Raw genomic sequence first — 56027 nt, 5'->3', positions numbered from 1 at the left:
CTGGCGGATGAAGGCGGAAAGGTCGTCCTGAAGACGGCGCGGGCGCGGCGGGTACCCGCACCGGGCATCGAACGCCTCACGGCTGCCGGGCTCACGCGCATCCGCCGCGCCAAGCTTTTCGACCCCGACAAGGAGCGGCCCGGAGCGTTCATTTTCACGTCCCGAAACGCCAAGGAACTCTACGGCCTCATGCGGATGCTCCAAATCGAGCGGGAGCTTGAGCAGACCCTTATCCAGGCGTGGGAACAGGCCGAGCCCAAGGTGGACATCCTGGCGGTCATCAACGTCGAGGCTCTGGCCAAGACCACCACCAACCTCAAGGGGCGTCTCGCCGAAATCCTCGGCCGGCTGGGCATCGCTCCAGTGGGCGGTTGAACGTTCCCACCCAAAAAACCTGCCGCGCCGCGCGAAGACGGCCGCCCTGTCCCCCAATCCCTGCGACCGCCGTCTCCACCGGGAGACGATCCGGCTCAGGGCTTACGCCCGCGCCCGTCCTGGTTCGCCAGGCACCACGCGGTCAGCCGGTCCATGTGCTCGGCCTGTCCGCAACGAAACTGCTCCACGAGATTCTTGAGAGCAACGATGTACGCGCTGACCAGCATGGCAGGAAGCAAATCGTTCATGTCAAACCTCCGAGCCGGTGTCGGCAGCCACGGCACGCCTGATGAAGGCGAGAGCCTCGTCGAAATAGTTGTCCGGGCAGTAGGGACTGAGGAGCCTCGTGCGCACGGAACCCACGATGCTCGCGAAAATGACAGTGGCCAATCGGAACGGCTCGGCGCGGACTACGCTCCCGTCTTCCATACCCAGCTTCAGGAGTCGTGACAGTTCGTTGATCATGCCTTCAAACCGTCCGACGATGTCGTCCTTGTTCACGTCGCCCTTGAGATCGCTATATGGAGAACAGCGCACGAGGATCATGAAGTCCTGTCCGGCCTTGAGTGTGAAGGCGAAGTACGCAGCCACGAAGCCGATGACCGAATCGAGCCCTGACGGTTTTCCAGCGCCTCCGGCCCGAGCCGCCTGTTCCAACTCGTCGAGCACGGAAAGACTCGAAGCCACGAACAGCTTTTCCTTGCTCCCGAAATAATGCGTAATGAGCCCGAGGGCAGCGCCGGATTTCTCGGCGATGCGCTTGAACGTCGTGTCCGCGTAGCCAAGCTCCCCGAACAGGGCGCGGGCGGCGTGCAATATCTTGTCCCGGCTTGAAACGTTGTCCGCATCCATGACTGTCGCCCTTGGTTGTTTACCCAAACAAGTCTCGTCTACCCCTAACTGATTGGGTAGTCAACCAAAACATGCGGACGGCACCAATATTTTATAGGCAATCATTACAAAGTGATGGACGCCAATGGTTCGCGATGGATAGTCGCCAGGGTCACAAGATCAGGACCGGGATAACGCAAATCCGCGTTCGTCCGCCTCGCACGCTCCTCCGGAAATGACGAAAAAACCTGGTTTCGACTGCGCGATCACCGCGCCCGTCGGGCGCGCGAAGCGCCCGCCCAGGACGTCGGCCAAGGGACGTCCGTTCGCAACTCACTCCTGGATCGTGGGCAGCAAGGGCGAGTTGATACGCTTGACGAATGCCTCGCCCGTATCGGTGCGAAAGACGAGTTTGCGCCCCATCGCTCCTCCCACGCTGGAAGCGCTCACGCGCACCCCCAGGCGATCGAGCGTTGCGAACGCGGATTCGACGTTTCGCCTTCCCACCTCGAATCCCTTGCCCTGCATGAGACCCGCGCCGCCGAACACCTTTGTTTCGATGCGATTCCTGGGCACACCACGCAGCCTGAATTCATCAAAAAGGACGATAATGGCTGTATCGACGTACTTGAAGCAGGTCGTGGCGGTGGTCACCTCCCGGTGATCCTCTGCCCGAGGCAAAAGGGCGTGAAAAATGGCAGCAAGCCCGTCCGTGGGCGCGAAAAAAGTGACCGACACGCACGATCCGAGCACCGTGCGCACCAAGCAGGGCTCGTCATACATCCCCCCCTGACCGACCCCCAGATAGGCCGTCGGCAAGCAAACGGATGACGCGGTTCCGTCTTTGCTCACACTTCGTCCCGTAAATCGTGAGGATTCTCAGCCAGATCGAGATTGATGAGCATCTCTTCGATGGCCCCAGGATCGACTGGCTTGGTTAGATAGGCGTCAGCCCCGCAGCCGTACTGTGCGTCGATCATGTGCTCCCGGTCGGAAAGGCAGGAGACGATCACAATGCGTGCCCGCTCCGACTCGCCGAGCCCAGACGCGTCCTCCATCTCGCGGATGGCACGGGTCGCGGACAGGCCGTCCATTTCGGGCATCATGATGTCCATGAGTACCAGGTCATAGAAATCGCAGGCTTGTATGGAGCGCTCCACCATCTGCACGGCCTCCAGGCCGGTGCCCGCCAGGTCGCATGATCCATGATGATCAAGAACTCCTTTGAAAAAGCACCGCGCCGAACTGCTGTCATCCACGATCAGCATGCGCACGTCGTCCTCCATGCGGCGGTCTTTGACCGCTATTGGTTCATGAAATCATACGCCATCACGCCCGAAGCACAAGTCCGGCTCCACCCCGGAGTTTGCCTAACCCGACGCCGATTTCATTGCATTTTGCCCGCTCCAGGGCTATTCTGAAATTCAAGGAAAACAAGCACGAATGGCCGAATTCAACCTCCCAGAATACCGCGTCAGCGTGGACCAGCTTGAGCCGGGTGTTTTCATCCGTCTCGAGAACATCCGCTGGTTTGAACATCCCTTCCTCTTCAACAGCTTCAAGATTTCCAGCGAACAGCAGATCGCGATCCTGCGCGACCTCGGCATAAAAGAGGTGATCTGCGTCCCGGAAAAAAGCGAGCGTCTGCCCGGCCGCCCCCGCGAGGAGTCCGGCCCGCCCCCCAAAAAACGACCGGTTGCAACCGAAGCCGCCATGGACAGTCTATGGCGCAAGAAAAAGGCCCAGGCCGAACGGCTGCAAAAGAAGCGTGAACACTTGGCGCGCTGCGAAGAACGCTACGCCGCGACGGTCAAAAACGTCTCCGCAATCACACAGGGCATCCTGGCCGAGCGCGTCTCCTCGATGGCCGAGGCAGCCAAGCTCGTGGCCGACATGACCGAGTTCTTCCTCTCGGACGTCGAATCGACCCTGCACCTCGTCAACGTCATGAACCAGGGCGAGCGCATTCATTTCCACGCCATGAACGTGACCGTCCTCTCCCTCATGCTCGGTCACAAGGCCGGCATGACCGGACAAGAGATGAACGCCCTGGGCATGGCCGCCCTCTTCCATGACATCGGCAAGGCCCGCATCGAAAAGAAGCTCCTGCGCAAACGTGGGACGCTCTCTCCGGCCGAACGCGCCGTCGTTGAACGGCATCCCCGGATGGGCGTGGAAATACTCGCCCGGACCTCGGATTTTCCTGCCATGGCCCTCGAAGCCGTGGCTCAGCATCACGAACTGGCCGACGGTTCCGGATACCCACGAAAACTCACGCTCGACGCGATCGGGACCGCCGCGCGCATCCTGGCGTTGGCCGACACCTACGACAACCATTGCAACCACCCCGATCCCCTGGAATCCTACACTCCGTATCAGGCTCTCTCGTTCATGTTCACCCAGCAAAAAGAACTTTTCGACCCTGATCTGCTCCCGCTGTTCATCCGCTGTCTCGGCGTCTACCCTCCCGGGACGGTCGTTCAGCTCTCGAACGGGTCCATCGGTCTCGTCGTTTCGGTAAACCCCGAGAACCAACTCTTCCCGAACGTGCTCGTCCATGCCCCGGACATTCCCAAGAAGTCGGCTCTGATCATCGATCTTGCCGAGGAGCCGGACCTGACCATCGAGAAAAGCATCCGTCTGAGCCATTTGCCCGGCGAAATCATCGACTACCTCAACCTGCGCTCGCGCATCTCCTACAGCCTGGACGCAAGCTGAGGCCGCAGGCCTTAACCCCGGATCGTCGCCTGGACAGCCTCATTTCAAGAGCTGCCAGATTCAGGATGTGACGGCGGGAATTCCGGTCGCGCCGAGCCGGTGCAGGCTCTCGGCCAGACGGCCGCGCAAGAGCGGCTTCATGAGCAGATCGCTGACATTAGCGGCGGCCAGCGACTCGGCTGAAATGGCCTCGCTGAACCCGGTGCACAACAAAACCGGTATTCCCGGCCGGATGGCGTTCAACCTTGCGGCCAGTTCCAACCCTGTAAGTCGGGGCATGTTCTGGTCCAAGACAACCAGATCGAAACGGGCCGGATATTCGGAAAAATGGGCCAAAGCCGCTTCGGGGTCCGTGAAACCCTCCGCCTCGTAGCCCAGAGCCTTGAGCATCTCCAAGCCTATCTCCACAAGCGCTGACTCGTCGTCCACGAAGAGCGCCCGTCCGCCTCCCGCGAGCGGCGCGATCTCCGGTGCGGGCTCCATTTCGGCGGCGGCGTCGGTTTTGGGCAGTAAAACGTGAAAGACAGTGCCCTTTCCCGGCTCGCTCTGCACGGTCACCGCGCCTTCGTGAGCGGCGACAATGCCGTGGACGACCGAAAGGCCCATACCCGTTCCTTCTCCAGGCCGCTTGGTGGTAAAAAACGGATCGAAGATGCGGTCCAAGATCTCTTGCTTGACGCCGTGCCCGGTGTCGCGCACGGATACGCGCAGATAGGCCCCTGGTGTGAGGCTCGGCATGCCCTGCGCCTTGTCCTCGTCGACCACCTCGTCCGCCAGCGAAATTTCGAGCAGGCCGCCTGCGTCGCGCATGGCGTGAGCCGCGTTGGTGCACAGGTTGAGGAGTATCTGGTGCATCTGCGTCGGATCGGCCGCCACGAGGTCGTCCGAGGTCTCCAGACGCAGGCGGATGTCGATGTTCGCGGGAAGGCTCGAACGAAGCAGCTTGAGCGCTTCCTTGACCAGGGGAATGACATGCAGCGGCGTGCGCTCCTGCCCGCCCTGACGGCTGAAGTTGAGGATCTGACGCACCAAATCGCGGGCTCGCTGCCCGGCGGTGACGATGCCTTGCATGCGGCGCTCCAGAGGCGTGCCGGAAGGGGCGGAATCAAGAACTATCTCGGCGTAGCCAAGAATAGCTCCCAAAATGTTGTTGAAATCGTGGGCGATTCCCCCCGCCAGGGTACCCAAGGCTTCCATCTTCTGGGCCAAGCGCAGCCGCTCCTCAAGCTTCCTACGCTCGGTGATGTCGTAAAAGTAACCCCTGATCTCGATCAGCTTGCCGTATTCGTCGAAAACACCGTTGAAGCTGCCTATCAGCCAGACGATGCTGCCGTCCGGTCTGCGATAGGAAGTCTCGATATTGCGCACCGAGCCCTCCGCAGGCAGAACGACACCGACCGAACCATCGCCGAGCGTTCCGAAAGCGAGATCACTGATGGCGAAACCAATGGCGTGGCTTGGAGTCTCGAAGCCGAAGGCGCGAGCAAATGCCTCGTTGCAGGCCAGGATGCGCCCGTCCGGGCTGGCCACGAAATTGCCGGTGATGTCCTCGTCGAAAAGTTGCCGATACCGCTCCTCACTGATGCGCAGGCGGGCCAGCATCTGAGTGCGTTCGGCCAGTTCCTGCTTGAGCTCGCCCTTGACCCTCTCGAAGTCGGCCGTGCGTTCCTCCACCGTGCGCCAAAGGATGGAACTCATCTCCTGATACTGGCGTTCGACGTGCCATTTGGTGCACAGCGAGAGGGCGAGCTGTCGCAACTCCTGGGGCTTGAAAGGCTTTTGCAAGTACAGGAGTTTTTCGGGCGGTGGCACGCGGCGGTTGAGCTCAGCCAGCGAGATGTCCGCCTGGCCGGTGACCATGACGATCTCAACACTCGCGTCGAGCGCACGGATGCGGGCTGCGGCGTCAAGACCGTCGGTTCCGGCCGCAAGCCGCACGTCGATGAGTGCCACGGCGTAGGGCCTGTCCTCGTCCAACGCCTCCCTCGCACGCCGGACTGCTTCGTCCCCCGTCTGGCACAACGTCAGATCAAATCCTTGGCCGGAACCGGACTGCCTGGTGACGTTCCTTCCCTTTGTCTCGGCCAGTGCTTCGAGGAGCCGGGGTCCCTCCATCTCCAGGCACAGAATGTCGCGATACAGGCTCAGAACGACCTCGTCGTCGTCCACGGCCAGAATTCGATATGCTTCGGGTGTGCTCTGCGACATCTGGATTTCGGCCTCACTCACGCCATGATAAGTGTACGTGGCATCCGCCCAAAAGAAAAGCCGCCGTATGCAAACGCCTCGGCGGCCTTCCTCCCGGGAATCCTTCCTCGCCTCCTCGCGCGGCGAAAGCGCGTCAGATACTCTTCACGCTCTCGGCCAGCCGGGACGTGGAGGAATTCTCAACCACACCCTCGCGTCGCACCGGAACGCTCTGGCCCAGAGCGAGTCCCTCGGGGGAGGATTCCTTGGCGGCCAATGCCTGGGCTCCCGTGGCGAAACGTCCGAACAGCACGCGGTGCCACACGCCCTTCTCGCCCAGATCGGCGCGCGCCAATTCGACCTCGACGCCTTTGGCCGCGAGCGATTCGAAGTGGGCGCGGGCCGCCTCCTCGCTCTTCCAGGAACTGAGCAAAAGAGCCCACTTGGCCTCGCCGGAGGTCGTCGCCGCCTGCACGCCCGGTGTGGCGACCGGCTTCACGGCATCGACCTTCACAGCCGGGATAGCCGGTTCAAGCACCGCCGTCTCATCTGGAGTCGGGGAGGCCCCCTTCATCGCGGCTTCTGCGGGTTCTACAGCTTTTGACTGCTCCAAAACGGCAGTCCTTTCGGAAGCCAGGATTGCGGGAGCGTTCGGCTGCGCCGATTTTTCATGAATGACGGGCGCGGGAACGGCTGCCACGGATTCGACGGACAGCGTCGCCGGAACGAACACGGGCTTAGCGTTGCGGGGCTTGTCTGGCTGGCCGCCGGACTCCGGAATCCGGCCAAAGGCCTGATCGGAAAACGCCGGGCGGGGGCTGTGAACCGCCGCCAAACGCGCCCGCTTCAGGTTTTCGCTGGCCTGGGGATAGAAGACGGGGGAAAGCGCCACGGCCTGCTCAAGGTGCACCAAGGCCGCGTCGTAATCGCCCTTGAGGAAGAGAACGTAGCCCAGATTGTTGTGCGCCTGGGCGGGTGTGCCCGCGCACAAGAAGGCCTGCAACGCCTCGTCAGTGCGTCCTTGCCGCGCCAGGGCCAGGCCCAAGTTGTTGCAGACCCGCGCGCTGGCTCCGGCGATGCGCGTGGCCTCCGAAAAAGCCGAGACCGCCTCGGGGAGCCTGTCCTGCATCATCCGCGCGACGCCGAGATTGTTCAGGGCCTCGGCGTTGCCTGGGCGTTCGGCCAAGGCGGCCTCGAAGGCCTGGGCGGCTTTGGCGTGCTCCTGCCTGCGATCATAGATCATGCCGCGTAGCATGTTGGCCTCGAAGGCGTCCTTGCCGCGCACTGCCTTTTCCAGATGCCTCATGGCCTCATCGTCCAGAGCCACGGCCATATAGATGCGCCCAGCCAAAAGGTGCGCCTGCGCGTTGTCGGGCTCACGCGCGAGCACCTGGGACACCCTCTCCATGGCCTCCTGCGTCTGCCCCGCGCGACGCTGGATATCCGCCGCGAGAAGAATCGCCTCAGTTCCATCGGCCCGCTTTTCTCCGGCTTTGGCGGCGTGAAACGCAGCTTCCTTGAAATCGCCGTGTTCGAGCATGGTGCGGCCCATGGCCAGATGCTGCTCGTAACTCATTTCGGCGCCGGGGTTGTCCAGGGCGAAAAGCCAGTCGCGCATGGAGTTGGGTCCTTCGCTCATGCCGGTTCCGGCGCAGCCCGCAAGGGCCGCGAGCAAAATAAGGACTGCCAGGCAACGAATGAGAGATGATGAGGCGTGCATGGGTATCTCCTTCTCGCCCTAAGGATTGATGCGGGCGAAAACGTCCATGAGTTGCAAACCCGCCGGGCCCACGATGACCACGAAGAGAGCGGGCAGGATGAACAGTACAAGGGGGAAGAGCAGCTTGACCGGCAGCTTGGCCGCTGTTTCCTCGGCCCGCTGGAAGCGGCGCGTGCGCATGGTCTCCGAATAGACGCGCAAAGTGGTGGCCACCGACGTTCCGAAAGAATCCGCCTGCACAAGCAATGTGACCAGCGCGTCCACGTCGTCGAGGCCGATGCGCAGGGACAGCCCTCGCAAGGCGTCGTGCCGCTTCTTACCCGCGCGAAGCTCCAGAGTCAGAAGCTTCAGCTCCTTGCTGATTTCGGGGGCGCTCGTGGCCACCTCGCGCGAGACGCGCTCGATGGCCTGATCTAGGCCCATGCCCGCCTCCACGCAGACCACGAGCAGGTCGAGCGCGTCGGGCAGTTCGTTCAGGAGCGTACGCTTGCGCTCGGTCGTGCGCGACTTGAGCCACATGCCCGGCACGGCGTAGCCGATGAGCGCGCCCAAGGTGACAAAGAGGAAAAGAAAACGCTTGAGCGCGGGATTGGGGAAAAGCACCGGAAGCAGAAAAGCCAACGAGACAAAGACGATCATCAGCGCCAGACGGGCGCCCAAAAAGACCAACGGCGCTTGGTGATGCCGCAGTCCGGCTTGCAGAAAACGCACTCGTTCCTCGCTCAACGTGGTGCGGTCCTTGGGAGCGATGCGCTCGCCGAGTTGGCGGACTTGGTCGAACAGCCAGCGCCCAAGCCTCAGATGCACCGTCGGCTCCGCTGTCTGCGATGCCGCGACCGCGCGTCCGGAAGCCCTTTCGATGCGCTGTACAACGTTGAGCGTGGCCCCGCCGCCGCGCGCAAGCCCAAGAATGCCCATGGCGGCCATGAAGACCGACACGGCGGCCGCGCCCACGATCAGCAAGACGGTGTAATCCATTGCCCGTTCCTCCCTAGACCTGGATGTTCACGAGCTTTCTGATCCAGATCACGCCCTTGAACATGCTCACGCCAGCACCCATGAGCATCAGCCTGCCGATGTCCTTCTCCCAGAGCACGCTCATGTAGACCGGATTCATCAGGTAAAGGATGAGGCCCACTGCGAAAGGCAGGCAGATGAGAATGATCGCGGAGAGCTTGCCCTCGGCGGAGAGGGTCCGGACCTTGCCCGCCAACTTGTAGCGTTCGCGAATGAGCGTGGCGATGGAGGTCACGATCTCGGTCAGGTTGCCGCCGGATTCGCGCTGGATGTTCACCGAGACCACGAAGAACTTGAGGTCCGGGCAATCCACGCGGCGCAAAAGGTTGGCCAAGGCCTGCTCGACGGAGAGGCCGTAGTTGATTTCGTCCAGGGTGGCGGCGAATTCCGGCCCGATGGGATCGTCGCACTCGTCGGCGATCATGCGCAGTGCTCCGGCAAAAGCGTGGCCAGCCTTGAGCGCGCGGCCCACGAGGTCCAGCGCGTCGGGAAGCTGTCGCGTGAAGCGCTCCATGCGGGCCTTGGCCCGGCCCTTGATCACCGCATAGGGGAGATACAGCCCCGCGAGCGCGGCTGGAATGGCAGCGACGACACCGGCGAAGACCCAGGCGAGCACTCCGAGGACGGCCGCGCACACGGTCATGATCAGCAGCACGAATCCGGGCGACACGCTCATCCCGGCACGGCGGATGTGATCGCGCAGGTCGCCGCCTCCCACCAGCCTTTCCAGAAGTCCGGCGCGGCGGGCCATGGCGTCCGCGCGCAAAAGGTTCGTCGCCCCGGCGCCGAGCGATTCGTGCACCAGGCGGTCCATCCGTTGCCTGGCTGCGTCGCGCGCGTCGGCCCGGGCCCGCATGAGGCCCAAAACCCCGTTCACGGCCAGAAAAACGGCCAAGGCGATGGATACGAGCAGGAGCCAACCCATATCAGCCTCCCTGGATCGGGAAGATTTGCGGCGCGAAGGCGTTTTCGGCCAGTCGCACGCCCATGGACTCCAGCCGGGCGGCGAAGTTCGGCCGCACACCCATGACCCGGAAATGTCCCTGCACCTTGCCCTTTTCGCCGATGCCGGTCTGCTCGAAGCGCACAATTTCCTGCATGGTGATCATCTCGCCTTCCATGCCGGTGATCTCCTGAAAGCTGATGACCTTGCGGCTGCCGTCGGCCAGGCGCGCGCCCTGAATGATGACGTCCACGGCCGAACTAATGAAGCGGCGCATGGCCACCGGCGCGAGGTTCATGCCCGCCATGGAGACCATGGTTTCAAGACGCATGAGTGCGTCGCGCGGCGTGTTGGCGTGGATGGTGGTCAGCGAACCGTCGTGGCCGGTGTTCATGGCCTGGAGCATGTCCAGCGCCTCGGCGCCGCGGCACTCGCCGATGATGATCCGGTCGGGCCGCATGCGCAGGCAGTTCTTGACCAGATCGCGTTGCGTCACCTCGCCGCGTCCCTCGATGTTCTGCGGCCGTGTCTCCAGGCGGACCACATGGGTCTGCTTGAGCTGAAGCTCGGCCGCGTCCTCGATGGTCACGATGCGTTCGTCGGCCGGGATGAAGCGCGAGAGTACGTTCAAAAGCGTGGTCTTGCCCGAGCCGGTGCCGCCGCTGATGAGGATGTTCAGCCGGGCGCGCACGATGCCCTTGAGCACCTCGCCCATCTGCGGGATGAGCGCCCCGAAGTTGATGAGATCATCGAGTTCCAGGGGATCGCGAGAGAATTTGCGGATGGACATGGACGCGCCGTCCACGGCCAGGGGCGGAATGATGGCGTTCACGCGGCTGCCGTCCATGAGGCGCGCGTCCACCATGGGCGAGGATTCGTCGATGCGTCGCCCGATACGCGAAACGATGCGGTCGATGATCTTCTTCAGATGGGACTCGTCCTTGAACCTTGCTCCGGTCAGCTCGAGCTTGCCGCTGCGTTCCACGTAGATGTTGCGATACGTGTTCACGAGGATGTCGTTGACCGTATCGTCCTTCAGGAACGGCTCCAGAGGCCCGAGTCCCAGCACCTCGTCCTGGATCTGGGAGATCAGGGCGCGGCGCTCGGGGATGGAAAGCGGGGCCTGCGCGTGCTCCTCGCGCAGGATGCGATCGGTCTGGCGGCTGATCTCGGCCCGCACCTCGGCCTCGGGCGTGGTCTCCAGAAGCGAGAGGTCGAGCAGATCGAGGAGCCTGTCGTGCAGCTTGGTCTTCAGCTCGTGGTAGCCCTCGTCGGCCTCGCGCGCGGGGCGGGCCGCCGACTGGCTCTGCTTGACCGGGACGGCGTCGCGCGTGCGCGCGACAAAGGACTGCGCCGCCTTCGGCCCGTCGCCGGCAACGGGTGTCGGCCGCTGTTCAGGCTTCGCCGCCGTGGCGGTCGTGGCCTTTTCGGCACGAAGAAGACGGGCGGTGATGTCCATGTCGAATCCTCCCTAGACCGCGCCCATCCCGGACTGGACGGTCCCGGGCCCTTCGCCGCGAGCAGCGACCTTCTCGCCGTTTCGCCTGGAGAACCGGCCCTTGAGCAATCCCGAGGCCCGTCCGAGCAGTCCCAGGGCTCCCGATCGCTTTCCTTTTTCCGCAGGAAGAAGATCGTGGCACAGCCGCGACACGGCCCGCGCATACGGACTCTTGGGGTCGGCGGTCAGAAGCGGAATTCCCTTGTTGAGCGCCGAAAGGCAGGCCGGGTCCTCCGGCAGGGTCAGGGCCAGCGGCAGGCCGAGCACCTCTCGCACCTCGGCCGCGCCGATCTCCATTTGTCCATGGCAGCGCACCGCGACCAGATTGACCTTTTCGGCCAATGCCGCGTCCGCTGCGCGCAGCGTCTTCAAGGCTTCGCGCGCGGCGGCCAGGCAGGGCAGCGACAGCTCCATGGTCAGAAAAACCTTGTTCACGCGCCGCAGCACCGCCAGGGCGGCATCGTCAAGGTCGGCGGAGAGGTCGATGACCACATGCCCCTGACCGGCGCAGGCATGCCGGGCGATGACCTCGGCCACATCCGGGTTGAGCATGGCCTGCTCGGCCGCGTCCGTGGGCCCGGGCAGCAGGTTGATGCCCGAGGCGTGTTCCGCGAGCAGCCCCTCGAAGAAGGCGCTGTCGCAGCGCTCCGGCGAGCGGGCGACCTCAGCCCAGGAATAGGCGTATTCGACGTCCAGGAAATAGGGGACTTCCGGCCTTGGCCGGGCCATGTCCACGAGCGTCACGCCGTGCGAGGCGCGAAGCCCCGCGGCCAGGTTCACGGCCAGGGTGGTGGTTCCCAGCCCGTGCTTGACGCCCATGACCGCGATGCGTTGTCCTGTCGCGGCGGCTTCGCCCGCGGTTCCCGGCCGCGAGACGAGAACCTGGGACGAGGCGTAACGGCGCAGGGCTTCCTCGAACTCCTCGATGCGAAGCGGCAGGAGCAGGATTTCACGCGCGCCCGCGCGCATCGCATCGACGAGAACCCGAGGGTCGTCGCACCCGGTGACGAGAAATGCGTCACGCACGACGCCGCGCGCCACGGCTCTGGCCAACCTGGCGAAGTCGGCCTGGATGTCTTCGCCCGGCTGAAATACGAGCAATGCACCCTCGGCGTGATCGTCGCGGCCAAGAAGCCGGAAACGCGGGTTTTCAGCCACCGCCGTGGCCAGAGCCTGCTTGAGGCTCTCGTCCTTGACGGACAGGGTCAGGGGGATACTCTGGCGGTCCATGGCCTTCTCCTAGTTGATCTGCAGGTTGACGGAGCCGCCTCCACCCGAAACCTGCGATTCGAGCGCGGTCTTCTCGGTCTTGCGGTAGTTTTTCATCACCTCTGCGCCCTTGGCGCCGTCCATGCCCTCCACCGCCGTGGGCGGCACGGGCAGGGGTGCGGCCTTTTGGGCGGCCATGATCTGGCGGGTGGATTCGCCCGTGGTCGTCGATGGCCGCATGGCGCATGACGTGGCGCCGACAGCCAGGAGAATCGCGGGAACGAAGAGCAGGATGCGCATGGAAATCTCCTTATCGGCTCATGGCCGGACCGAAGTGTCCGTCGAAACCGCCGGAAGCCTGCCCGGCCTGGGGCACGGTGGCCGAAGCCGGACGCGTGGCGAGCCTGCCGCCGTCGAGATCGCCGAAGAGAAAGAACTCGACATCGCTTGGCTCCACGAAACCGTCCGTGGGCAGTCTCTGGGAGGCCATGTCCATCGGCTTGGCCAGATGTGGTGTGACGATGATCACCAACTCGGTCTCGTTGCGCTGGTATTCCTTGCTGCTGAAGAGGCTGCCCAGCACGGGAATGTCGCCCACCACCGGGAAGCGGGAATTGGCCTCGCGCATGCTGTCGTTTATGAGACCGGCGATGGCGAAGCTCTGCCCGCTCTCCAACTCCACCATGGTCGTGGCGCGGCGGGTCCGGATGGCCGGGATCACGAATCCCTGGATCTCGACCTTGTTGGCGTAGTCGAGCTCCGAAACCTCGGGCTTGACCTCGATGTTGATTCGGGACCCTCCAAGGACCGTGGGGCGAAACGCCAGTCCCACGCCGAAGGGCTTCCATTCGATGGACACGGTGCCAAGGCCCGAAGGTACAGGCACCGGAATCTCGCCGCCCGCCAGGAAGTCGGCCTTCTCGCCGGAAAGACAGACGAGGTTCGGCTCGGCCAGAACCTTGATGACGCCATTCTCCTTCAGCGCGTCGATGAACCCGGTCCAGGCACCCTGCCCTTTGTTGAAGCGGTAAAAGGCGTTGACCTCCTCGTTCAAGAAGGTCGTGCCGTCCGCTTGCAGCCTGGTAAGTTGGTTGAGCATGGTGGAAAACAACAACTGGTTCTGGAAGGCGTATTGAAGGTTGATGCCAAGCCGCCTAGCCAGGGAGCGGGTCATTTCGGCCACGCGAACTTCGAGCATCACCTGCTGCACGCCGCCGATCTGCAAAAGATTGATGACTTTTTCCGGCGCGTAGGCTTCGGCCAGGGCCAGGGCCGAGGTCACGGCTCCAGGGCTCGTAGCCGTCCCGGAAAGCGTGATGGATTCGCCCGCCGCCAGAACGTGGATGCCAGTCTCATGCGGCATGACCCGGTGCAGGGCCTCTTTCAGCGGGGCCACGTCCGGGATGATGGCCAGTTCATGCACGGCGACCACGCGGCCCGCTTCGGCCCACAGCGTGAGCGTGGCGGAACCGGCCTTCTTGGCGCTGAGATAGATTTGGCGCGGGGTGAGCAGCAGAATGTCCGCCGCTTCTGGCGAGGACAGTGCAACGCGTTCCACATTCTGTGGAGCCGCGATGACCATTGAACGGCCCACGGCCAGTTCGAGACGCGCCGGAACGAGGTGTCCCGACTGGGCATGCGCCTGGGCGATCGAGCCGAGTAGCAGGCTCGCGCCGAGCAGCAGGCCGAAAAGAATTCGTGTGACGTGCATGACCATACTCCTAGAACGCTACGACCGTGCGACTTGCCCCGGTGATGAGTTCCACGCGCCGGGTGGGCTGTCCGCCGGTAGGCTTGGGTCGCGGCTTGTGGGCCTGGAGCACGCGCGGCAGGTCCATGCCCGGAGTCAACACGGGGTCGTTGTCGAGCGATCCGCGCAAAGCGAAATTGAGTTCGCCCTTAAGCGAGGCCAGGGCCAGACGCTCGGCCTGCTCCGGAGAGACTTCGAGCGTGTAGACGTCCACCGGCGCAACCTTGCCTTCTTCGTCCGCCTCAAGTTTCTCGCCCGTGGCCAGAACGAGGACGTTCTCAAGCACAAGTTTGCTCACAGGCTTGTCGCGCGCTCCGCCCTGACCGTCGTGATCCAGAGTCACGAGCACGTCCACGCGGTTCCCCGGATTGACGAAACCCGCGATGCCCATGACCCTGTTGCCCTTGACGGCCATGGCCCGCATGCCCGGATTGACGAGCGCGCTCACGCCGCCGATGCCGATCTCGGTGGAGGCCAGCTTGAAGCGCGTGATGGGTTCGCCCTGACTGACAGGAGAAAGGACTATGCGTCCCACGACCTCCTCGGCCGTGGCAAAAACGCCGTCAGGCACGCTGGTTTCGAGGAAATCCACGATCCTGACCATGTCCGGGCCAAGCTTGGTGCCGGGGGATATGATGCGAACGGCCACGGCCACCGGCACGGTGGGTTTTTGGATTTCCACGACCTGGGGCTCGGGCTTGGTGGCGCTCATCCAACGCAGGGCCAGAAAACCAGCCACGCAGGCCAGGAGTACGGCGACTCCGATCTGTGCAAACGCCTTTCCTTTGTTCATTCCATTTTCCTCCCGCCCATGGCCCCGGCTAGATCAGACTTTTGTCGTTTGCGGCCAGAAGCATGTGGGCGAAACAGCCGGCCGCGATGGCCAGGCCGTAGCAAAGACGAGGCAGGCGCTGCGCGGGATCGGGCTCGGGCATGTTCAGGGAGCCCGTGGCTGCGGCCACGACGGCCGCATCCTTGTAGGCCCTGAGGCGGGCCGCGAAGATGCGGCGGTGCAGGCAGAGCACGAACAGGGCGTAGAGTCCGCCCAGAAGGGTCGTCAGCACGAAGGCCGAGAGCGCAGCCGACGCCCCCAGAACGGCTCCGGCGGCGGCCATGAGCTTCACGTCGCCTGCGCCCATGACGCCAAACAGGAACGGCACGAGCATCAATCCACCGCCCACACCGAGTCCGGCCAGAGCGAAGACGACACCCTGCCCGCCAGGCAGAAAAGCATGAGCCACAAGCGCAATGGCCATGGCCGGATAGGTCAGAAGATTGGGTATGCGCTGCTCGCGGAGGTCCGTGATGCAGGCAGCGACGAGTAAGCAGGAAAGAAAGATCGTGAGCGCGATGTCCATGTCTCCCCCTAGGTTCGCGCGAAAACGATGAGGCTTGAAAAAGGCGGCGCCCCTCGCACCGGGACGCCGCCTTTTCGCGTCGTCGAAGTCGTGCTTAGCCGCCCACGGTCATCTTGTCGGCGATGCCCGTGAAGGTGCTGGAAACGTTGGTGCCCAGGGCCGTGACGGCGCCGACGATGGCGGCGGCGATGAGGGCGGCGATGAGGCCGTATTCCAGAGCGGTGGCGCCTTCTTCGTTGCGGATGAGCTTCGTGATGATGGTCTTCATGGTCTTCTCCTTTTTTGGTCCTGAAATGTTTTTGTTCCCGGTTGGTGCGGATTCCTTCCCGTGGGTACGCTCGACACAAGGCAATGCCCGTGCCAACGGAGCGAGACATGCGACCAAAAGTTTACCAGACAACAATAATCCATATTATTTCAGAAGTTTGCAATATTTCCAGCATTCCATGTCTCCCGGTGAGCCAGGGGCGCCGCACTGCGCGACGCCTCTCTTTGTCTATAAATCGTGGATCCAGACAAATGAACGACGATCCCAGAACAGTGCATCGCGCGGACGTAAAGCGCCGTCGGAATACAGTTCCGGACAAATCTTGCATTTGGAGATCAATCCACGAAAAAGGGATTGATAGGATGAACTTGCCCGGAGGGAGCGGCTGACGCCTCTATCGCAAGTCTTTTCATGGACGACAGACGCAGAACGCAAGAAGGCGCCGACGCCTCGCGCATGCCTTGGTGCACGTCGGCCTCCGACGCTTTCGCGGCAACGCAGCAGGCGGCGTCTTTTCAGCGGCTTGATTCGGAGGGGTCGATGCCGTGCTTCTGTAGCTTATTCCAGAGATTCTTGGCCGAAACGCCAAGGCGTTTGGCCGCCTCAGTCTGCACGCCGTTGGCCCGGCGAAGCGCGGTCAGGATAAGGTTCTTCTCATAGAGATTCACGGCCTCGCGCAGCGGTAAAGGAGACTCCAAAGGCGCGGAGGCCTGCGGCGAAGCCGGGGCCTGGCCCACGCCCCGCCCAAAATCGATATCCTCGGCCGTGATCTCGTCGCCCCGACGGAAGATGGCCGCACGCTCCAAGACGTTGGCCAGTTGGCGGACGTTGCCCGGCCAGTCGTACTCGTACATGGCCCGCAACGCGCCCGGTCCCAGGCGTGGTTGCCCGGTCTTAAGCTTCCCGGCGAGACGGCCGAGGAAGTACTCGGCCAGAAGAGGCAAGTCCTCCTTGCGCTCACGCAGCGGAGGCAGGTGGACACAGGCCACGTTCAACCTATAGTAGAGATCCTCGCGGAACTTGCGCTCACGGACCTGGTCGGCCAGATCCACATTGGTGGCGGCCACGATGCGCACGTCGCAGGCCAATGCCTTTGTCCCGCCCACGCGCTCGACCTGCTTCAGCTCCACGGCTCGCAAGAGCTTCGGCTGCAAATGCAAGGGCATGTCGCCGATCTCGTCCAGAAGTAGCGTGCCGCCCGCGGCAAGCTCGAACTTGCCGCGCTTCATCTGAAGGGCGCCGGTAAAAGCCCCTTTTTCGTGCCCGAAGAGTTCGCTCTCCAGCAGATTCTCAGGGATGGCCGCGCAGTTGACCTTGACGAACGGCCCCTCGGCCCGTGCCGAGAGCGCATGGACCGTATCGGCCACGAGTTCCTTGCCGGTGCCGGTCTCGCCGGTGATGAGCACGGTGGAGTCAAGCGGTGCGACGCGTTCGAGCAAATCCTTGACCCGTGACATGGCTTCGCCCTGCCCGATCAGGCGGGCCAGCGGCCCCTCGCGATCGAGCGCCCGGCGCAACGAACTTACTTGGCGTTGCAGCCGCCGCTTCTCCAATGCCCGGCGGATGACGATCTCCATTTCGGAGAGGGAGAACGGTTTGGTGAAATAATCGTATGCTCCGCGCCGAATGGCCTGTACGGCCGAATCCTTTTCCGCGTAGCCGGTCATTATGATGATCTCGGTGGAGGGGCTGACTTCGCGAAAACGCGGGATGGCTTCGATGCCCGTCATGCCCGGCAGACGCACGTCGAGCAGGACCAGATCGAAAGCCTCGCCCGAAGCTCTCTCTATTCCCTCCTCGGCGGAATAGGCGCTCTCCACGGCAAAGCCCTTCTCGCCCACGGCTTCCCGGAGCATGCCCTGAAAGGCGGTATCGTCATCGACGATGAGTATCTTCGCGGCCTGCGTTTCCATATATCATGGACAAGGGTTTAGGCGCGGCGGCTCACACATGCCGCCATTGCCACTTTATCTACATTTCATGGACCACTGACTACTTTTTCTGGTCCTGTCAAGGCCCTTTGTCTTTTTATTCGGTCTTCTCACGCACAGCAACAACCCGAAACAAATGGCCAATTTTTTTTGATCAATTTTTTATAGGCAATGGCATGCCGCTTGCTAAATGCGGGCAACAGGAGAGCACGATCATGCGAAACGTCTTTTCCATACCCTTCTTGCGCGGCCGCGAAAGCGAACGTGGGGTCATGGCTGCCGAGTTCGCCCTTTTGCTGCCTCTGTTCGTGTTGCTTATGGCCCTGCTGCTCGAAGGCAGCAACGCCATCCGGACCTATTCGGTGCTGGTCGAAGCCAGCCGCGAAGCCGCGCGCCACGTGCTCCTGCACGGCGACGCGGCGGCGGTTCCCGCCGTCGTCCAGGCCGTGACGGCCGACCTTTCCGGCACGGCAGGAAGCACCGTGACCCAGGCTCTCAAAACTGTGACCGTCGAGGTGGGATATGCCTACCAGTCTTTCCATGGAAGCAACGGCTTCATCGAAGCCCTCTTTGACGGACCGATCGTCCTGCGTGCTTCCACGACAATGCCTCTTCCGTAGACTGGCCGAAGAAAAAGGGGCCTCGCCCCTGCTCTTCGCCCTGCTCCTGCCGGTACTGGTGGGCATGGTGGGCATGGGCGTGGATCTGGGTAACCTCTATCTGAGCCACACCCGGCTTCAAGCGGCCGTGGACGCCGCAGCACTGGCCGGGAGTCTCGAACTGCCCGCGGACCCAAAGCTCGACAAGGGGCTCGTGGCCGCAAGCGTGGCCTCAATGCTCGCCACAAACTACCCCGAAGCAGAGGTCGAATCCCTTTCGCCCGGCACCGAGGTGCGCAGCGTGGAAGTCACGGCCAAGGTCGAGGTGCCTATGATGCTGATGGGCGTCTTGGGCGTTTCAGACAAGACGGTGCGCGCTTCGGCCGCAGCCGGATTCAACCATCTTGAAGTCGTTCTGGTGCTGGACAACACGGGCAGCATGAAGGGCACCCCCATCAACATGGTCAAGGCTGCGGCCTCAAATCTGGTGGATCTCATCCTGCCCGCGGGCGGGGCTCCGGACTCGAAGATGGGCTTGGTGGCGTTTCGAGGCAAGGTCAAGATCGGTACGGGCGTGGACGGTCTGCCAGCCGGATGCCGCAATGCCGACGGAAGCCTGAACGAGGGCATCCACCCCAGTTTCATGCCCATGTATTGGGCGCTGCCCCACAGCACGCGCAGAAACATCGACCTGGATACCTGCTCTTGCATCCCTGAGACCCTGGGCCTGACCACCGAGCGCAGCGAAGTCATCGCCCGGCTCGCCGAGCACACCGCGCTTGGCCCTGGCTCGGGCACGGTCATCTCGGAAGGGATCAAGTGGGGACGCCATGTGCTTACGCCCCAAGCCCCCTTCACCGATGCAAACCCCGACCCCAGCTACCGCAAGATCATGATTCTGCTCACGGACGGTGACACCGAAGACGGCACCTGCGGAGGCCCCTTCGCCATCAACTACCACCCCAACAACTACTGGACAAACGCCTATTACGGCATGGGAGATTCGAACAGCCACTGCGAGAACGGAGGCGCGCTCAATGCCGCCATGCTCGAAGAAGCGGCGCTGGCCAAGGCGGCGGGCATCGAAATCTTCTCCATCCGCTACGGCGACTCGGATTCCACGGATCGCTGGCTCATGAAGACGGTGGCGTCGAGCAAGCCCGGCACTGATGACCACTATTTCGACGCCCCCTCGATCCACGATCTCGACGATGTCTTCAAGCAGATCGGCCGCCAACTCGGCTGGCGTCTGCTCAAATAGGAGGCGGCCATGCGCGTCCGCTGTAAAAAACTGTTTGGAAGCGAAAAAGGATCGAGCCTGATAGAGTTCGCGCTCATCCTGCCCATCTTCGTCGCCCTGTCGCTGGCAGTCATCGAGGGGGGGAACATGTTCCGCTCCTGGCTGACCCTCAACAAATCGGCCCAGATGGCTGCCAGATTCGCGGCCACGGGCCAAGGCGACGAGGAGGGAACACGTCTCTCGCTCATCGTGGCGGAAGCGAGAAAACTAGAGACTTCCTTGCCCGGTTCGAGCCCGATCATGCAGGTGGACGTATGCAGCCGCGCTGGATTCGACGTCTCCGCGCCGTGCATGAGCGGACAAGCGGGGGGCCCGTGCGAGATGGTCGAGGTGAACGTAAGCTATACCTATTCGCCGGCCACGCCGCTCCTGGGCAGCCTCATGCCCGGGATGCTGACTCTTTCCGGATCGGATCGCAAGATCAACGAACCCTGGCGATTGTGCCCCTGAGCGGCGTTCAGGATTCATCGAACTCACGGCGTAGACGACGTTCGAGATCCCTGCGTCGGGATTCGGCGTCCAAAAGCCCTTCCCGTTCTCTATCGCCAGTGCCGCCCTCGATTTCGGAGCGTACCGGATAAACGACCACCCTGTCTCCGTCGAGAAAGACCTCGACCTCGTCGCCCGCCACAAACCCGAAGTGTCGCACGATCTGTCGAGGCAATTCGAGAATTCCGTTCCCAACGATTCGTACCCGCACGAATTCGTCCTCCTGTGATCCCACTACCGCGCCCCTCTTCTGCGCGCAATACACGCATATGCGAACATGATTTTTCTTGCCATTCAGACCTTTATCGAGCAGCGCCTTTGGCGTATGAGAAATTAGGAGCACAGTCAGGATGCACGACAAAGACTCGGAAGCCCGCCTGAGGGATCAGCTTTTGGACGCCTCGCGCGAGATTGCACGGCTCGAAGCCGAAATCGAGCGTATCAAGCGCGACCAGCGGGCCCACTCCCCGGCAAAAGGTTTTCGCGGTCACCCCGAAGCCATGGAGGCCGGTTTTTTCCGCATCGACAGGCAGGGCCGCTTCGAGGAAGTCAACCGCGCTTGGCTCAGACTGCATGGCTACGATTCGCCTGAAGAAGTGATCGGGCGTCATTTTTCGATCACCCAGCGCGAACGCGACGCGAAGGCCGCGGAGACGGTCGTTGACGACATACTCGCGGGCAGCACGATGCCAAGCGGCCTGTTCGCCCGCCGCCTCAAAGACGGCTCCGAAGGCTGGCATTTCTTTTCGGCCTGGCCGGTTATAGAAAACAACGTCGTGGTGGCCATCGAAGGTCTGCTCATCGACGCCACAGCCCACCATCTCGCCCAGGAAGAAGCCGAGCGACGGCGCGCGATCCTCTCGGCGGCCGAACGCTTCGGCAACATGGGAAGCTGGGACTGGGATCTCGCCATGGGCATGGTCTTCGTCTCACCCTTCTGGATGCGGCTGCTCGGGCTCTCGAAGGCATTCTTGCGTATTCAGGACGTCAAGGACATTCTGCATCCCGACGATTTGGCGAAGATTACCGATCTCGTCCGCACGCGAAACGGCAACACGGACAATTTTGACGTCGAGCACCGCATCTTGATCGCCCCAAGCGGCGAGACGCGCTGGCTCCTCGCCCGGGGAAAGGTCATCCGCGATGCCGATGGCGCACCGATCCGCGTCATCGGCGTTTCCCAGGACGTCACCGAGCGTCGCCGCGCCGAGGAAAAGCTCCGGCAAAGCGAGGCCATGTATCGACTGATCGCCGAAAATTCCGACGACGTCATCTGGACCCTCGATCCGGACTGGTGCTTCACCTATGTTTCTCCATCCATCGTCAAGCTGCGCGGCATCCCCCCTGAACAGGCCGTGCGCGAACACATCCCCGACACTATGACCCTGGAATCCTGGCGCCGCGTCCTGAGCATTTCCGCCGCTCGCCAGGAGACGTCGGAACGCGGCGGCACGCCAGAAGTCAGCCGACTGGAAATCGAGCAATACCGAGCCGACGGCTCCACGGTTTGGGTCGAGTGCGTGGTGCGCCCGATGCACGACCCAGGCGGCGAAATGGTCGGATTCGTCGGCGTCTCCCGCGACATAAGCGAACGACGACGGGCCGAGGCCGCCTTGCGCGCCAGCGAGGAGCGCTATCGCGCCCTGTTCGAGAACATGGACAGCGGCTTCGCCCTGCACGAAATGATTTTCGACGATGCCGGGAGGCCTTGCGACTATAGGTTCATCGAAATCAACCCCGCCTTCGAGCGACTGACCGGCCTGTCGCGCGAGACCCTGCTCGGCCGTACGGTGCTTGAGATCATGCCCGCCACCGAGCCGGAGTGGATCCAGACCTACGGACGGGTCGTGACCACCGGTGAGCCAGTGGTCTACGAAAGCTTCAACCGCACCTTGGACCGGCACTTCGAAGTCACGGCCTATCGCCCAGAATCAGGCAAATTCGCGGTCATTTTCAGCGATGTAAGCGAACGCAAGCGCCACGAGGCGGACCTCAAGTCCGCCAAAGCCGCTGCCGAGGCGGCAAACAAGGCGAAGTCGGAATTCTTGGCCAACATGAGCCACGAGATCCGCACACCCCTGCACGGGGTGCTTGGCATGCTGCAACTGCTTGCGGACAGCGGACTGGACGACGAACAGTCCGGCTACGCGTCCGTCGCATTGCAATCTGGACGTCACCTGCTTTCCGTGCTCAACGACATTCTTGACCTGACCAGGTTGCACGCCGACAAACTGCGCCTGCGCCAAGAACCATTCCGCTTCTCCGAAATCCTCGACGTGGTCACGTCCTCGTTCATGGTGGCTGCACAAGAGAGGGGCGTCGGGCTGACCTGGAGCCTGTCACAGGACATCCCGCCAGTGCTTCTCGGAGACAGCGCCAGACTCCGCCAAGTCCTCTTCAACCTCGTCGGCAATGCCTTCAAGTTCACCGAGCGGGGAACGATCCGTATCGAGGTCGACTGCCTCGACGCCCCCGGCCGGAACGATATCCGGGTGTTCGTTTCCGTGTCCGATAGCGGCATCGGCATTCCCGAGGACAAGCTCGACGAGATATTCGAAGCCTTCACCCAGGTGGACGGCTCGTTGACGCGAAAACACCACGGATCAGGACTCGGCCTACCCATCGTCAAGCGCCTCGTGGAACTCATGGACGGCGCGATCAGCATCGAGAGCGCCGCGGGTCACGGCACAACCGTGACATTCTCCGTGCTGCTCGGGCGGACCCAGGCGGACTCGAAGCAAGTATCCACAGTGCCTTCACGAGCGGGGAAACTGCGCGGCCTGCGCCTGCTGGTGGCCGAAGACGAACGCATCAACCAAGCCGTGATCCGTCGCCTGCTCGAAAAACTCGGCCACTCGGTGGTCTGCGTGGACACCGGGGCGCACGTGCTACCAGCCCTCGAACGCGAGCCTTTCGACGCCATCCTCATGGACATCCAAATGCCCGAGGTGAACGGCATAGAGGCTACACGCCTCGTGCGCGGCGCGACCCATCTCGGCGCGCGGGCCTCCGTTCCCGTGATAGCACTCACCGCCCACGCGCTGCACGGCGACAAGGAGCGATTCATCGAGGCCGGGATGACGGGGTATCTTGCAAAACCCTTCGAGGCCGAAGACCTCGATAGTGTCCTGCGCGACGTGCTGGGCGAATGACAGTGGTTTCTTCCACCGCACTCCCATTATTTTTTCGACTTTCCCACGAAGACGATATTGCCCATGTGCTTTTGATTCTGTATTGCATGAGTCGACCCTCCCTCCTCCAGCACAGGAGCACCGCATGCGCCCAAGATCGATATCGCTGATCGCAAGCGCCGCAGTGATCGCGGTGGCCCTCGCACTTGCGGCCTGCCCAGGGCAAGACGACAAGCACGATGATCTGGCGGGATACCGCGCCCAGTTGCGCGTGGGCTATGCCATCGAACCTCCCTATTCCTTTCTGAGCGAAACCGGCGAAGTCACAGGCGAAGGCCCCGAGATCGTCAGGCATGTCGCCGCCCGGCTGGAACTCGACAACGTCAGATGGATTCTCATGGGCTTCGGCTCGCTGATCGACGAATTGCGCGACGGCCGCATCGACGTGGTCGGCACGCCCATGTTCATCACCCCCGAAAGGACTTCGCTCGTCCGTTTTTCGGTTCCCGTCTCCCAGGTCGGCCAAGGGCTTCTCGTGCTCGGCGGAAACCCCAAGAAGCTTCATTCATACGAAGATGCCGCCGCTCACGCGGACGCCGTCGTCGCGGTGCTCGCCGGCGCGGTCGAAAAGGGAATCCTGCAAGACCAGGGGCTCCCGGCCGACCGCGTCTTCGTCGCCCAGGACGTTGAGACAGCCCTGTCCGCCTTGAGGCATGGCCGCGTGGACGGCCTCGCCCTCACCTCACCCACGGTGAATCATCTGGCCTCACGCTCGAACGGCCTGTTCGAGGCGGCCACGCCCTTTACGGGGCCTGTCGTCGACGGCACCACGTATTTCGGTTTGTCCGCTCTGGTGTTCCGGCCGCATGACGAGGCCCTGGCTCGCGCATTCAACGCGGTTCTCACCGAATTCATCGGGAGCCAAGAACACCGGGAAATCGTCCAATCACTTGGTTTTGGTCCCGAAACCATCCCCCCTCACCCGGCAACGCCACGCCCTCCGGCTCGTGAATCAGTGCCGAAATGAAGCGAATCGCAAAATTCTTCACATCCATCGGCGCTTCGACCTGCATCGTGGTCCTGGCCGCCATCGGCTCAAGCGGGATCATTTGGTGGGTCAACGAATCGTGGAGCACGGACAACCGCACCTACCTGGGAGTGCTCGACAACCTGCGCCTCGCAAGGTCGGAGCTCTTGAACGGCTATCTGCTCACCGAGAAACACCTCTCCGGCGAGCGTGAGCTTGCCGACTCGGGGCGTTGCGCCTACTTCGAGCAGGCCACATGGCGCATCGACGATGCCTTGGCGGCCCTGGAGCCGTTGCGGACGAAAAGCGGATTTCGCAACGGCTACCGCATCGTCTCAGAATACTTGACCGCGTACAAGGAAACCATCCTCAAAACCTCCGGGCATGTCTGCGGGCCTTCACGACAGACGAACGAATCGCTGGCGCTCCTGGAACTTCGCCGAGGCATGGGCGAGGCCGAGACGCGCCATGCCCGCGTCTCCACCGAGATCCACTCACGATTCAGGGCACTGGCCAAACGGCACGACACGTCCTCGATAGTGCTCATCGCCTGCTGGGGAGGAGTCTTGCTCCTAGTGGCCGCAGGTAGCTTTCTTGCCGCGCGCAAACGACGGCAGACTGAAAAAGCGCTCACAGAAAGCGAACAGCGATTCCGGCTGCTGGTCGAGTCCACACAGGACGCCATCTTCTTCCAGCAGCACGGCCGTTTCGTCTACCTGAATCCGGCGGGAGTCGCCCTGTTCGGAGCCAACTCGCCCGAGGAACTGATCGGCACTTCCGTGTTGGAACGCTTCCACCCCGATGATCACGCCGCCGTGGCGGAACGAATCCGGACGATCAACGAAAGAAAGATGGCCGTTCCCCTGCGCGAGGAGCAAATCCTGAGACTCGACGGCAGCTTCGTCACCGTGGAGGTTGCGGCCGTGCCCGTCACCCACGGAGGGGTAGCCGGAGCGCTGGTCCAGGCGCGCGACATCACCGAGCGCAAGAAGTCCGAAACGCGCCTTCTCGCCTCGCTGCACGAAAAAGACGTGCTCATCAAGGAAGTTCACCACCGCGTGAAGAACAACCTCCAGATCATCATCAGCCTGATGAATCTGCAATATTCGGAAACGGACTCCCCGCAGGAAACCGAACGCTTCAAGCGACTTGAAGGCCGCGTACGTTCCATGGCCCTGATCCACGAACAACTCTACCGATCGGAAGATTTCGCCCTGATCGACATGGCGGACTACACCGCCAAACTGCTGTCGCAGATATCCCAGGCCATGGGTTCCGGCATCGCCCTGCGCCTTGAGACGGATCTGGAGTCGGTGCATCTGGGCATCGACAAAGCCGTGCCCTGTGGCCTGCTCGTCAACGAACTCGCCACCAACGCCTTCAAGCACGCTTTTGCAGGTCGCGACTCCGGCGTCTTGCGCGTGAGCCTGAACAAAGAAGGTCAGCACGTCCGTCTCCGGGTCCACGACGACGGCCCGGGATTCCAGGGCGCCTTCCCCGTGGCGTCCGCCGGAACGCTTGGCATGCTGCTGGCCGGAGAGCTCACCCGCCAACTGGACGGAGAACTCGTCCGATGCGCTGAGGAAGGAGCCTGTGTGGAAGTGATCTTCCCCTTCTGATCGCCCGCGGCCTCTCCCTATTCATAATCAGCGCCGCTCCCACGGGTCCACCCGCCGTCACGCCAATCCCATCCCGCGGCGTGCACAAAAATCTCGACATTTCAGATTGTTGTCTCAATAAACAAACTTAGTCCTTTTTTTACGGAGAGATACGGATAAGCAATCATTTACAAATCGCCATCGATCTGTCACATGCCGAAGCGAGGAGGATAGCGCATGTCCCTTTCGTTCTCGTCCCTCGAAACCGTCCGCGCCGCATTCATCAGTCTGATCGTCGCATTCACCGTCCTCATGGCGTCCCTCGTTCATTCCGGCGCGCAGAACCAAACCATCTTCATCGCCCTGTTCTCCTTCACAGCCGCGGCTCTCGCGCTCACACTCCTGGCCATGAGCGGCTTGGCGGCCATTTTCGCGGCCAACAAGGAGACGGCAGAGCGCATCGTGAAGGGCGATTTCGCCGCGAGCTTCGCTCTCGGCGCGGGCAACACGGTCGCCGGGTCGCAGCAGGCCCTCGGCATGATGCTCGACCACCTCAAGCACGACCTGAGCCTGTCCAAGGGCGTGATGCATTGCATGGTCACGCCCTGCGTAGTCACGGACGTGAACGAAGTTTTCATCTTCGGCAATCAGGCCCTGATTGAAATGCTCGAACAGTCCGGCAAACCCGAGGACCACTACGGCCAGGACGTCTCCATGTTCTTCTACGGCGAAAAGCGCCAAACGGTCCTAGGCGCGGCCATGCGCGAGAAGCGCTCCATCAGCCGGGAGGTGGAATTCACCGGCCGCAGAGGCGGCAAGCGCAACATCAACATCGATGCCTCGCCGCTCTACGATCTCGAAGGCAAGCTCATGGGCGCGCTGTGCATCTACACCGACCTTTCCGAGATCAGGGCCTCGGAAGCTCGTATCCGGCAGCAGAACGAGAAGATCGAATCCGCCGTGAAGCAGATCGCCGACGTTTCGGAGCAACTCGCGGCCACGGCCGGAAACCTGACCGAACAGGTACGCACGGCCAATCGGAACGCCTGCCGCCAAGCGGACCGGGCCATGGAAACCTCGCGCGCCATGGGCGAAATGAACGCCGCAGTGCTGGACATAGCCCGAAGCGCCGGGGACGCGGCGAACCAAGCCAACCAAGCAAAAAACAAGGCCCAGGAAGGAGCCGAGGTCGTGGACCGCTCGGTGGCGGCCATTGGCGAAGTATCCCGCCTGTCGGATCAGCTTTCCACCAATCTCGCCGGCCTAGGCCAGAAGGCGGAGGCAATCGGCCGGATCATGGACGTCATCTCGGACATCGCCGACCAGACCAATCTCTTGGCCCTCAACGCGGCCATCGAGGCGGCCCGGGCTGGCGACGCCGGTCGCGGCTTCGCCGTGGTGGCAGACGAGGTGCGCAAGCTGGCCGAAAAGACCATGCACGCCACCAAGGAAGTCGAGGAATCCATCCTGGCCATACAACAAGACGCGCGCCTGAACATCGACGGCATGAGCAAGGCCTCGGAAGCGGTGGCGCTGTGTAGCGGCCTGACCGGCAAGTCGGGGCAGGCGCTTCAGGAGATCGTGACCCTGGTATTGCAGACGACCGACCGCATCCGCGCCATCGCCGCGGCCTCGGAGGAGCAATCCGCGACGAGTGACGCGATCAACGAATCCGTCGAGGACGTGCGGCAGTCGTGCGACGAGACGTCTTCGGAGATGGGCCGAGCCGCGACGGCGGTGGAGGAGTTGAATCACTTAGCCACGGTTCTGCGCCAGGTGGTGCGCGACACGCTTGCCTAGCCGCCGCGAAAAAGCCGCCCGAAACCCAGGCGGCTTTTCTCTGTCGAAATGGCGTCCCCGGCGCGATTCGAACGCACGGCCTGCTGCTTAGGAGGCAGCTGCTCTATCCGGCTGAGCTACGGGGACGCGTGGAAGCTGCATTTCCTATGCGTCTTCGCATCATCTTGTCAAGAATTCCTCCCGCAATCCAGTCTGCATGCACAAATTTCCTCCCGCCCCTTTACAATGGCCCCTTGAGGGCTATACTTCTTGATCTTCTGAAACCCACCGCCCCGACGGCACGCGCGGCGTGACTGCAAGGAGCCACCGATGCATCATATGAAAACCCTTCGAATCCTCGCTGGACTCGTTCTGGCGGTTGCGCTCTGCTTCCCGGCCAAGGCCACGGTCCTCCCCGATTTCTCCGACCTTGCCGAGCAGGCGGGACGCGCCGTGGTCAACATCTCGACCGTCAAAACAGACAGGGGCGGCGAGCGCATGCGCGATTTCTTCCAGTTCCGTCGCCCGCCGCGCGGCGGGCCAATGGACGAATTCTTCGACCAATTCGAGCGTTTCTTCCGGGACCAAGCCCCGCAACAGCAACAGCCCCAGCAGCAGCGTCCCCGGCGCGAGGGGGCGCTTGGCACGGGCTTCATCATCTCCGCCGACGGCTACATTGTGACCAACAACCACGTCATCGCCGAGGCGGATGAAATCAAGGTCAACTTACAAGGTTCCAACTCCTCCTATGACGCCGTGATCGTCGGCCGCGACCGTGAAACCGATCTCGCCCTGCTCAAGATCGAGGCCAAGGAGAAACTGCCCACATTGTCCTTTGGCGATTCAGACGGCGCACGCGTAGGACAGTGGGTGCTGGCCATCGGCAATCCCTTCGGACTGGGCCACACCGTGACCGCCGGCATCATCAGCGCCAAGGGACGCGTCATCGGCGCTGGCCCCTTCGACGACTTCATCCAGACCGACGCGAGCATCAACCCCGGCAACTCCGGCGGACCGCTCTTGGACCTGCAGGGTCGGGTCATTGGCGTGAACACGGCCATCGTGGCCTCGGGCCAGGGAATCGGCTTCGCCGTGCCCAGCAACATGGCCAAAGGCATCATCGAACAACTCAAGAGCGGAGGCATGGTCAGCCGGGGCTGGCTCGGGGTGACCATCCAGGACGTGAACGCCGACGCCGCCAAGGCGCTCGGCCTGCCCGAGGCCAAGGGCGCCATGATCGCGAACGTTTTGCCGGGAGAACCGGCAGACAAGGCCGGACTCAAGGCCTCGGACGTCATCCTCAAAGTAAACGGGCAAGACGTTGCCGACTCTGGCGATCTGCTGCGCACCATCGCCCGCATCAAGCCCGGGGAAAAGGTCAAGCTGACCGTGTGGCGCAAGGGGAAGACCATGGAAGTGACTGCCGAACTCGGCCAGCGCGACACCGAAAAATTGACCCAGAGCCCGGCCCCCCAGGATCGACCGCTGGGTGACATCGCCGGTTTATCGCTGCGCCCCGTGAACGAACAGGAAGCCCGCGCGCTCGGTCTCGACAAGCCTCAGGGGCTCCTAGTCTTGGACGTGCAACCCGATTCGGACGCGGAGATAGCCCAGATCGCGCCCGGCGACGTGATCATCGAAGTCAACCAGCAGACCGTGAGCACACTCGCCGACTTCGAGCGGATCTACCGCACCGAGGGCAGGGAGAAGGGCGTCGTGCTCGTGCTCATCAAGCGCCAGGGCCGAAACGTCATCAGAACCATGAACGTTCCCGCGCAATAGCAAAAGGACGGGGGCGGCCACCCGCCCCCGATTCCATCGTCGCCATGACCTCCGTTCCCGCAATTCGACTCCTCGCCCCGTGCAAGGTCAACCTCGTCCTGCGCATCGAGGGCCGCCGCGAAGACGGCTACCACACCCTGACTTCGATCTTTCTTCCGCTTGCCGAGCCGCACGACGTCCTGACCGTCTCTCCTGGGGAGACAGGGGAAGGCCTCTCGTTGTCGTGTCCGGGCATCGACGAGCCCGCCGAGACGAACCTCGTCCACAAGGCTTACGTGCATTTCGCGGCAGCCACCGGATTCGCCCCGGACCTGCGCGTCTCGGTGAGCAAGGACATTCCGACCGGGGCGGGGCTCGGCGGCGGAAGCTCGGATGCCGCAGCCATGCTGTCCCATCTGAACTCGATCGCCGGAAGACGAGCCCTGCCGCTGGATGAGCTTGCCGCACTGGCCCTCTCGCTCGGGGCCGATGTGCCATTCTTTCTGCTGGGACGTCCCGCCCTCGCGCGTGGGGTGGGCGAGGTGCTCACGCCCATCGAAGTGGACCTGAGCGGCTTCACCCTGCTCCTCGTCTGCCCGCCGTTTCACGTCAACACCGCCTGGGCTTACCGCGCCTTCGACGAGGCGCAAGGACACTCCGGACGATCGCTTGGACTCATGCACGTATTGACAGCCCACCATGAACCGGATACAGGCTCTTTTTGCCTTTGGCCAGGCTGCCTGGAGAACGACTTCGAAGCCGTTGTTTTCCGGGCCTTTCCTGCCTTGAGGCGTATTAAAGATGACATGGTGCGGTCGGGCGCGGCCGGAGTCGTCATGAGCGGCAGCGGCGCGAGCATTCTGGGCCTCTTTCGCAGCGCGGACGACGCCGCAAGGACCGCACGTTTTCTGTCTGCACAGGGTTCGCGGGTTTTCGCCCACGGCCCTTGACGCAGGGGAGTCGCCAAGTTGGCAAGGCAACGGGTTTTGGTCCCGTCATTCGAGGGTTCGAGTCCTTCCTCCCCTGCCATTTTTCAAAACCAAGGTCGGGACGACATGGCGCTTCACGGTGATTTGAGGATTCTCTCCGGCACTGCCAACCCTCAGTTGGCCGAGGCCATTTGTGACCATATGGGCTGCAAGCTGACGCCCATCCTCGCCGAAACCTTCTCCGACGGGGAAATCCGCATCGAGATCGGGGCGAACGTGCGCGGCGCCGACGTCTTCATCGTCCAGTCGACCTGCTCCCCGGTCAACTTCAACCTGATGCAGCTCGGCCTGATCCTGGACGCGCTCAAGCGCGCCAGTGCCTCGCGCGTCACGGCCGTGGTGCCCTACTACGGCTATTCGCGCCAGGACCGCAAAGTCGTGCCCCGCGCACCCATCTCAGCCAAACTGGTGGCGGACTTCCTTTCCGTGGCGGGCATGCACAGGCTCTTGACCATCGATCTGCACGCCGGCCAGATCCAGGGATTTTTCGATCTCCCCGTGGACAACCTCTTCGCCGCGCCCATCCTGCTCAATCACCTCAAGGACGCCTACAAGGGCGAGGACCTGGTCGTGGTTTCGCCGGACGCGGGGGGCGTGGAACGGGCGCGGGCGTACGGCAAGCGACTGGGGGCGAGCCTGGCTATCATCGACAAGCGCCGCGACGAGCCTAACAAGGCCAAGGCCATGAACCTCATCGGCAGCGTCAAGGACAAGGTGGCCATCGTGCTCGACGACATGATCGACACGGCCGGCACCATCTGTGAGGCCGCCTCGGTACTCAAGGATCACGGCGCCAAGCTTTGCGTGGCCAGCGCCACGCACGCCGTACTCTCCGGCCCGGCCATCGAACGGCTGGAGAACTCCCACTACGCCGAGGTCGTGGTCACGGACACCATTCCGCTCGGCCCCAAGGCCAAGGAGTGTTCGAAGATCAAAGTCATGTCCGTGGCCGGACTGCTGGCCAAGGCCATCCATAACATCCATACAGAATCCTCGGTGAGCGTCCTGTTCGTCTAGAACAGCGCCCCCAGTCGATCCAAAAGGAGCTTTCCATGTCCGAGCAAGTCAACCTGATCGCCTCCGCCCGCTCGATCAAGGGCAAGACCGCCAGCAAAGCCATCCGCGGACAAGAGCTTGTCCCCGGCATCTACTACAACGGCAGGGGCGAGAACATCATGCTCCAGGTGCCCGCGCTGGCCCTGACCAAGGCCTACGAAAAGGTCGGCCTGTCCCACGTGCTGACCCTGAAGATCGAGCAGGACGGCGTCACCGCCGAAAAGCCGAGCCTGATCCGCGAACTCAAGCGCCATCCCTACAAGCGCCAGATCATGCACGTCGACTTCCTGGGCATCGACCTGGACAAGAAGATCCGCGTCGAAATCCCGGTGCGCATCACGGGCAAGTGCAAAGGTGTCGTGCTCGGCGGCCAGCTCACGGTCTTCCGCGAGCACCTGACCATCGAATGCCTCCCCCTGAACGTGCCCAACTCCATCGTCATCGACGTCACCGAAATGGAGATCGGCCAGAACCTTCAGGTGGCCGACGTCAAGACCCCCGAGGGCGTGGGGCTGGTCTACGACGAAAACTTCTCCGTCGTGGGTGTCCTGGCCCCCGAGGCCGAGGCCGAAGCATCCGAAGGCTAGGACCCCAGGAATCAACGCATCATGGAGGCTCCGGGGCCAGCCCCGGAGCCTCTTTCATTGGCGGCGCACAGTATGGACATCAAGGGACTCATCGTCGGCCTGGGCAATCCCGGAGAGGCCTACCGCGACACGCGGCACAACGTCGGGTTCATGGTCGTGGACGCCGTCCTTGACGAGATCGCCGCCAAGCCGTACCGCCGCCAGACCAAGCTCCCCTCCCCGGCCGAATTCGATCTGTGGGCCGTCTCTCTTCCCCGCGTCCGCGGCGATTTCCTGCTCGCCAAGCCCTACACCTACATGAACCTCTCGGGCCGGGCCGTGGCGCGCATCTGCATGGAGAACGGCGTGAAACCCGAGAACGTCCTCGTCATCCACGACGAAATGGACCTCCCCTTCGGACGTCTCAAGGCCAAACTCGGCGGCGGCACGGCCGGGCACAACGGCCTCGCCTCGATCGTCTCCGAACTGGGCAGCGAACGTTTCCTGCGGCTTCGGGTAGGCATCGGACGACCGCCGGAACGCGGCCAGGTCACGGAATGGGTACTTGCGCCCTTCTCTTCCGAGGAAGCGCAGCGCCTCCCCGACGTACTGGTCACGGCGCGCGACGCACTTCCGCTCTTCTTTACGCCGGGCGGCAAGGGACTTTCCCAGGCGCAGCAAGCCCTTCACGCTTTCGATGTCTCCTTTTCCGACCCCGACAATGAAAAATCCAGCGAGTAGAGTCGTCACATTGGACTTGTTTGCGGGTTTGGCGTATAGAAGTTGTGGCTTGTTCCCGGAAAAGCGGAGGATCCTCCTTGTTTGGAATCAATGAACTTGTGGTCTATCCGGCGCAGGGCGTCGGGAAGGTCGAGCGGATAGAAAAACAGGAAATCCGCGGCGCCGTGACCGAGTTCTACATTGTGCGCATCCTGGCCAACAACGTGACCCTCATGGTCCCGGTCGCCAATGCCCACAGCGTTGGCCTGCGCTCGGTGTGCGACAGCAAGGAGGGAGGGCAGGTGCTTGACATCCTGCGCGACCGGTCTGATTTTACAGGTTACACTGGACAGAACTGGAACAGACGCTACCGCGAATATTCCGAAAAACTTAAAAGCGGCAACCTGCGCGACGTCGCCTATGTCCTCAAGGAACTTCTCCTGATTGGAAGAGACAAGGAACTCTCCTTCGGCGAACGCCGACTCCTGGAGCAGGCCATGAGCCTGGTCACGCTGGAGTTGTCCTTCGCCTTGGGGCGCGACCAGGAAATCGTCCGCTCCGACATCCAGGAAATGTTCCAGGACGTGCTTGGCGACATGGAAAGTGAAGCCTAGGGACTTGCCAACCGCCGAGGTTTTCGCTAATTCCAAGTTCGCCTGACTCCGAAACCATCCTTAGCATCCGGTTTCATCCGTTTTTTGCATTGCCGACGGCGTGAGCGCGTCGTCATAACGAACCATTTCACAGGATACGCACCATCCGCAAACATCGCATGGCCTCTGGCTTTCCAAGCCGGGCGGCCGGAGCATCCGGACACCTATGACACGCGCCCCGCGCGGCCCTAAAAGAGCCGCGAAAAAAGCCCCGCCGTCCGATACGCACGTCGAGTCGTCTGCCGAGACGCCATCCAGAGGACAACCCATGAATCTCTCCGAATTGAAGCTCAAGAGCATGATCGAACTCATGGAGTTGGCCACGGAGTTCAAGGTCGAAAACCCGAGCAACATGCGCAAGCAGGAGCTCATTTTCGCCCTTTTACAGGCCTGCGCCTTGCAGAACGGGGCCATTTTCGGCGAGGGCGTGCTCGAAATCCTCCCGGACGGATTCGGTTTTCTCCGCTCTCCCATGTACAGCTACATGCCCGGCCCTGATGATATCTACGTCTCACCGTCGCAGATTCGACGCTTCGGCCTGCGCACCGGCGACGTGGTGACCGGCCAGATCCGACCGCCCAAAGAAGGGGAACGCTATTTCGCGCTCCTGCGCGTGGACACCATCTGTTTCGCCCCGCCCGAGGCCACCAAGACCGTCGTCCTCTTCGACAACCTGACGCCCATCTATCCGGATGCGCGGTTCGTCATGGAAAACGGGGACAAGAACTACTCCTCGCGCGTCATCGATCTGCTCGCCCCCATCGGCAAAGGGCAGCGCGGCCTGATCGTGGCCCCGCCGCGAACCGGCAAGACCATGCTCCTGCAGACCATCGCCAACTCCCTCAACGCCAATAATCCCGAAGTCTACCTCATCGTCCTGCTCATCGACGAGCGGCCCGAGGAAGTCACGGACATGGAACGCTCGGTGCGCGCCGAAGTGGTCAGCTCCACTTTCGACGAGCCGCCCCAGCGCCACGTGCAGGTCGCGGAGATGGTCCTCGAAAAGGCCAAGCGCCTTGTCGAGCGCAAGCGCGACGTGGTCATCCTGCTCGACTCCATCACCCGCCTGGGCCGCGCCTACAACGCCGTGACGCCGTCTTCCGGGCGCGTCCTCTCGGGCGGCCTCGACGCCAACGCCCTGCAGCGCCCCAAGCGCTTCTTCGGCGCGGCCCGCAACATCGAGGAAGGCGGCAGCCTGACCATCATCGCCACTGCCTTGATTGACACGGGCTCGCGCATGGACGAAGTCATCTTCGAGGAGTTCAAGGGTACCGGCAACATGGAGATCTACCTCGACCGTCATCTGGCCGAGAAGCGCATCTACCCCGCCATCGACATGAATCGCTCCGGCACCCGTAAGGAAGAACTCCTGCTGCCCGAGGAAGTCCTGAACCGAGTGTGGATCCTACGCAAAGTACTCTCACCCATGAATTCCATAGATTCCATGGAGTTCCTGCTGGGCAAGATGCGCGGCACCAAAAACAACAGCGAATTCCTAAACATCATGAATCGCTAGCCGGACGCGTCGGCACGCCGGGAATGTCCCGGTCGCAAAGGGGGGCTCCAAGCCCCCCTTTACGTTTGGGTATCCGGTGGTTAAGGTATGGAAGGTCTTGTAAGGCCCGGAGAACCAAAAATCGCCGCAATGCAGCCGACACGTCTCTCGAACATCCTTTTGGCGACCCTCGTATTCGCCGCCCTGCTCGTTCCCGCGCTAGTGTTCCTCACGGCGACGCCGTCGCGGGCCATCTTCGAGTTCACCGTGCGCGACGAAATCGAACTCGGCCAGAAGTTCAACCTCGCCGTCCGGGCTCAACTGCCCATTATCGAAGACCCCGAAATCCAGGGCTACATCCACGACATGGCCAACCGGATCAAGGCCGCTATGCCACCCCAGCCTTTCGACATCAACGCCGAAGTCGTCCGCAGCAACATGCTCAATGCCTTTGCCGGACCAGCAGGCTATACATTCTTCTTCTCCGGCCTGATCCTTGAATTCGAGCATGAATCCGACCTTGCGGGCGTCATGGCTCACGAATTCGCGCACGTCTCCCAGCGCCACTTGGCCGACCGCATCCAGAAGTCGCGGATCATCGGTCCGGCCTCGCTTATCGGGGCCATCGCGGCCGCCTTCCTCGGGGGCGGTCAGACCGGAGCGGCCTTGGCCGTGGGAGCCCAGGCCGCCGGACACAGCGCCATGCTCTCCTACAGCCGCGAAAACGAACGTGAAGCCGACCAAGTAGGTATGAACTACCTCATCCGTGCGGGCTACAACCCCTGGGGGCTCGTGCGCGGCTTTCAGATCATGCGCCGCAAACAGTGGTTCGCGGGACGTGACATCCCCACCTACCTCTCGACTCACCCCGGGCTTCCCGAACGCATCGACTACATCTCCTCCCGCGTCGAGCTTCTACCCGCCGAAATTCGCAACCGCGCCGAGGACGACGACCGTTTCCTGCGCGTGAAAATGCTCATCCGCTCCCGCTACACCGACACGACGCTGGCCATGGGGTATTACGACAACAAGCCGCAATCCGAATGGACCTGCACGGACCGCCTGGGCAACGCCATCCTGCTCGAACGTCTGAACCGCATGACCGAGGCCCGCGAACGCTACCAAGAGGCTCTGGCCTGCGCGCCAAACGATTCGCTCTACCTGCGCGAATCCGGCAGGTTCTACTTCCAGACGGGAGATTTCGACCGCGCAGGCGAACTGCTGCAAAAGGCCGTGGTGGTCAACCCGCGCGACGCCATGTCGCTCTTCTACTATGCGCGGCTTCTGGGCGAGCGCAAACAGTTCGCCCAGGCCCTCGACTACATGGAGCGGGTCAAACAGCGGCTCCCCGAAGACCCGGAGGTCAGGCAGCATCTCGGTCGCCTCTACGGCAATTCCGGCAACGCCTTCCAGGGACACCTGCAACTGGCCTATGCCGCACTCTACCGCAACGACAAACGTCAGACGGAATTCCAGCGCCAGCAGGCCGACCGCCTGGCCACAACCGAGGCGGACAAGAAGGCCCTGGAGGATTTCGCCGAAGCGCATTCCGCCCGGGCCGAATTCTGGCGATGACGAAAACCCGACCGCCCCGGACGACAGCGCGCCCGAGCAACGGCCAAACGCACCGAACCTCCATTTCATCACGGTGACGCATGACAAAGCCAATCCCTATCGTTCCGCCCGAGACCTTGGGCCTGACGCGCCTTGAAAACGGACTGCGCGTGATCGTGGAACCTATGCCCCACGTCCACTCCGCCTCGGTCGGCATCTGGATAACCTCCGGTTCGCGCCAGGAGGACGCCGGACGCGAAGGCGCGGCCCATCTGTGGGAGCACATGGCCTTCAAGGGCACGCCCCGCCGATCCGCCCTCGAACTGGCCATGGCCCTGGATCGCTTGGGCGGACTCTCCAACGCCTTCACCGGCCGCGAGGAGACCTGCTTTCATGCGCGCGTGGTGGATAGCGGCCTGCACGAGGCCTTCGACATCCTGTCCGACATGGTCGTCAATCCGCTGCTCGACGAAACGGAGCTGGAGCTCGAAAAGAACGTCATCCTCCAGGAGATCGCTGCTGTCGAGGAGACGCCGGAAGAGTTCGTCTTCGAACATTTCTGGCAGGCCGTGTGGCGCGATCCAGCCGTGGCCCATCCGATCCTGGGCACCGAGGAGTCCGTGCGCGGCTTCACCATCGAGGGAATGCGCTCCTGGCGCGAGCAGTGGCACAGGCCGGAGCGGATCATCGTCTCGGCGGCCGGGGCCGTCGATCCGGCAGCCTTCACACGCGCGGCGGCCCGCCTTTTCGAGCGCCTTGAATCCGGCCCCAAGACGCCGCAGCCCACGCCGCCGCTTTTCACGCCACGCTCATCGGCCATAGAACGCGACGTCGAGCAAAGCCACGTCATCCTCGCCTTTCCGTCCGTCGGCCTGACCCATGACTCACGCTACACAGTGGCCTGTCTATCCGCCCTGCTCGGCGGCCAGATGTCCTCGCGCCTCTTCCAGGAAGTGCGCGAAAAACGCGGCTTGGCCTACACCATCTCCACGAGCCCGCATTGCCTGACCGACTGCGGATTGCTCGAAGTCTACGCCGCGGCCAGCCCCGACCGCACGGGCGAGCTTCTCGACGTGCTGCGCCACGAACTGCGGGACGTGGCCGAGGGCGGCATCACGGAAGAGGAAGTCTCGCGCGCCAAGGATCACCTGGGCGGCCTGGTGCTGCTCGGCGCGGAATCCACGGAGGAGCGCATGCTGCGCCAGGCGCGCAACGTGGCCCTGCACGGCCGCCCCGTGTCCGTGGAGGAGGCGGCGGGACGCATCGCCGCCGTGAGTCTCGACGACGTGCGCGAGGCGGCGGCGAGTCTCTCCAGGCTGGACGAGGCCGCGCTGTTCGTTCTCGGGCCGCGCATCGACCCGTCCTGGGCGAAAACCTTCGACACGGCTTTCGACACGCCATGAACAGGCAACCCGCCTGGATCATCGGCCAGGGCAGGCTCGTCGTCGCCATGGGTGACCTGACCCTGGCGGAGCACGAGGCCATCGTCAACGCGGCCAACTCGTCGCTGCTCGGCGGAGGCGGCGTGGACGGCGCCATCCACCGCGCCGCCGGCCCCGAGCTTCTGGCCGCCTGCAAGGCCATCGTGGCGAAGCGCGGCCCGCTGCCGCCCGGCCAGGCCGTGATCACGCCGGGCTTCAGACTGAAAGCCCGCTGGGTCATCCACACCGTGGGCCCCATCTGGCATGGCGGCGGGCATGACGAGGAGAGGCTGCTCGCCTCGGCCTACGATGCCTCCCTCGCCCTGGCGGCGGAGCACGGCTTGAGCAACGTCGCCTTTCCGGCCATCAGTTGCGGAGCGTACGGCTATCCGCTAGATTCGGCCGCCTCCGTCGCCGTCGGGCGACTTTCGGCCGGTATTGCGGCCGGTCTCGTATGCGAGGCGGCCATGATCCTGTTTTCCGAAGCGGCCCACGACGCCTTCGTCACGGCCGCGAAAACGCTTTTGGGCGACCCGCCCCTGGAGAACGCATGAGCGATCAGTCAATCATGAAAGGAACGACCATCCTGGCGGTGCTCGACGAGCGCGGCGTGACCCTGGCCGGAGACGGCCAGGTGACGCTCGGCCAGAGCGTGGTCGTCAAGCACGGCGCGCGCAAGGTGCGCCGCCTTTACAAGAACCGTATCGTGGCCGGATTCGCCGGGTCCACGGCCGACGCCTTCACCCTCTTCGAGCGTTTCGAGTCCAAGCTGGAACAATACAAGGGCAATCTTTCGCGCGCCGCCGTTGAATTGGCCAAGGAATGGCGCACCGACAAGTACCTGCGACGCCTCGAAGCCATGCTCCTGGCCAGCGACGGCCGCCAGATCCTGATGCTTTCGGGCACGGGCGACGTCATCGAGCCCGACGACGGGCTCGCGGCCATCGGCTCGGGCGGGCCGTTCGCCCTAGCCGCCGCGCGCGCCCTGGCGCGCCACGCGAAGCTCTCCTCGCGCGAGACGGCCGAGGCGGCCATGCGCATCGCGGCCGAAATCTGCGTCTTCACCAACGACAACCTGGTCATCGAGACCCTGCAAGCGGAATAGACCATGCACATCAAATCATCCCTGGGCTCCGCCCTTTCGCGCGGCGTCGCCGAATATCAGGAGACCGCCACCTCGCTCACCCCGCGCGAGATCGTCTCCGAACTCGACCGGCACGTGATCGGCCAGGCCGAGGCCAAGCGCATGGTGGCCATCGCCATGCGCAACCGCTGGCGGCGCATGCGCATCGACCCGAACCTGCGCGACGAGATCGCGCCCAAGAACATCATCATGATGGGCCCGACCGGCGTGGGCAAAACCGAGATCGCCCGCCGACTGGCCAAGCTCTCGCGCTCGCCCTTCTTCAAGGTCGAGGCCACCAAGTTCACCGAGGTGGGCTACGTGGGCCGCGACGTGGAGTCCATGGTCCGCGACCTGATGGAAATCGGCGTGAACATGGTCAAGAAAGAGGAGGCGGCCAAGGTCAAGGTGCTGGCCGAAAAGCACGCCGAGGATCTGCTGCTCGACCTGCTGCTGCCCGGCAGCCGCCCGCCCGAATCGCCCTCGGGCGAATCCGCGCCCATCGACCCGGCCTCCACGCGCGAGAAATTCCGCAAAATGTGGCGCGAAGGCAGGCTCGACGAACGCGAGGTGGAACTCGACGTTTCCGTGCAGGGCGGGCCGCAGCTCGAAATCCTCTCCATGCCCGGCATGGAGGACATGGGCTCGCAGATCCGCGACATGCTCTCGCAGGCATTTCCCCAGAAAAAGAAGCGTCGCCGCGTGAAGGTGCGCGAGGCCTATGACCTGCTCGTGCAGCAGGAAAACGAGAAGCTCGTGGACATGGACAAGGTCATGGAGACGGCCCGCCTGCGCGTGGAGCAATCCGGCATCCTGTTCATCGACGAGATCGACAAGATCTGCTCGGGCGAGAGCAAGCGCCAGGGCGGCGACGTCTCGCGCGAGGGCGTGCAGCGCGACCTGTTGCCCGTGGTCGAAGGCTGCGTGGTGAACACCAAATACGGCATGATCAAGACCGACCACATCCTGTTCATCGCCGCCGGGGCCTTCCACACGGCCAAGCCCTCGGACCTGATCCCCGAACTGCAGGGCCGCTTTCCCCTGCGCGTGGAGCTGACCGACCTCGGGGCCGAAGACTTCTACCGCATCCTCACCGAGCCGCGCGCCGCCCTGACCGTGCAATACGTCGCCCTGCTCGCCACCGAGGGACTGAGCATCGAGTTCGACGACGAGGCGCTGCGCGAGATCGCGGAAATAGCCGAGGAGATCAACCGCGAGACCGAGAACATCGGCGCGCGCCGCCTGTACACGATCATGGAGCGGCTCTTGACCGACCTCTCCTTCGAGGCCCCGGACCGCTCGGGCCAGCAGGTGCGCATCGACCGCGACTACGTGCGCAAGACCCTGGCCGACTTCCGCGAGGACCGCGACCTGTCGCGCTACATCCTGTAGACGGGACCGCCCGCGAACGACGAACGAGACGATGCACCAGCACGCATTCTCCACCCAGCAAGGAGCCGACGCATGAACGCCTGTCTCACGGCCCAGGACAAGGCCCGGATCATCATGGAGGCGCTGCCGTTCATCCGGCAGTTCCACGGCAAGACCATCGTCATCAAGTACGGCGGCCACGCCATGGTGGACGAGACATTGAAGCGCCAGTTCGCGCAGAATGTGATGCTCCTCAAGTACGTGGGCATCAACCCGGTCATCGTCCACGGCGGCGGCCCGCAGATCAAGGACATGCTGGCCAAGCTGAACATCGCGAGCGAATACCGCCAGGGCCTGCGCGTGACCGACGAGGCCACCATGGACGTGGTGGAGATGGTCCTCGTGGGCAAGGTCAACAAGCAGATCGTGGGGCTCATCAACCTGCATGGCGGCAAGGCCGTGGGCCTTTCGGGCAAGGACGGCCAGCTTCTTTCCGCGCGCAAGCTCGAAATGGTGCTGGAGCGCAAGGACGCCCCGCCCGAGATCATCGACCTGGGCAAGGTGGGCGAGGTCACGGCGGTGAACAACGCCCTGATCCGCTCGCTGCAGACCGAGGGCTTCATCCCGGTCATCGCGCCCGTGGGCGTGGACGAGAACGGCGAGACCTACAACATCAACGCCGACTCCGTGGCCGGGGCCGTGGCCGCATCGTTGCGCGCCAAGCGGCTGATGCTGCTCACGGACGTGGCGGGCGTGCTGGACAAGGACAAGAAGCTGGTGCCATCGTTCACGCGGCTTCAGGCGGTCCAGGCCATCGAGGACGGCACGGTGCAGGGCGGGATGATTCCCAAGATGAAGTGCTGCCTCGAAGCCGTGGAGCACGGCGTGGAGAAGGTGCAGATCATCGACGGCCGCGTGGAGAACTCGATCCTGCTCGAACTGTTCACCGACTCGGGTATTGGCACGCAAATCGTGATCTAAGTTCAGGCCGCTGAAAAAGCGCCATCTGCTGCGTTGCCGCGAAGAGTTCAAACCCTCGCGTATTCTTTGATACGCTTCGGTCTTGAAATCTTCTTGCGCCTTGCATCTAGCGCTTTATGAACGGCCTGCAAGACTGGGGCAACAGCCCGTTTTTTCTGTTTCCAGCAAGATGCCGCAACGGCCGGAGGCGCACAGGCGGCGCAACCGGCCGTTGGTATTTCAAGGCTGCGGCTTATGGTCGTCCGATTCAGAGGGCGGGCGCACCGTGGTGCAGGCGATGGGCTTGACCGGCGCGGGCTTTTTCGCGCCGAAGGTGGAGACGAGCGAGCCGAGAATGATCAGCGCAGCACCTGGGTAGAAGCTCCAATGCGGCGTCTCCGCGAAAAGCGCCGCCCCCCATATCCCCGCCAGGATGATCTGCGAGTAGCCCACCACAGAGGCCCGGCCCGCGGGCTCGATGGCCAGGCCGCGCGTCATGTCGAGCTGCGCGCGCTGCGTGAGAACGCCGATGCCCGCGATCAGGAGCCACTCCCAGCCCACGGGCCAACGCCAGACCGGCAGCGCGCCCGCAAGCGAGAGCGAGACCGCGCAGACGCTGACCCACAGCGTGGGCACCAGGGGATGCTCGGTGCGGCCGAGTTCGTGCAGCGAAACCAGGACCGCCCCGCCGCAGACGGCCGAGACCAGGGCTGCCGCCACGCCCAAGGGATCGGGCGCGGGACCGTTCAGGCCGAAAAGGAAGGCAGGACGCGCGATGCACAGCGCGCCCGCGAGCGAGATCACCAGGGCCAGGGCGGTGCGGCCGAAAAATCGCTCGCGGCCGAGCATGGACGAAAAAACCGCCGCGAAGACCGGATGCAGGTAGTAGAGCGTGATGGCGTCGGACAGCGAGAGCACCGTCAGGCTGTAGAAGCTGCCGGACATGGTCAGAAAGCCCAGCAGGCCGCGCGTGAGCAAGAGCCCCTTGCGCCGCCCGGCGCCAGCCACGCCCGCGCGCCGCATCATGAAAAGCGACAAGCCGACGCCCCAAAGGCCCCGAAAAAAGACGATCTCCATGAACGGCAGGGTCTGGCCGAGCGTCTTGATCAACACCTGGGCCATGCTGAACCAAAGCGCGCCCAGCATCATCAGGCGCAGCCAGATCGGGATCGTCTCGAGCAACATGTGTCGAGAGCCTCACTGCCCCAGGCAGCGGCGGCATGTTGCGCGCGGCCCATGAACCAGATTCTTCGATGCCATATCAGGGGGCTGCGTGCAGCATGATCACGCACGCTGCTGACAGGACTTTTTCAGAGTCGGCGCAGTCCAAGGCCGCGCGGCAGGCCCGGGCTTGGACGAGCAGCCCGGCAACGTCGAGGCCCTGGCAGGCGGGCGCGAAAGGTTCGATCAGGGTCTGGCCGCTTTGCAGCAGGCGCAGCGCGCCGCGCCGGTTGCCCCCGCCTTCGTGATGCAGGGCCACGGCGATCTGCAAGATGCCCTTGTAGAGGTCGCGCACGGCCGTGCGCTCCTCGATCCACAGCCGCTCAAGCGTTTCGTGGCAGGCGAAGTATTCGCCCGCGTTGAACTGCCGTCTGGCCAGGGCAAGGCGGATGTCGGCGTCGGGCACAATGCCCGCCCCGGCTGCCGGACCGCGATCCGTCATGGGATGATCCGGCCGACGCCTCAGGCCCGGATGACCTGGACGGCGTCCTCGCCATCGCGTTCGCGCACCAGCACGTTGACGCGGTCGGCAAGCGCTGTCTCGACGCGCGCGCCCACGTAGTCGGGCTGAATGGGCAACTCGCGATGCCCCCGGTCCACGAGCACGAGAAGCTCAAGACGCCGAGGGCGGCCGTAATCGAGCACGGCCTCCATGGCGGCGCGGATGGTGCGGCCGCTGAAGAGCACGTCGTCCACCAGGATGATCATGGCCGAGGAGACGTCGAAGGGAATTTCGGTGCACTGGATGGACGGCTGCACCTGCAGACTCGTCCAGTCGTCACGATAAAGATTGATGTCCAGCTTGCCCAGGGGCAGGCGCACGCCGAAGCGTTCGTCGAGAAGGGCCTTGAGCCGGGCAGCGATGTCCGCGCCCCGGCGTTGGATGCCCACGAGCGCCAGATCGCGGCCCTCGGGGTGGCGCTTTGCAATGGCTTCGGCCAGATCTTTGAGGACGTTCTCGAACTCGGCCGAGGTGGCGATGACGGTGGTTGTGTTCATGCATGCCTCGCGATGAAAAAAACAGCCCTACGCCGCTTCGAAAAAAATTTCAATTTCCCTGTACGAAAAATCCAAGCGGGAAGGATCGACAAAGCAACGAAAAACATTGTGAAATACATAACAAGGCTTGTTTTTTTCCGCGCCTTCCTTGACAAGTGTTCTTTGGCAGTTACGTGAATGCGGTGCGTATCCGCACCAGGAGGAGCTTGATGATCGAAGTGACCAAGCCCGCGAAGGACCAACTCGACAAGTACTTCGCGGACAAGGAACTCTCTCCCATCCGAGTCTATTTGGCAACGGGCGGGTGAGCTGGCCCCAGGCTTTCGCTGGCTCTGGACGAGCCGCGTGATACCGACGAACAGGTTCAAACCGAGGGCTTCACCTTTGTCGTGGACAAAGAACTCTACGGCCAAGCCCAGCCCATCAAGATCGACATGTCCTACCTCGGCTTCCAGGTGACTTCGTCCCTGCAGCTGGGCGGCGGCGGATGCGGATCGAGCTGCGGAAGCAGCGGAGGATCCTGCGCCTGTTAGGGCATTCGGACCTGCATCGACACGAAAGCGCGCGGCCCCAAAACCGCGCGCTTTTTTATTTACAACACACAACCCTTTCGGAGGCCTTCATGATCACCATCAGCGACGAAGCGAAACGCAACATCGACGCCTACTTCCAGGACAAGGAAAAAAGCTCCATCCGCATCTACCTGAATCAGGGCGGCTGCTCCGGCCCGTTCCTGGGGCTTGCCCTGGACGAGGCGACCGAGGCCGACACCAGCGTCGAACTCGCGGGCTTCGATTTCGTGGTCGAGAAGAATCTCCTCGCCGACGCCTCCCCCATCCACATCGACATGGGCCCCATGGGCTTTCGGCTCACCTCCTCGCTTGTGCTTCCGCAAGGCGGATGCGGCGGAGGCTGCAGCGGCGGAAGCTCCAGCGGCTGCGCCTGCTAGAACGGCCTGAAAGAACAGAGCTTGTCACCGACCTCTCGGGGAGTGGCGGCGTGCCGCCACTCCCGCAACCTCCTGCTCCCGCCCTGAACGCGCCGCAAAGTGCCGACAACGAACATTCTCCTGCTCACTGCCGCGAAGCGAGACAAAAGTTTCTGGGGAAAGGAGAGGGGATGGGGTTCGGGGAAGGGGAGAGGAAGACCCCTCTTGCAAGAGGGGTCTTCCTCTCCCCTTCCCCGATGCTCCGCTCCTCTATTCGAAGGTGCGCTCGTCCACGAGCCTGGCGCAGCCTTCGGGCAGGTCGGCGTCGAGGAGTTCGACCTCCGGCCTGAGCTTGCAGACGTCCTGGAACGCCTTGGCGAAGGCGGCCGCATCGAAGCCTTCGCCCGCGCGCAGGCAGACGGTCAGGCGGTCCTTGCCGCCGGGGTTGTCCACACGGATGCGCCAGCAGGATATGGCGGGGAAGCGGGCCACGACCTGCGCCGCCTGCGAGGGATAGATGAACTGGCCCTTGACCTTGGCCGTGTCGTCCACCCGGCCCACGATGGCCCCGAGCTTCATGGAGGTGCGGCCGCAGGCGCAGGGCTCGGCCACGAGGTAGGAGAGGTCGCCCGTGGCGAGCCGGATGAGCGGATATTCGCGCACGAAGGGCGTGAAGACGACCTCGCCGGTCTCTCCGACGGGTACGGGGCGCTTGGTCTGCGGGTCCACGATCTCCACGAAGCCCCGGTTGGTCAGGTGCATGCCGCCGAGATGCGAGCATTCGTAGGCGATGCAGCCCACGTCGGCCGTGCCGTAACCTTGGCGTACGCGCATGCCGAAGAGTTCCTCCACCTCGCGGCGCAGGCTCTCGGGCAGCCGCTCTGCGGCCACGAAGGCCGTGCGCAGGTTGAAATGCTCGCGCGGCTGAAGCCCCATGGCCACGGCCTTCTCCGCGATGACGCGAAGATAGCTGGCCATGCCAACGAACCCGGTCACGGGCAGCGCGGTCATGAGTTCGATCTGCTTTTCGGTGTTGCCGGGTCCGGCCGGGATGACCGCGCAGCCGATGGCCCGAAGCGGCTCTTCGAGCATCAGTCCGGCCGGGGTCAGGTGGTAGCTGAAGGTGTTCTGGGCCAGATCGCCGGGCCGAAACCCGGCCGCGTAGAAGGCCTCGGCGAAGCCCCAGTAATCCGGCCCCTTGCCTTCGGGATCGTAGATCGGACCGGGCGACTGGTAGATGCGCGAGAGGGAGCCCAAGCCGCCCGCGACCATGCCGCCGAGAACGCCCCGGCCGGACGCCTGCTGCGCGGCCATGAGATCCTTCTTGGGCAGCACCGGCAGGGCATGAAAGTCGTCGAGGCTCTGCACGTCTTCGGGTCTGGCTCCGGCGCGTTCCAGGCGGGCCTTGAATTCGGCGGACGAGGCGGCCGCGTGGGCCACGAGACCTCTCAGCGTCTCCCACTGCACCTCGCGTCTGGCCTCGGGCGCCAGAGTCTCCGTTTCGGACCAGTAGCCGTGCTCGCGATCAACGCTCATCGTCCGTCTCCCTCGGTTGTTGCCCGGAGCAGAAACCATGCACCAATCTCGCGCCCCGAGTTGTCAGTACGGCATACCCATCAGTTGGCCCCAGCGACGAAGCCGTGTGAACGAAAAATTTTCCGCTTTGCATTCATGCTTTTTGAGATCGTTGAACAACACCATTTTGCAGACTGTCCAAAAAGCGCCAGATGCAAGGCGCAAGAAAAGTTCAAGGCCGACGCGTATCACGAATACGCGAGGATTTGAACTTTTCGCGGCAACGCGGCAGATGGTGTTTTTGGGGCAGTCTGCTATCCGAGCCAGCGCTTGCGCCGCCGATAGTGCTTGACGTCGCGGTAGCTCTTCTTCTCGCCGCCATGCCCCATGCCCAGGTAGAACTCCTGCACGTCCGGGTTGCTCAAAAGCGCCTGGGCCTGCCCGTCCATGACCACGCGACCGTTCTCCATGATGTAGCCGTGCCCCGCGATGGACAACGCGGCGCGCGCGTTCTGCTCCACAAGCAGGATGGTCGTGCTTTCCTGCTCGTTGATGGTCTTGATGATGCCGAATATCTCCTCCACGAGCATGGGCGCAAGGCCAAGCGACGGCTCGTCGAGGAGCAAGAGCCGGGGCCGCGCCATGAGCGCACGGCCGATGGCCAGCATCTGCTGCTCACCGCCCGACATGTAGCCAGCAAGCTGGGTGCGGCGCTCGCGCAGGCGCGGAAAATAGGCATAGACCCGTTCCAGGCGCTCGGCGAATTCCGAGGACGGCCGGGTGAACGCCCCGCAGCGCAGGTTCTCCTCCACGGTCAGGTCGTCGAACACGCGACGCCCCTCCATGACCTGGAAGATGCCTTGGCGCACGGTCTTCTCGGGCGATTGCCGCAGGATGTTCGTGCCGTCGTAGATGATCGAGCCGTCCGTGACCTCGCCGTTCTCGCTGGCCAAAAGCCCGGAGATGGCCTTGAGCGTGGTGGATTTGCCCGCGCCGTTGGCTCCGAGGAGGGCCGTGATGCGGCCCTCCTCGACGCCAAGCGAGAGGCCCTTCAGCACCAGGACGACGTCGTTGTACACGACCTCGATGTTGGCGACGCTGAGCAGGTTCAAGCGGCCTCCCCTAGTTGCCCAGCCACTCGGCCTTGCGCGGCAGGGTGGGGGTTCCCTTGAGCACGAACTCACCGTTCTCGATGCGGTAGATCATGACGGACATGCTCGGTCTGTGGTCGTCGGGGAAGAAGCTGACCGGCGGCACGAGCCCCATGGGATCGTAGTCGCGCAGCGTCTCAAGGGCGTCCTTCAGGGTCGGGCCGGTAACGCTCCCCTTCGCGGCGGCGACGCGCGCCCCTTCGGCCATGACCAGCATAGAGGCGAAACCACGGATGTAGTGCGTCATCTGCGGCTCGCCCTTGGTGGCCTGCTCGATGATCTTCATGCCGGGCACGTCCGCTCCGTACACGGCCGAGGCCTGCAAGGTGTAGACGCCTTCGGCCGCGTCGCCGGCGAGCTTGAAGATGTTCTCGTCCACGCCCCAGATGTTGGTCAGGAAGGTGGGGCTGAAGTCGAGCTTTTTGGCGTCCTTGAGGATGACGGCCGTGGAGGACGTGGTGCCCCCGATCCACACGAAGTCGGGCTTCATGTCGCGCACGGCCAGAAGCTGCGCCGTGGCGTCCAGCGCGCCGAGGGCCACGGTCTCCTCGCCCACGACTTCGAAGCCGATCTCCCGGGCGAAGGCCTTGCCGCCCGCGATGGGGGCCTTGCCGTAGGGGTGGTCGGGGTAGATCAGGGCCAGGCGCGGAGCGCGGGACTCGGTCCAGGCGTCGCGCAGGTATTGCAGGCCGCCGCGAAGCTGGGTGGTGTAGTCCGTGGAGATGAAGAAGTTGTAGGGCGTCTTGGACGGATCGGTCAGGTGGGCCGAGTAGGAGGCCGAGAGCGTCGGAACGCGGTCCCTGGCCACGAACTGGGTCAAGGCTTCGGTGTCGGCGGTTCCCCATCCCTGCAGGGCCACGATCTTGTCCTTGGAGGTGAAGCGGCGGTAGATGGTGATGGCCTGCTGGGCGTTGTAGGCGTAGTCTTGGAGGATGATCTCGAAGGTGTGGCCCGGGACGTATTTGGTTTCGTTCAGCCAGTTGGCGCAGTCGCGGATGCCGTTGGCGTAGGAGGGGCCGACGTCGGACGTGGGGCCGGAAAGGGCGGCCAGCACGCCGACCCTGATGGTCTTGTCGGCGGCCATGGCCGCGCTGGCGGCCAACAGCATGCAGGCGGCAAGACAAATGATGAGATATTTTTTCATGACGATATCCTCGATGCGTTGCGCGTTTGTGGGGCCAGGGGCCTTGTCCGCGATTGTCCGTGAACTCTCTCTTGCGGGGCGGTCCCCGCTAGCAGCAGTCCGGCCGAGGTCATGGCTCCTTCCTCCTGTCTTTCGTTAGTGGGCGAAGGGATACAGTTTCCAGTAGGCCTTGAACAAGCGCCAGCGATAGGCGAGCCCCTCGGGCTCGAAGATCAGGAAGAGCACCAGCACGAGACCGAAGATGCCTTCCTTCATGGCCATCACGGACTCGGAGAGGCCGGGCATGGTGGTGCTGAGCGCCTGGGTCACGGCCGTGAGCACTTCGGGCAGCAAGGTGATGAAGATGGCGCCGAAGACCGCGCCCTGCACACTGCCCAATCCCCCGATGATGATCATGGCGAGATAGCTGATGGACAGGCCGATGCCGAACATCTCCGGGGTGATGTACATCACGTAGTGCGCCCACAGCCCGCCCGCGACTCCGGCGAGGAACGAACTGACGCCGAAGGCGGTGAGCTTGGTGGTGAAGAGGTTCACGCCAACAATCTCGGCCGAGAGATAGAAGTCGCGCACCGAGACGAAGGCCCTGCCCATGCGGGTGCGTACGATGTTGGCCACGGCCAGCACAGCGATCACGGCCACGCCGAAGGTCAGGTAGAAGTGCATGGGCTCGTCGTCGAAAGCCAGCCCGAGAATCTCGGGCGAGGCCACGAGCAGGCCGTTGGAGCCGCCTGTCACCGAATCCCAGTGCAGCAGCACGTATTCGATGATGATCTGGGCCGCCAGTGTGGCGATAGCCAGATAGATGCCCTTGAGCCTGAGCGAGGGAATGCCGAAGAACATGCCCACGGCAGCGGCCGCGAAGCCGCCCAAGGGCAGCGCCAGGAAAAACGGCAGCCCGGAATTTGTGGCCACTGCGGCGGCATAGGCCCCCACGCCCATGAAGGCTCCGTGACCGAGCGAGATCTGGCCGCAGAAGCCAGTGAGCAGGTTCAGCGAGACCGCGCCCACGATGGCCACGTGAATCATGATCAGCACCGAGAGGTCGTAGGCGTCCATGAACAGCGGCGCGAGACAGTACAGCGGCAGGAAGAGGCCGAAGCGCAGCTTCTGGAAGCGCGTCTGCAACAGCCCGGCCTCGCCGGCGTAGGAGGTATGGAAAAGACCGCACGAGCCCTGCATGTTACACCCGCTCGATGTGCTTGGTCCCGAAGAGCCCATAGGGCTTGATCATCAGGATTATGACCAGGAAGATGAAGGCCGCGACCTCGCGGAATCCCGAGATGCCGAACAGGTCTCGGGCCAATCCGCCGCAGATGTTCTCGAGGACACCGATGGCCAGACCGCCGATGGCCGCGCCGAGCAGGCTGTCCAGGCCGCCCAGGATCACGGCCGGGAATACTTTCAGCCCCAACTGGCCGAGTTGGATGTTGATGCCGTTGATGTTGCCCAGGATGATGCCGCCGATGCTCGAAACCACGGCCGCGATGCACCACGACAGGGCGAAGATGTTCTTGATGCCGATGCCCATGGACTGCGCGGCCTGCTGGTCGAAGGCCGTGGCCCGCATGGCGATGCCCATGCGCGAATATTTGAAGAAAGCGGAGAAGGCCACGAAAAGCAAGGCCGCGAGCACGAAGGCCGCGATGTAGACCGGAGCCACGGGTACGCCCGCCACGAAGACCGGATCGCTGGGCAGCACCTGGGGATAGACACGGATGTCCGTGCCCCAGAAAAACTGCACCACGGCCTTGAGCACGCTGGACAGGCCGATGGTGACCATGATCACGCTGATGATGGGCTCGCCGATCATGGGCCGCAGAATCAATCGCTCGATGCACAGGCCCAGGACGATGGAGAAGCCCAGGGTGAGCAGGAACGAGGCCAGGAACGGGATGCCCGCCTGCACGGTCAGGGCGAAGCACATGTAGGCTCCGGCCATGAGCATCTCACCCTGGGCGAAGTTGACCACCTTGGTGGCCTTGTAAATGATGACGAAGCCAAGGGCCACCAGGCTGTAGATGGAGCCGATGACCAAGCCGTTGATGAACAGTTGCAGATAGTATTCCACGCCCTCTCCCTCAGGCCACGCCCCGCAGGGCGATTGTCCCGGACATGCCCCGCACGCGGCCGTCCTGATACTGGATCTCGGTCTTCAGGGCCACTTCCGAGGCCTTGGAGTACAGCCCCTCGACGAGCGCGCCGTAACGCTCGGAAACCACGCCTCGCCGCACCTTGCGGGTACGCGTCAGTTCGCCGTCGTCGGCGTCGAGTTCCTTGTAGAGCAGTGCGAAGCGCCGGATGCGCTGGGCCTCGGGCAACTGCGCGTTGATGGCCGCGATCTCGTCGTGGATCAGGTCGTATATCTCGGGCTTGGCCGCGAGATCCTGGTAGGTCGTATAGGTCAGCATGCGCGATTCGGCGAAGCGGCCCACGATGTCGAAGTCGATGCACACGATGGCCGCCGCGAAATCGCGCTCATGGCCAAGGACAACGGCCTCGCGCACATAGGGGCTGAACTTGAGCTTGTTCTCCAGGAACTGAGGCGAGAAGCGCTCGCCCGAGGCGAGCTGCATGACGTCCTTCAGGCGGTCGATGACCACGAGCCTGCCCCGGTCGTCGAAGAAGCCCGCGTCGCCCGAGCGCAGCCAGCCGTCCTGCATGGTCTCGGCCGTGGCCTTCTCGTTCTTGAAGTATCCCTTGAAGACCGCCGCGCTTCTGGAAAGGATTTCGCCTTCCTCCGAAAGGATGATCTCGGTCTCCGGGATGGGGCTGCCCACGCTCGTGAAGTCCACCTCGCCGTCGCGGTGGATGCAGGAGATGCCCGCGATCTCGGTCTGGCCATAGATTTGCTTCAGGTTCACGCCGATGGCGTGGAAGAAGCGAAAAGTGTCCGGGCCAAGGGCCGCGCCGCCGGTAGAGGCCGAACGCACTCGCGAGAAACCGAGGTTGTCTTTGAGCGCACGAAAGAGCAGAAGCTGCCCAAGCGCCCTGCCCAGGCGCAGGAAGAGTCCGGGCCGCCTGCCCGCGAAGAGCGCGTCGGCATGAGCCTCGCCCAGCGGCATGAAGAAATTGTAGCACCAGCGCTTGAAGGGCGTGGTCTCGAGAATCTTGACGCGCACCGTGGCGGCCATGTTCTCCCAGACGCGCGGCGGCGAGAAGATGACGTGCGGACCGATCTCACGGATGTCGTTTTGCACGGTGTCGGGTTCTTCGGGAAAATTGACGCAGAAGCCGAAGAGCAGCGCAGAGGCCACGGCCATCATCTGCTCGCCCATCCAGGCCAGGGGCAGGAAGGAGACGAACTCGTCGCTCGCGCGCTTCTCGTCCACCGCGCCGAGGTTGGCGGCCATGGAGAGCATGTTGCGGTGCGAGAGCATGGCCAGCTTGGGCCGTCCCGTGGTGCCCGAGGTCGTGGCGATGAGGCAGACCTCGTCCGGGTCGCGCTCCTCGATCCATTCACCAAAGCGGTGGGCCTCGGCCCTGCCCGCCTCGCGCACGCGGTCGAAGTGCATGAGCCCGGGCTCGTCATAGGAGGCCATGCCCTTGGCGTCGTGATAGACGATGTATTCGAGCTTGGCCGCCGCTCCCTGGCGCAGGTCGAGCATCTTGTCCACCTGCTCCTGATCCTCGGCGACCACGAGCCTGGCGCCGGTCAGCTCGAAGACGTAGCCGATCTCCTCGGCCGGGGCATCCTGGTAGAGCCCGAGCGCGATTCCGCCCAAGGCCTGGATGGCCAGTTCGGCCCACAGCCATTCGGGCCTGTTGTCGCCGATGAGGACGATGACGTCGCCGGGCCCGAACCCCAGGGATTTAAGGCCGGCGGCGAATTCGGAGGTCAGGCGGAGGTAGTCTTCCCAGGAGTGGGACTGCCAAATGCCCCATTCCTTCTCGCGCAGAGCGGTGCGCCGCCCGTGCGCCGCCGCGTTTCTCGCGAGGAGACGCGGCAGAGTCGTGTCATACGATTTCGACATTGACGTAGATCCGTTTCCATAACGTTATCGCCCCAGGAAGGCGGCGTCTTCGCTGCCCAGATAGGCCGCGACCACGGCCGGATCGGCCTGCACCGCCTCGGGCGCGCCCACGGCCAGAACCTGTCCGAAGTCCAGGACCACCACGCGGTCCGAGATGTCCATGACCACGCCCATGTCGTGCTCCACCAGGAAGACCGTGACGCCCCACTCCTCGTTGAGATCAAGGATGTAGCGGGCCATGTCCTCGGTCTCCTCCAGGTTCATGCCCGCCATGGGCTCGTCCAGGAGCACGAGGCGCGGCTCGGCGGCCAGGGCCCGCCCGAGTTCCACGCGCTTCTGCACGCCGTAGGGCAGCTTGCCCGCGGGATGGTGGCGGTAGGGCGAGAGCCCCAGAAAGTCGATGATCTCCTCCACGCGGCGGCGGTGGGCGTCCTCTTCGCGCCGCGCGCGACCGAAATAAAGCATGCCTGCCAGAATGCCGTAGTCCATGCGGGCGTGGCGGCCGACCATGAGGTTGTCGAGCACGGAGAGGCCCTTGAACAATGCGATGTTCTGAAACGTGCGCGAGAGGCCAAGCCGGGTGCGGCGGTGTGCCGGGATGCGCAGGAGGTCTTGGCCGTTCAGGGTGATGCTTCCGGAATCCGGGGTGTAGCGCCCGGAGATGCAGTTGAGCATGCTCGTCTTGCCCGCGCCGTTGGGGCCGATGAGCGAGCAGATGCTGCCCTCCTCGATGGAGAAGCTCACATCCATCAGGGCGGCGATGCCCTTGAACGTCAGGGTCACCTTGTCGACGGAGAGCATGGGCATGCTAGAGCCACTCCCCCACAAAATCCGCGGCCGTGACCAGTTTGTAGCCCCGTTCCTGGAGTGCGGCCGCGATGGGCGACTCATCCTCGGTGGCCACGCGGATGACGACCATGCGCCGGTTCTCGTGGAAGAAAGTGCCCGTGGAGATGATGGACACCCCCTTTTGGGCGATAATGCCGGAAACCTCGTGGATCACTCCTGGCCGGTCCGCAACCTCGAAGACGATACGCTTGCCGCCCGCGAGCAGCCCCATTTCCTCGACCAGAACTTCGAGCATCACGGAACGGTTGATGTAGCCAAGGAGCTTGCCTGTATCGTCGTCAACCACGGCAAGGCCCGCCAAGTTCTTGTCGTGCATGATCTTGGCGGCGCTCTCGATGTCCATGGTCGGTGAGACGGAGGTGATGTCCTTCCTGATGATCTTTTCCACGGTCAGCTTGGAAAGCAGATAGTTGAGTTCGTGCTTTTCGAGCGTGGTCATGATGGACGGCAGCGCGGCCATGATATCCTCAAGCCTCACGTAGCCGACGAGACGGTCGCCCTCCATGACCAGGAGCATCCACAGCCGCTGCTCCTCAAGCAGGCGGCGTGCGTCCTTGACCAGGGTCTTGGGCGTCGCGGTGACGAATTTCTTGAGCATCTTCAGACCGACGTACATGACCGGACTCCTTTCGGGGCGCGCGTCAGGCCTTACTCCCATCCTGGATGGAACGGCCCGCGTTTTCGGGTCAACGGCGTGAAAAACCTCGTAAGCGGCAACTAGCGCTTCCGCCGGGGCTTTTGCTGCGGGGAATGAACGCGATACGGCGCGTGAAGTCAAGACCAAATAAACCGGGAAGATACTCCAAGCGGGTACGTGAAAAACAAAAGGGGGCGGAAGGGCGGCTCCCGATGCCTTGCCCCCTGGCTTTCGTTCCGGTATAGCCCTGACCCATGCACGAAATGTCCGTCGTCCAAAGCCTCATGGACATCATCCGCCAGGAGATGGGCCGCCATGGCGTGACCCGGCTCTTGGCGGTCACGGTCGTCCACGGCAGGCTGACCAACGTGGTGCCCGAGGCCCTCGAATTCGCCTGGCAGGTGATGACCGAGGGCACGGAACTGGCTGGAGCCGAGCTTACGATGCAAGAGGCTCCCTTGCGCATGCGCTGCGGCGGCTGCCGCCTGGAGTTCGAACCCGAAAATCTCGCGGCCGTGGCCGCGCCCTGTCCGGCCTGCGGCGAACAGATCGGACACGAAGTCATCGGCGGCCGTGAACTGCACATATCCCACATCGAGGCCGAATAGGAGGCTCCCATGCAGATACCCGTGGTCCGCAACATCCTCGAAGCCAACGACCGCATCGCGGGCCAACTCAAGAAACTCTTCGCCGAGAAGGGCATACTGGTCCTGAACTTGATGAGTTCGCCCGGCGCGGGCAAAACCTCTCTGCTTGAGCGCACCCTCACGGACCTCGCGCCCGAGATGCGCATGGCGGTCATCGAAGGCGACCTGCAAACCGACAACGACGCCCGCCGCGTGGCCGCCACCGGCGCCCAGGCCGTGCAGGTCAACACCGAGGGCGGCTGCCACCTCGACGGCTCCATGGTCATGGAGGCCCTGAACTCCATCGACCTCGACGGCCTCGACATCCTTTTCGTGGAGAACGTGGGCAACCTCGTCTGTCCGGCCGAGTTCTCCGTGGGCGAGGACTTCAACGTGGCCCTGCTCTCCGTGGCCGAAGGCGACGACAAGCCCGAAAAATACCCCCTGCTCTTCCACATCTCGGCGGTCATGGTCCTGAACAAGACCGACCTGCTGCCCTATGTCGATTTCGATCTGGAAAAGGCCACGGCCCACGCCAAGAAATTGAACGAGGACATCGCCGTATTCCCAGTCTCGTGCCGCAGCGGCGAAGGGCTGAACGCCTGGTACGACTGGCTGCGCACGGCGCGGGCGGGCAAGGCCAGATCCTGAACGAGACGAACCATTTTGGAGGAATTCATATGAGTCAGAGCTGTTCGGGCTGTCCCTCGGCCTCGTCCTGCTCGCCCAAGGAGAAAGATTCCTGCGGCGGCCCAAGCGAGGCGGAAAAAGAGCTGCAAAACGTCCTTTCACGCATCAAGCACAAGATCGTGGTCCTCTCCGGCAAGGGAGGCGTTGGCAAGAGCACGGTGGCGGCGAACATCGCCATGTCCCTGGCCCAGGCGGGCAAGAAGGTCGGCCTGCTCGACGTGGACGTGCACGGGCCGTCCATCCCGCGTCTTCTGTCCCTCAAGGGCCAGCAGCCCGGCATGAACGACAACTCCATCGAGCCGGTGCCCTACGCGCGCAATCTGTGGGTCATGTCCACGGGCTTTTTGCTGCCCACGGACAGCGACGCCGTGATCTGGCGCGGGCCGGTGAAAATCGGCGTGATCCGTCAGTTCATCCAGAACGTGGCCTGGGGCGACCTCGACTACCTGATCGTGGACTGCCCTCCGGGCACGGGCGACGAGCCCCTGACCGTGATGCAGCTTTTGAGCCCCTCGGCCAAGGCCGTGATCGTGACCACGCCGCACATGCTGGCCGTGGACGACGTTCGCCGCTCCATCACCTTCGTGGGCCTCGTGGACGCCAAGGTTCTGGGTATCGTCGAGAACATGAGCGGCTTCGTCTGCCCCGACTGCGGCAAGCAGCACGAGATATTCAACACCGGCGGCGGCGAGAAGCTGGCCCTGGAGACGGGCGTGCCGTTCCTCGGCCGCATTCCCTTCGATCCCGAGCTTGCCCGCGCGGGCGACGAGGGTTTCGACTACAGCAAGGTCTACCCAGACAGCGAGACCTCCAAGGCGGTGGCGAGAATCATCGAGCCCCTGCTCAAGCTCGACGCCTAGCTCTGCGCCAATCTAGAAACGGCAAGGGGACCGCAT

At 63.3% G+C, this 56027-nt stretch carries 56 protein-coding genes and 2 tRNA genes (1 of these 58 running past the window's edge); 29 read left to right on the top strand and 29 right to left on the bottom strand.

Annotated elements, in window-relative coordinates; all coding sequences use genetic code 11:
- Positions 1–375 carry the 3' end of a hypothetical protein gene (locus tag DSAT_RS10785; RefSeq protein WP_020887548.1) on the top strand. It extends 1158 nt beyond the left edge of the window, so 375 of the gene's 1533 nt are visible here — the last part of the coding sequence; the start codon falls outside the window, past its left edge; its stop codon occupies positions 373–375.
- Between the two features lie 95 nt (positions 376–470).
- Here DSAT_RS10785 and DSAT_RS15530 read toward each other — a convergent pair whose 3' ends face one another.
- From DSAT_RS15530 to DSAT_RS10770, 4 genes are all read right to left on the bottom strand, one after another.
- Complete coding sequence (locus tag DSAT_RS15530) at positions 471–623, bottom strand: hypothetical protein (protein ID WP_020887547.1); 153 nt, start codon at positions 621–623, stop codon at positions 471–473.
- Between the two features lies 1 nt (position 624).
- Positions 625–1227 (bottom strand): TetR/AcrR family transcriptional regulator, encoded by a 603-nt coding sequence (locus DSAT_RS10780; RefSeq protein ID WP_020887546.1) that lies wholly within the window; start codon positions 1225–1227, stop codon positions 625–627.
- 312 nt (positions 1228–1539) lie between these two features.
- The gene (locus DSAT_RS10775) at positions 1540–1989 is read right to left on the bottom strand and encodes a chemotaxis protein CheD (RefSeq protein ID WP_020887545.1); all 450 of its coding nucleotides are present in this window, start codon (positions 1987–1989) and stop codon (positions 1540–1542) included.
- Between the two features lie 65 nt (positions 1990–2054).
- Complete coding sequence (locus tag DSAT_RS10770) at positions 2055–2474, bottom strand: response regulator (RefSeq protein WP_235695949.1); 420 nt, start codon at positions 2472–2474, stop codon at positions 2055–2057.
- A gap of 175 nt (positions 2475–2649) precedes the next feature.
- On the opposite strand from DSAT_RS10770, the gene DSAT_RS10765 reads away from it, so the two are divergent.
- A complete protein-coding gene (locus tag DSAT_RS10765) occupies positions 2650–3924 on the top strand; it encodes a cyclic di-GMP phosphodiesterase (RefSeq protein ID WP_020887543.1) in 1275 nt (424 codons plus the stop codon).
- Positions 3925–3984: 60 nt separating this feature from the next.
- Here the strand turns inward: DSAT_RS10765 and DSAT_RS10760 are convergent, their stop codons facing one another.
- The 11 genes from DSAT_RS10760 to DSAT_RS10710 all read right to left on the bottom strand — a co-directional run bounded on the left by DSAT_RS10760 (position 3985) and on the right by DSAT_RS10710 (position 15874).
- On the bottom strand, positions 3985–6132 hold the full coding sequence (locus DSAT_RS10760) for a hybrid sensor histidine kinase/response regulator (protein ID WP_020887542.1): 2148 nt from the start codon (positions 6130–6132) through the stop codon (positions 3985–3987).
- A gap of 133 nt (positions 6133–6265) precedes the next feature.
- Positions 6266–7831, bottom strand: a complete 1566-nt coding sequence (locus tag DSAT_RS14955; protein ID WP_020887541.1) for an SPOR domain-containing protein — start codon at positions 7829–7831, stop codon at positions 6266–6268.
- A gap of 18 nt (positions 7832–7849) precedes the next feature.
- Complete coding sequence (locus DSAT_RS10750) at positions 7850–8809, bottom strand: type II secretion system F family protein (RefSeq protein WP_020887540.1); 960 nt, start codon at positions 8807–8809, stop codon at positions 7850–7852.
- 13 nt (positions 8810–8822) lie between these two features.
- The gene (locus tag DSAT_RS10745) at positions 8823–9773 is read right to left on the bottom strand and encodes a type II secretion system F family protein (RefSeq protein WP_020887539.1); all 951 of its coding nucleotides are present in this window, start codon (positions 9771–9773) and stop codon (positions 8823–8825) included.
- 1 nt (position 9774) lies between these two features.
- Entirely contained in the window at positions 9775–11250 is a 1476-nt protein-coding gene (locus DSAT_RS10740; protein ID WP_020887538.1) for a TadA family conjugal transfer-associated ATPase, read from the bottom strand.
- 12 nt (positions 11251–11262) lie between these two features.
- The gene (locus DSAT_RS10735; RefSeq protein ID WP_020887537.1) at positions 11263–12519 is read right to left on the bottom strand and encodes a CpaE/TadZ family protein; all 1257 of its coding nucleotides are present in this window, start codon (positions 12517–12519) and stop codon (positions 11263–11265) included.
- A gap of 9 nt (positions 12520–12528) precedes the next feature.
- A complete protein-coding gene (locus tag DSAT_RS10730; protein WP_020887536.1) occupies positions 12529–12798 on the bottom strand; it encodes a hypothetical protein in 270 nt (89 codons plus the stop codon).
- Positions 12799–12808: 10 nt separating this feature from the next.
- A complete protein-coding gene (locus DSAT_RS10725; protein WP_020887535.1) occupies positions 12809–14209 on the bottom strand; it encodes a type II and III secretion system protein family protein in 1401 nt (466 codons plus the stop codon).
- 10 nt (positions 14210–14219) lie between these two features.
- Positions 14220–15041, bottom strand: a complete 822-nt coding sequence (cpaB, locus tag DSAT_RS10720) for a Flp pilus assembly protein CpaB (RefSeq protein WP_020887534.1) — start codon at positions 15039–15041, stop codon at positions 14220–14222.
- Between the two features lie 28 nt (positions 15042–15069).
- Complete coding sequence (locus DSAT_RS10715) at positions 15070–15606, bottom strand: A24 family peptidase (RefSeq protein WP_020887533.1); 537 nt, start codon at positions 15604–15606, stop codon at positions 15070–15072.
- A 94-nt stretch (positions 15607–15700) separates the two neighbouring features.
- Positions 15701–15874, bottom strand: a complete 174-nt coding sequence (locus tag DSAT_RS10710) for a Flp family type IVb pilin (protein WP_020887532.1) — start codon at positions 15872–15874, stop codon at positions 15701–15703.
- Between DSAT_RS10710 and DSAT_RS15435 the strand changes: the two genes are divergently transcribed.
- Positions 15861–16232 (top strand): hypothetical protein, encoded by a 372-nt coding sequence (locus tag DSAT_RS15435; RefSeq protein ID WP_152490305.1) that lies wholly within the window; start codon positions 15861–15863, stop codon positions 16230–16232. The two genes, DSAT_RS10710 and DSAT_RS15435, sit on opposite strands and share 14 nt — an antisense overlap.
- A gap of 157 nt (positions 16233–16389) precedes the next feature.
- Here DSAT_RS15435 and DSAT_RS10705 read toward each other — a convergent pair whose 3' ends face one another.
- Positions 16390–17787, bottom strand: a complete 1398-nt coding sequence (locus tag DSAT_RS10705; RefSeq protein WP_020887531.1) for a sigma-54-dependent transcriptional regulator — start codon at positions 17785–17787, stop codon at positions 16390–16392.
- A gap of 233 nt (positions 17788–18020) precedes the next feature.
- Here DSAT_RS10705 and DSAT_RS10700 point away from each other — a divergent pair, with 233 nt between their 5' ends.
- The 3 genes from DSAT_RS10700 to DSAT_RS10690 are packed head-to-tail and all read left to right on the top strand — an operon-like array spanning position 18021 to position 20154.
- A complete protein-coding gene (locus DSAT_RS10700) occupies positions 18021–18425 on the top strand; it encodes a TadE/TadG family type IV pilus assembly protein (protein ID WP_020887530.1) in 405 nt (134 codons plus the stop codon).
- A complete protein-coding gene (locus DSAT_RS10695) occupies positions 18397–19665 on the top strand; it encodes a vWA domain-containing protein (protein WP_020887529.1) in 1269 nt (422 codons plus the stop codon). The genes DSAT_RS10700 and DSAT_RS10695 overlap by 29 nt, the downstream gene beginning before the upstream one ends.
- A 9-nt stretch (positions 19666–19674) precedes the next feature.
- On the top strand, positions 19675–20154 hold the full coding sequence (locus DSAT_RS10690) for a TadE/TadG family type IV pilus assembly protein (RefSeq protein ID WP_020887528.1): 480 nt from the start codon (positions 19675–19677) through the stop codon (positions 20152–20154).
- A gap of 7 nt (positions 20155–20161) precedes the next feature.
- Here the strand turns inward: DSAT_RS10690 and DSAT_RS10685 are convergent, their stop codons facing one another.
- On the bottom strand, positions 20162–20404 hold the full coding sequence (locus DSAT_RS10685) for an AbrB/MazE/SpoVT family DNA-binding domain-containing protein (RefSeq protein ID WP_152490304.1): 243 nt from the start codon (positions 20402–20404) through the stop codon (positions 20162–20164).
- A gap of 139 nt (positions 20405–20543) precedes the next feature.
- Here DSAT_RS10685 and DSAT_RS10680 point away from each other — a divergent pair, with 139 nt between their 5' ends.
- The 4 genes from DSAT_RS10680 to DSAT_RS10665 all read left to right on the top strand — a co-directional run bounded on the left by DSAT_RS10680 (position 20544) and on the right by DSAT_RS10665 (position 27749).
- Positions 20544–23345 carry a PAS domain-containing hybrid sensor histidine kinase/response regulator gene (locus DSAT_RS10680; RefSeq protein WP_020887526.1) on the top strand — a complete coding sequence of 934 codons (2802 nt, stop codon included), beginning with the start codon at positions 20544–20546 and terminating at the stop codon, positions 23343–23345.
- Between the two features lie 250 nt (positions 23346–23595).
- Positions 23596–24351, top strand: coding sequence for a transporter substrate-binding domain-containing protein (locus DSAT_RS10675; RefSeq protein ID WP_235695944.1), 756 nt, complete (start codon positions 23596–23598; stop codon positions 24349–24351).
- A complete protein-coding gene (locus tag DSAT_RS14950) occupies positions 24348–25970 on the top strand; it encodes a sensor histidine kinase (RefSeq protein ID WP_020887524.1) in 1623 nt (540 codons plus the stop codon). Before DSAT_RS10675 ends, DSAT_RS14950 begins: the two co-directional genes overlap by 4 nt.
- A 216-nt stretch (positions 25971–26186) precedes the next feature.
- Positions 26187–27749, top strand: a complete 1563-nt coding sequence (locus tag DSAT_RS10665) for a methyl-accepting chemotaxis protein (protein ID WP_020887523.1) — start codon at positions 26187–26189, stop codon at positions 27747–27749.
- Between the two features lie 49 nt (positions 27750–27798).
- On the opposite strand, the gene DSAT_RS10660 is transcribed toward DSAT_RS10665, so the two are convergent.
- Positions 27799–27875, bottom strand: a tRNA-Arg gene (locus DSAT_RS10660).
- A gap of 192 nt (positions 27876–28067) precedes the next feature.
- Here DSAT_RS10660 and DSAT_RS10655 point away from each other — a divergent pair.
- The 14 genes from DSAT_RS10655 (at position 28068) to argB (ending at position 41418) form a co-directional block, all read left to right on the top strand.
- Complete coding sequence (locus DSAT_RS10655) at positions 28068–29510, top strand: DegQ family serine endoprotease (RefSeq protein ID WP_040371182.1); 1443 nt, start codon at positions 28068–28070, stop codon at positions 29508–29510.
- A 44-nt stretch (positions 29511–29554) separates the two neighbouring features.
- Entirely contained in the window at positions 29555–30439 is an 885-nt protein-coding gene (ispE, locus tag DSAT_RS10650; RefSeq protein ID WP_020887521.1) for a 4-(cytidine 5'-diphospho)-2-C-methyl-D-erythritol kinase, read from the top strand.
- A gap of 3 nt (positions 30440–30442) precedes the next feature.
- Positions 30443–30518, top strand: a tRNA-Gln gene (locus DSAT_RS10645).
- A 26-nt stretch (positions 30519–30544) separates the two neighbouring features.
- Positions 30545–31495 (top strand): ribose-phosphate diphosphokinase, encoded by a 951-nt coding sequence (locus DSAT_RS10640; protein ID WP_020887520.1) that lies wholly within the window; start codon positions 30545–30547, stop codon positions 31493–31495.
- Between the two features lie 35 nt (positions 31496–31530).
- On the top strand, positions 31531–32121 hold the full coding sequence (locus DSAT_RS10635) for a 50S ribosomal protein L25 (protein ID WP_020887519.1): 591 nt from the start codon (positions 31531–31533) through the stop codon (positions 32119–32121).
- 72 nt (positions 32122–32193) lie between these two features.
- Positions 32194–32841 carry an aminoacyl-tRNA hydrolase gene (pth, locus tag DSAT_RS10630; RefSeq protein ID WP_020887518.1) on the top strand — a complete coding sequence of 216 codons (648 nt, stop codon included), beginning with the start codon at positions 32194–32196 and terminating at the stop codon, positions 32839–32841.
- Between the two features lie 77 nt (positions 32842–32918).
- On the top strand, positions 32919–33434 hold the full coding sequence (locus DSAT_RS10625; RefSeq protein ID WP_020887517.1) for a CarD family transcriptional regulator: 516 nt from the start codon (positions 32919–32921) through the stop codon (positions 33432–33434).
- Between the two features lie 307 nt (positions 33435–33741).
- Complete coding sequence (gene rho / locus DSAT_RS10620) at positions 33742–34989, top strand: transcription termination factor Rho (protein WP_020887516.1); 1248 nt, start codon at positions 33742–33744, stop codon at positions 34987–34989.
- Between the two features lie 129 nt (positions 34990–35118).
- Positions 35119–36543, top strand: a complete 1425-nt coding sequence (locus DSAT_RS10615) for a beta-barrel assembly-enhancing protease (RefSeq protein WP_152490303.1) — start codon at positions 35119–35121, stop codon at positions 36541–36543.
- Positions 36544–36623: 80 nt separating this feature from the next.
- Positions 36624–37925, top strand: a complete 1302-nt coding sequence (locus DSAT_RS10610; protein ID WP_020887514.1) for a M16 family metallopeptidase — start codon at positions 36624–36626, stop codon at positions 37923–37925.
- Positions 37922–38497, top strand: coding sequence for an O-acetyl-ADP-ribose deacetylase (locus DSAT_RS10605; protein ID WP_020887513.1), 576 nt, complete (start codon positions 37922–37924; stop codon positions 38495–38497). Before DSAT_RS10610 ends, DSAT_RS10605 begins: the two co-directional genes overlap by 4 nt.
- A 14-nt stretch (positions 38498–38511) precedes the next feature.
- Positions 38512–39048 (top strand): ATP-dependent protease subunit HslV, encoded by a 537-nt coding sequence (hslV, locus tag DSAT_RS10600; protein ID WP_040371180.1) that lies wholly within the window; start codon positions 38512–38514, stop codon positions 39046–39048.
- A gap of 3 nt (positions 39049–39051) precedes the next feature.
- Positions 39052–40458 (top strand): ATP-dependent protease ATPase subunit HslU, encoded by a 1407-nt coding sequence (gene hslU, locus DSAT_RS10595; RefSeq protein WP_020887511.1) that lies wholly within the window; start codon positions 39052–39054, stop codon positions 40456–40458.
- A 72-nt stretch (positions 40459–40530) separates the two neighbouring features.
- Positions 40531–41418, top strand: coding sequence for an acetylglutamate kinase (gene argB / locus DSAT_RS10590; protein WP_020887510.1), 888 nt, complete (start codon positions 40531–40533; stop codon positions 41416–41418).
- A gap of 219 nt (positions 41419–41637) precedes the next feature.
- On the opposite strand, the gene DSAT_RS10585 is transcribed toward argB, so the two are convergent.
- The 3 genes from DSAT_RS10585 to pyrR form a co-directional block, all read right to left on the bottom strand.
- The gene (locus DSAT_RS10585; RefSeq protein WP_020887509.1) at positions 41638–42582 is read right to left on the bottom strand and encodes a DMT family transporter; all 945 of its coding nucleotides are present in this window, start codon (positions 42580–42582) and stop codon (positions 41638–41640) included.
- Between the two features lie 76 nt (positions 42583–42658).
- Positions 42659–43060, bottom strand: a complete 402-nt coding sequence (locus DSAT_RS10580; protein ID WP_020887508.1) for a DUF309 domain-containing protein — start codon at positions 43058–43060, stop codon at positions 42659–42661.
- 20 nt (positions 43061–43080) lie between these two features.
- Positions 43081–43617 carry a bifunctional pyr operon transcriptional regulator/uracil phosphoribosyltransferase PyrR gene (gene pyrR / locus DSAT_RS10575; protein WP_020887507.1) on the bottom strand — a complete coding sequence of 179 codons (537 nt, stop codon included), beginning with the start codon at positions 43615–43617 and terminating at the stop codon, positions 43081–43083.
- A gap of 209 nt (positions 43618–43826) precedes the next feature.
- Between pyrR and DSAT_RS15785 the strand changes: the two genes are divergently transcribed.
- Entirely contained in the window at positions 43827–44150 is a 324-nt protein-coding gene (locus tag DSAT_RS15785) for an IscA/HesB family protein (RefSeq protein ID WP_235695943.1), read from the top strand.
- Between the two features lie 89 nt (positions 44151–44239).
- A complete protein-coding gene (locus DSAT_RS10565; RefSeq protein WP_020887505.1) occupies positions 44240–44566 on the top strand; it encodes an IscA/HesB family protein in 327 nt (108 codons plus the stop codon).
- 249 nt (positions 44567–44815) lie between these two features.
- Here DSAT_RS10565 and DSAT_RS10560 read toward each other — a convergent pair whose 3' ends face one another.
- From DSAT_RS10560 to DSAT_RS10525, 8 genes are all read right to left on the bottom strand, one after another.
- A complete protein-coding gene (locus tag DSAT_RS10560) occupies positions 44816–46081 on the bottom strand; it encodes a phenylacetate--CoA ligase family protein (protein ID WP_020887504.1) in 1266 nt (421 codons plus the stop codon).
- Between the two features lie 293 nt (positions 46082–46374).
- Positions 46375–47172 (bottom strand): ABC transporter ATP-binding protein, encoded by a 798-nt coding sequence (locus DSAT_RS10555; RefSeq protein WP_020887503.1) that lies wholly within the window; start codon positions 47170–47172, stop codon positions 46375–46377.
- A 10-nt stretch (positions 47173–47182) separates the two neighbouring features.
- On the bottom strand, positions 47183–48355 hold the full coding sequence (locus DSAT_RS10550; protein ID WP_020887502.1) for an ABC transporter substrate-binding protein: 1173 nt from the start codon (positions 48353–48355) through the stop codon (positions 47183–47185).
- A gap of 135 nt (positions 48356–48490) precedes the next feature.
- A complete protein-coding gene (locus tag DSAT_RS10545) occupies positions 48491–49537 on the bottom strand; it encodes a branched-chain amino acid ABC transporter permease (protein ID WP_020887501.1) in 1047 nt (348 codons plus the stop codon).
- 1 nt (position 49538) lies between these two features.
- On the bottom strand, positions 49539–50426 hold the full coding sequence (locus tag DSAT_RS10540) for a branched-chain amino acid ABC transporter permease (RefSeq protein WP_020887500.1): 888 nt from the start codon (positions 50424–50426) through the stop codon (positions 49539–49541).
- Between the two features lie 10 nt (positions 50427–50436).
- Positions 50437–52329 carry an AMP-binding protein gene (locus tag DSAT_RS10535; RefSeq protein ID WP_020887499.1) on the bottom strand — a complete coding sequence of 631 codons (1893 nt, stop codon included), beginning with the start codon at positions 52327–52329 and terminating at the stop codon, positions 50437–50439.
- Positions 52330–52353: 24 nt separating this feature from the next.
- Positions 52354–53136 (bottom strand): ABC transporter ATP-binding protein, encoded by a 783-nt coding sequence (locus tag DSAT_RS10530; RefSeq protein ID WP_020887498.1) that lies wholly within the window; start codon positions 53134–53136, stop codon positions 52354–52356.
- Between the two features lies 1 nt (position 53137).
- Entirely contained in the window at positions 53138–53794 is a 657-nt protein-coding gene (locus DSAT_RS10525) for a CBS domain-containing protein (RefSeq protein ID WP_020887497.1), read from the bottom strand.
- Between the two features lie 275 nt (positions 53795–54069).
- On the opposite strand from DSAT_RS10525, the gene DSAT_RS10520 reads away from it, so the two are divergent.
- Genes DSAT_RS10520 through DSAT_RS10510 form a run of 3 tightly spaced genes read left to right on the top strand, consistent with a single transcriptional unit; the run spans position 54070 to position 55991 of the window.
- The gene (locus DSAT_RS10520; RefSeq protein ID WP_020887496.1) at positions 54070–54423 is read left to right on the top strand and encodes a hydrogenase maturation nickel metallochaperone HypA/HybF; all 354 of its coding nucleotides are present in this window, start codon (positions 54070–54072) and stop codon (positions 54421–54423) included.
- A 9-nt stretch (positions 54424–54432) separates the two neighbouring features.
- Positions 54433–55092 carry a hydrogenase nickel incorporation protein HypB gene (gene hypB, locus DSAT_RS10515; RefSeq protein ID WP_020887495.1) on the top strand — a complete coding sequence of 220 codons (660 nt, stop codon included), beginning with the start codon at positions 54433–54435 and terminating at the stop codon, positions 55090–55092.
- A gap of 29 nt (positions 55093–55121) precedes the next feature.
- The gene (locus DSAT_RS10510) at positions 55122–55991 is read left to right on the top strand and encodes an Mrp/NBP35 family ATP-binding protein (protein ID WP_020887494.1); all 870 of its coding nucleotides are present in this window, start codon (positions 55122–55124) and stop codon (positions 55989–55991) included.
- Positions 55992–56027: the final 36 nt, after the last annotated feature.

It is taken from the genome of Alkalidesulfovibrio alkalitolerans DSM 16529 (genome assembly GCF_000422245.1).
GTDB lineage: Bacteria > Desulfobacterota > Desulfovibrionia > Desulfovibrionales > Desulfovibrionaceae > Alkalidesulfovibrio > Alkalidesulfovibrio alkalitolerans.
This window is presented reverse-complemented; position numbering and strand designations above follow the sequence as displayed.

Coding starts and splice junctions, on each gene's coding strand:
- DSAT_RS10510 (WP_020887494.1), top strand. CDS start 55,122: ATGAGTCAGAGCTGTTCGGGCTGTCCCTCGGCCTCGTCCTGCTCGCCC.
- DSAT_RS10775 (WP_020887545.1), bottom strand. CDS start 1,989: ATGTATGACGAGCCCTGCTTGGTGCGCACGGTGCTCGGATCGTGCGTG.
- DSAT_RS10780 (WP_020887546.1), bottom strand. CDS start 1,227: ATGGATGCGGACAACGTTTCAAGCCGGGACAAGATATTGCACGCCGCC.
- DSAT_RS10715 (WP_020887533.1), bottom strand. CDS start 15,606: ATGGACATCGCGCTCACGATCTTTCTTTCCTGCTTACTCGTCGCTGCC.
- DSAT_RS10615 (WP_152490303.1), top strand. CDS start 35,119: ATGCAGCCGACACGTCTCTCGAACATCCTTTTGGCGACCCTCGTATTC.
- DSAT_RS10690 (WP_020887528.1), top strand. CDS start 19,675: ATGCGCGTCCGCTGTAAAAAACTGTTTGGAAGCGAAAAAGGATCGAGC.
- DSAT_RS10765 (WP_020887543.1), top strand. CDS start 2,650: ATGGCCGAATTCAACCTCCCAGAATACCGCGTCAGCGTGGACCAGCTT.
- DSAT_RS14955 (WP_020887541.1), bottom strand. CDS start 7,831: ATGCACGCCTCATCATCTCTCATTCGTTGCCTGGCAGTCCTTATTTTG.
- DSAT_RS10530 (WP_020887498.1), bottom strand. CDS start 53,136: ATGCCCATGCTCTCCGTCGACAAGGTGACCCTGACGTTCAAGGGCATC.
- DSAT_RS10705 (WP_020887531.1), bottom strand. CDS start 17,787: ATGGAAACGCAGGCCGCGAAGATACTCATCGTCGATGACGATACCGCC.
- pyrR (WP_020887507.1), bottom strand. CDS start 43,617: ATGAACACAACCACCGTCATCGCCACCTCGGCCGAGTTCGAGAACGTC.
- DSAT_RS10740 (WP_020887538.1), bottom strand. CDS start 11,250: ATGGACATCACCGCCCGTCTTCTTCGTGCCGAAAAGGCCACGACCGCC.
- DSAT_RS10560 (WP_020887504.1), bottom strand. CDS start 46,081: ATGAGCGTTGATCGCGAGCACGGCTACTGGTCCGAAACGGAGACTCTG.
- DSAT_RS10680 (WP_020887526.1), top strand. CDS start 20,544: ATGCACGACAAAGACTCGGAAGCCCGCCTGAGGGATCAGCTTTTGGAC.
- DSAT_RS10745 (WP_020887539.1), bottom strand. CDS start 9,773: ATGGGTTGGCTCCTGCTCGTATCCATCGCCTTGGCCGTTTTTCTGGCC.
- DSAT_RS10770 (WP_235695949.1), bottom strand. CDS start 2,474: ATGCTGATCGTGGATGACAGCAGTTCGGCGCGGTGCTTTTTCAAAGGA.
- pth (WP_020887518.1), top strand. CDS start 32,194: ATGGACATCAAGGGACTCATCGTCGGCCTGGGCAATCCCGGAGAGGCC.
- DSAT_RS10610 (WP_020887514.1), top strand. CDS start 36,624: ATGACAAAGCCAATCCCTATCGTTCCGCCCGAGACCTTGGGCCTGACG.
- DSAT_RS10735 (WP_020887537.1), bottom strand. CDS start 12,519: ATGGACCGCCAGAGTATCCCCCTGACCCTGTCCGTCAAGGACGAGAGC.
- DSAT_RS10665 (WP_020887523.1), top strand. CDS start 26,187: ATGTCCCTTTCGTTCTCGTCCCTCGAAACCGTCCGCGCCGCATTCATC.
- cpaB (WP_020887534.1), bottom strand. CDS start 15,041: ATGAACAAAGGAAAGGCGTTTGCACAGATCGGAGTCGCCGTACTCCTG.
- DSAT_RS10605 (WP_020887513.1), top strand. CDS start 37,922: ATGAACAGGCAACCCGCCTGGATCATCGGCCAGGGCAGGCTCGTCGTC.
- DSAT_RS10535 (WP_020887499.1), bottom strand. CDS start 52,329: ATGTCGAAATCGTATGACACGACTCTGCCGCGTCTCCTCGCGAGAAAC.
- DSAT_RS10635 (WP_020887519.1), top strand. CDS start 31,531: ATGTCCGAGCAAGTCAACCTGATCGCCTCCGCCCGCTCGATCAAGGGC.
- DSAT_RS10550 (WP_020887502.1), bottom strand. CDS start 48,355: ATGAAAAAATATCTCATCATTTGTCTTGCCGCCTGCATGCTGTTGGCC.
- DSAT_RS10655 (WP_040371182.1), top strand. CDS start 28,068: ATGAAAACCCTTCGAATCCTCGCTGGACTCGTTCTGGCGGTTGCGCTC.
- argB (WP_020887510.1), top strand. CDS start 40,531: ATGAACGCCTGTCTCACGGCCCAGGACAAGGCCCGGATCATCATGGAG.
- DSAT_RS10730 (WP_020887536.1), bottom strand. CDS start 12,798: ATGCGCATCCTGCTCTTCGTTCCCGCGATTCTCCTGGCTGTCGGCGCC.
- DSAT_RS10545 (WP_020887501.1), bottom strand. CDS start 49,537: ATGCAGGGCTCGTGCGGTCTTTTCCATACCTCCTACGCCGGCGAGGCC.
- DSAT_RS14950 (WP_020887524.1), top strand. CDS start 24,348: ATGAAGCGAATCGCAAAATTCTTCACATCCATCGGCGCTTCGACCTGC.
- DSAT_RS10760 (WP_020887542.1), bottom strand. CDS start 6,132: ATGTCGCAGAGCACACCCGAAGCATATCGAATTCTGGCCGTGGACGAC.
- DSAT_RS10750 (WP_020887540.1), bottom strand. CDS start 8,809: ATGGATTACACCGTCTTGCTGATCGTGGGCGCGGCCGCCGTGTCGGTC.
- rho (WP_020887516.1), top strand. CDS start 33,742: ATGAATCTCTCCGAATTGAAGCTCAAGAGCATGATCGAACTCATGGAG.
- hypB (WP_020887495.1), top strand. CDS start 54,433: ATGCAGATACCCGTGGTCCGCAACATCCTCGAAGCCAACGACCGCATC.
- DSAT_RS10725 (WP_020887535.1), bottom strand. CDS start 14,209: ATGCACGTCACACGAATTCTTTTCGGCCTGCTGCTCGGCGCGAGCCTG.
- DSAT_RS10580 (WP_020887508.1), bottom strand. CDS start 43,060: ATGACGGATCGCGGTCCGGCAGCCGGGGCGGGCATTGTGCCCGACGCC.
- DSAT_RS10525 (WP_020887497.1), bottom strand. CDS start 53,794: ATGTACGTCGGTCTGAAGATGCTCAAGAAATTCGTCACCGCGACGCCC.
- DSAT_RS10520 (WP_020887496.1), top strand. CDS start 54,070: ATGCACGAAATGTCCGTCGTCCAAAGCCTCATGGACATCATCCGCCAG.
- hslU (WP_020887511.1), top strand. CDS start 39,052: ATGCACATCAAATCATCCCTGGGCTCCGCCCTTTCGCGCGGCGTCGCC.
- DSAT_RS10585 (WP_020887509.1), bottom strand. CDS start 42,582: ATGTTGCTCGAGACGATCCCGATCTGGCTGCGCCTGATGATGCTGGGC.
- DSAT_RS15435 (WP_152490305.1), top strand. CDS start 15,861: ATGATGGTCTTCATGGTCTTCTCCTTTTTTGGTCCTGAAATGTTTTTG.
- DSAT_RS10565 (WP_020887505.1), top strand. CDS start 44,240: ATGATCACCATCAGCGACGAAGCGAAACGCAACATCGACGCCTACTTC.
- DSAT_RS10700 (WP_020887530.1), top strand. CDS start 18,021: ATGCGAAACGTCTTTTCCATACCCTTCTTGCGCGGCCGCGAAAGCGAA.
- DSAT_RS10710 (WP_020887532.1), bottom strand. CDS start 15,874: ATGAAGACCATCATCACGAAGCTCATCCGCAACGAAGAAGGCGCCACC.
- DSAT_RS15530 (WP_020887547.1), bottom strand. CDS start 623: ATGAACGATTTGCTTCCTGCCATGCTGGTCAGCGCGTACATCGTTGCT.
- DSAT_RS10640 (WP_020887520.1), top strand. CDS start 30,545: ATGGCGCTTCACGGTGATTTGAGGATTCTCTCCGGCACTGCCAACCCT.
- hslV (WP_040371180.1), top strand. CDS start 38,512: ATGAAAGGAACGACCATCCTGGCGGTGCTCGACGAGCGCGGCGTGACC.
- ispE (WP_020887521.1), top strand. CDS start 29,555: ATGACCTCCGTTCCCGCAATTCGACTCCTCGCCCCGTGCAAGGTCAAC.